Origin of the sequence: Acinetobacter pollinis (assembly GCF_015627175.1) — a bacterium.
In the GTDB taxonomy this organism is placed as follows: domain Bacteria; phylum Pseudomonadota; class Gammaproteobacteria; order Pseudomonadales; family Moraxellaceae; genus Acinetobacter; species Acinetobacter pollinis.
Genome location: NZ_VTDQ01000017.1, coordinates 1 through 51,107, shown reverse-complemented (window position 1 = coordinate 51,107; position 51,107 = coordinate 1). Strand labels below are relative to the sequence as shown.

Sequence of the window (51,107 nt, the reverse complement as noted above, 5' to 3'; positions counted from 1 at the left end):
AACAGAGGCAATAATTAAGACCTCAATGTTCTCCATAAAAGTTATGCTGGCGACAATAGCGAGAGTGAACCACCTGATCCCTTCCCGAACTCAGAAGTGAAACCTCTTAGCGCTGATGGTAGTGTGGGGTTACCCATGTGAGAGTAAGTCATCGCCAGCATCTAATTCCTAAAAAGCCTCCGTAAGGAGGCTTTTTTTTGCTTGTAGAATATAAACATATATTTATTCAAATTAATAATTTCCGTATAATTTATACATAATGTTTTATAGTTTCAAAACTATAATATTTTCTAGTGAGAAATAAATAGATAACCTCCTACTATTTGATTAACCTATCCTCTTAAATGAATGGCGGTAAGTAAGAAGTGAACATTGATCATGGATAAAAAAACTCCTGCCATAAAAACTCAGAATTTTATTGAAGTTAAAGGTCTTAGCTTTAACCGAAATGAGAGAGTTATTTATGACAATATCGATCTCTGTATTCGTAAAGGTCAAGTCACTGCAATTATGGGACCTTCTGGTACAGGGAAAACGACACTTTTACGTCTTATAGGTGGTCAATTAATACCACAAAAGGGAATGATACTATTAGAAGGTAAAAATATTTCAAAAATGAGTCGCCATGAACTTTTTGCTGCTCGTGCAAAAATGGGAATGCTCTTCCAAAGTGGTGCTTTATTCACTGATATGTCTGTATATGAAAATATTGCTTTTCCAATACGTGCGCATACGAAATTGCCTGAGAATCTTATTGGTGAGCTTGTTTCATTAAAGTTAGAATCTGTTGGCCTAAGTGGAGCTGAGTTTCTTATGCCCTCTGAATTATCAGGTGGTATGAATAGGCGAGTGGCTTTAGCAAGAGCAATTGCTTTAGATCCTGAATTAATTATGTATGACGAGCCTTTTGCAGGTCAAGACCCTATCGTCATGGGAGTGCTCACAAGGCTTATTCGCTCTTTAAGAGATGCTTTAGATTTAACAACGATTATTGTGTCGCATGATGTAGATGAGACGATGTCTATAGCAGATTATGTTTATATTGTTGCGGATGGAAAAATCCAAGGTGAAGGAACACCTGAAGAGCTAAGAACACATCATTCTGAATTTGTTCAGCAGTTTTTAAATGGCTCTGTCGAAGGTCCTGTTGATTTTCAATTTAGCCAAAAAAAATACCTAAACCACGAGGTGGGTACATGAATGCGATAGCCTTATTAGGCAGAAGAGTAATCGATAGTGTCCATGGTATCGGTATTGCGACAATCTTATTGATACAAATTATTTGTTCTTTACCTACACGTTTAGGATTTAAATTATTTATTTACCAAATGTATAGAGTCGGTGTTTTATCATTATTGATTGTTGCTGTTTCTGGATTATTTATTGGTTTAGTAATTGGCTTACAAGGTTATACAATCCTTGTTAATGTTGGTAGTGAGTCAATGCTTGGTACTATGGTTGCATTGACTTTATTAAGAGAACTGGCACCTGTAGTAGCTGCACTTTTATTTGCTGGCCGTGCTGGATCTGCTTTAGCTGCTGAAATTGGTTTGATGAAAGCCACAGAACAGTTATCTAGTATGGAAATGATAGGTGTCGATCCTTTAAAACGTATTGTTTCTCCACGTCTTTGGGCAGGTATTATTAGTTTACCTATGCTGACAGTCATTTTTGCGGCAATTGGTATTTTTGGCGGCAAACTGGTGGGTGTAGATTTCTTAGGTGTGGATGAAGGGTCTTTTTGGAGTGGAATGCAAAGTGCCGTTCAATTTAGACATGATGTAATAAATGGTATTTTAAAAAGTGTTTGTTTTGCTGTGATTTGTACATGGATTGCTGTCTATCAAGGATATGCTTGTAATCCAACATCAGAAGGTATTGCAACTGCAACAACAAGAACAGTTGTTTATTCATCTTTATGTGTTTTAGGTTTTGATTTTGTGTTGACTGCGGTCATGTTTGGAGGCGTTTGATGAAATCACGTGCAAGTGAGTTGACCGTAGGAATTTTCGTAATAATTTTCGGTGCAGCACTATTTTTTTTAGCAATGAAAGTAAGCGGACTATCTGGAAATAATTTAAGCGCAGGTTATCAAATGTCAGCAACATTTGATAATGTAAATGGATTAAAACCCCGTGCTAAAGTAACCATGAGTGGTGTAACAATAGGACGTGTTGACTCAATTACATTGGATCCAATTTCTAGATTGGCAAAAGTAACATTTGATTTGGATGGAAAGTTAACAACATTTACACCTGCTGAGTTACAAACTGTTCAAAAAGATTCCTTAGAAGAGCTGAAATATAGCGATGATTATCAGCAAGCCGATGATGCGAAACGAAAAGTAATGGAACAACAACTATTAGACAATATGAAATCCATTACAAATATAGATTCAGATGCTTATATTATGGTAGCAACGAATGGATTATTGGGCGAGAAGTATTTGAAAATTGTACCTGGCGGTGGCATTAGTTACTTAAAGCGTGGTGCAAGTATTACCAATACTCAAGGAACAATGGATTTAGAAGATTTGATTAGCAAATTTGTGACAGGTATGGGAAGTGGTAATAAATCTTCTACGTCTCAATCTTCAAGTACAGCTCAGAGTAATAGCTCAACTCAACCATCATTTACAGAATAAACCTCAAGTAGGAGCGTCATATGAAAACATCATTAAAACAAACAATGATGGCAGGTGTTCTAGCAACAATGGTAGGCTCAGCAATTGCTGCACCTGCTCAGGCACCTTCTGATTTTATTAAAACAGTAGCAGACAGTTTAATTGGTAAGTTAAAAGCAGAGCATGATCATTTGAATAATCCTGCAACAATCAATGCAATTGTAAAACAGAACTTAGAACCTTATGTTGATGCGCAAGCATTTACACGTATTGTTATGGGAACATATGCGTCTCCTCAAAGTAGTACACCTCAACAACGTGCTGCATTTGAATCTAATTTACGCCAAAGTTTAATTCAAAATTATGGTTCTGCTTTAGCGAAGTATTCAAATCAGGGTTACGCTATTCGTCCATATAAACCATCTGCAGGTGCTTATCAAGTCGTGACATTAGACTTTATTAGTCAAGGTCAAAAAACACCAGTAGCATTCCAATTGGCAGACCATGGTTCTCAATGGAAAATTCGTAATATGAATGTTGCAGGGATTGATTTGGGTTTACAGTTTAGAAATCAATTCGCTTCTACGGTACAGCGTAATGGTGGCAATCTAGATAAAGCCATTGCAACGTTTAAACCAGATGCTAATGCAGCAACAAGCAAATAATTTCAAAGGAATAAGCTCAATGGATATACAGTTTAAACAGCAGAATTTAATATTGGTTGGTACAATAGACTTTAAAAATGCAGAAACTGTATATCAGCAAGGGTTATCTTTAATATTGCAAAATAAACAAGATAAAATTTTTGTTGATTTATCTCAGTTAGAACATGGAAATACTTTAGCGCTTGCGGTATTTGTGCAGTGGTTACGCCATACACCTGAGTTAAATGGACTCATTTTTAAGGCTGTTCCAGATAAAATGCTCAAGATTATTCAATCGTGCCATCTTGAAAAAGAACTTCAGATGGTAAGCTAAATAAAAAAGCATCTGTAAAGATGCTTTTTTTTAAATCCATTTTTTCCATTTAAAATAAAAGTATGGACCAATAAAAGATGCGCCTAAGAAACTACCTACGATAATTAAACTAACAGGGCTATGTGCATAAGGTAACTCTTCAATATTCATCCCATATACGCTTGAAATGAGCATGGGTGGCGCAAGCATACTTGGTAAAATAGAGAAGCGACGGATCGTATCGTTTTGTTCAGTATTAATAAAACCTGAGGTTGTATCCATTAGAAAATGGACTTTTTGAAATAAGAATGCATTGTGTTCAATTAAAGAGCGAACATCTTCACTCATTTCGCGAATTTCTGCATCATAAATATGACTACCTAATGCACGAGGGCGTGATAAGAAGCTGAGTAGACGACGTAAATCAATTAAACAAAGCTGTGCTTTACCGAGCATATCTTCTTGTTGTGCTAGACGTGTAATCATGTCATCGAGATCGAGGTTATTCTCTCGATTATGATTGTTAAGTACTTCGGTAGAGTATTTTTCTAGGTCTTTATGAATGTCTTCTAGAATGTCTGCGAGTTCATCAAGTTTTGCTTCGAATAAGCCCAACAAAGTCCAAATAGGATCTTGATAGTTAATATCATAGTCATTTCTACGTGCACGCGAACGAAAAGCGCGAAAAGCCAAGAGTTTTTCACCACGTAGAGTGATTAATCTGTCTTTTTTTAAAATAAAAGCAACTGTTTGAACAGTGGCTAGCATGCTTTCATCTTCATGTTCACTATCGGCTTGGTAATTCTTATTTTTTGTGAGGAAGTAGGTACTAATATGTAAGATACCATCATCATCTCTATAAAAACGTGCAGATGAAGAAATATCCTCTAGTGATTTAAGTGTAGGTAAGTTTTGATGATAGGCATCAATAACCCATTGCTGTTCCTCTTGTGAGGGTGCAATTAAGTCAATCCAAACTAAGTCTTGATGTAAGTCGAAACCACCATTAATGGTTGCATCTTCTAAACTGCCACGTGTTGTAGCATAAAAAGCTTCGAGCATTGAAGTCTTTCTCCCTTAGGTCGGACAGGGTTAAAACAATGTGTGTATTTTAGAGAAGCTGTACATTAAAAACACGACTAACTTTCGTTTTTTAATAAAAAAAAGTATTTTAGACTATATTAGGGACATTATGATTAAAAAAAAGGACAATAGTATGAATACAGTAGCAATTTTTTGTGGTTCTAAGGCAGGAAATAACCCGATATTTGTCGAGCATGCACAAAAAGTTGGCCAATATTTGGCAGAGCAGGGTAAGACGGTGATTTACGGGGGCGGTAGAACAGGTTTAATGGGTGTTATCGCTGATAGTACATTACAGGCTGGTGGTAAGGTGATTGGCGTAATCCCTACAACATTGGTTGATCGAGAGCTTGCGCATCCTCAACTTACGGAGTTACATATAGTGAGTACGATGCATGAGCGTAAAGCAAAAATGGCAGAACTTGCCGATGGCTTTATTGCTTTACCCGGTGGAGCTGGAACATTAGAAGAAATATTTGAACAATGGACATGGGCACAATTAGGCATCCACTTAAAACCATGTGCTTTTTTAAATATTAATGACTTTTATACACCACTATTGGACATGATTTCTAAAACTGTAGATACAGGCTTTACACAAGCACGATTTGCAGATCATTTGTTTCATTCAGAGTCTATTGAAGAGATTTTAGAAAAGTTTGAAAACTATCAAGCTCCCGAACCAAAATGGGGCGTACAATAAGTTATTTAGGCAGCTGCAATGCAAAAAGCCTCTACATGATTACACCCTAATGTATGTAACTTATTTTTGAGCGCAAAAATTGAACTACCTGTCGTGATGACATCATCAACAATGAGAACTTTTCTATAGCGTAGCGGACTAGAGGGTACAATTTCAAATTGATCTTCAATATGTGTTAGCCGTTCTACGCGAGAAAGGCCTTTTTGACTATGCTCATGTTTTCTTTTTATGGGTGTCCAAAGGGGAATATTATATTTTTGAGATAGATGCTTTGCAATTAAATGGGCTTGGTTGTAACCCCTTTGATGTAAACGTGATGTTGAAATAGGCATTGGAACAATCGCCTGAAAGTCTTGAGATAGGTTTATTTCGCTGCAAATTTGTTTAAATATATCGATATACTGGAGTTCTTGATTGTACTTGAACTTCTGAATAACTCGATTGAGTGGAAATTGGTAGGATGCAGCAATAAGAACGGATACTTCTTGCTTTTGAATATATCTTGGTTTGATTTTTAGCTGTTGCCAACAGTCTATGCATAAACTTTGCGTATTATGGATATTGAACTCACCACAGAGATAGCAAGGTTTGAGGCGATTGAGCAAGTTAAACATAAGCATATCTTGGTGCGTGTGGAAGCCAACGGTTCAGCAAGGCTTCTGCTTTGTCCTTTTCGTTTTTAATAATTTCTTGCGCAACATAATGTGCTTGATGCAGAAGATGTCCATCTCTTTCTAAATTGGCGACACGAAACCCCATATCACCTGTTTGTTTTGTACCAAGAAGTTCTCCCGGCCCGCGAATTTCTAGATCTTTTTCTGCAATCACGAACCCATCATTACTTTCTCTTAAAATAGATAAACGCTCATGTCCATTTTGAGAGAGTGGTGTTTTATAGAGTAATGCACAAAAGCTTGCTTGAGCACCACGGCCTACACGACCACGCAATTGGTGTAATTGAGAAAGGCCGAGTCTTTCCGCATTTTCAATAACTATAATGGTTGAGTTTGGTACATCTACACCGACTTCAATGACCGTGGTGGCAATAAGAAGTTGCAGTTCATTGTTTTTAAAAGCTTGCATGACATTCTGTTTCTCTGAGGCTTTCATTTTTCCATGAACTAAACCAATTGCAAGCTGTGGGAATTTTTCTTGAATCTCTGCATATGTTGCTTCTGCAGCTTGAGCATCTAGCGTTTCAGATTGTTCAACAAGAGTACAGACCCAATAAGCTTGTTTACCTGCTAAGCAATTGTTTGCAATACGTTGTAAGACTTCTTCGCGTCGCTCGAGAGGAATGGTTACGGTTTGAATGGGAGTACGTCCGGGTGGTAATTCATCAATAATAGATGTATCTAAGTCACCATAAGCACTCATCGCAAGTGTACGAGGGATTGGTGTCGCAGTCATGACCAATTGATGTGGTGTTGTGCCTGCATAACCTTTGTCTCTTAGGGCGAGGCGTTGGTTTACGCCAAAACGATGTTGCTCATCGATAATAACTAAACCTAATTGCGCAAACTGGACACTTTCTTGAAATATAGCATGTGTACCGACAATGATATGTGCTTCGCCATTGGCAATACTTTCTTCTGTGGTTGAACGTTTCTTACCCTTTTGTTTACCTGAAAGCCATGCGACTTTCTTACCTAAAGGTTCAAACCATTTCTGAAAATTAAGGTAGTGTTGTTCTGCTAAAATTTCAGTGGGTGCCATAAGTGCAATTTGCCAATGAGACTCTAAAGCATGGCATGCAGCGATTGCGGCTATAAGTGTTTTTCCTGCACCGACATCACCTTGTACAAGACGTAGCATCGGTTTGTTCTTTGAAAGGTCTTGAAGTATTTCTTTAGACACACGTTGCTGTGCGCCTGTGAGTTGGAAAGGTAAGGCTGACAAAAGTTGAGGTGCTAAATCGATACTTTCGTCAAAACAAGGTGCTTGAATATGTTGAATATATGCACGTCGTGTGAGTAAGCTAACTTGATGTGCGACTAATTCTTCAAAGATAAGTCTTTGTTGTGCAGGATGAGTACCTTGCGTAAGTTGTTGCATATTGGCACTTAAAGGTGGTTCATGAATGTAGTCAAGTGCATCTTTAAGTGAATAGTTGTGGGTAAATTTGGAAGGCAATAACTCGGGAAGCTGGTGGCTATGGTATGCTCGAGCTTGCTGAATATATTCTCTAAGTTTGGGCTGAGTTAAACCATCTGTACTTGGATAAATAGCAGTAAGACGAATATTTTGTGGTGGCTCATAATGGTCAGCTTTTTGTATTTCTGGGTGATAAAGCTCTAAGCCACGAGCACCAAGACGAACCTCTCCAAAAATACGTACGCGTTGATGTGGTTGTAATCGATCTATTAGTGATTTGTAGATATGATAAAAGCGTAGAGTTACTTTTCCAGATGAGTCGGCAAGTGACACAGCCATAGATTTTCGTTTGCCTGGGGGGAAATCGACAGATTGAACTTCCCCTTCAAGCAAATAGCTTCGACCTACATGAATTTGATTCATGGGTACAATAGTCGTACGATCTTCATAGTCTCGAGGCAGATGAAATAACAGATCATCTGTCGTAAAAATATGAAGTTTTTCGAGTAACACACTGGCAGCACGACCAATGCCTTTGATTTCATGAATTAAAGCCATTTCAACTCAGGTAATAGCATGCATATTTTATTTATTGGTTATGGTAAAACATCGAAGCGTATTGCAAAACAATTATTTGCACAAGGCTATCAAATTACAGCCATAAGCACGACAAACAAGACAGATACAGAGATTTGTCATCTACAGCAAGATGTTAAAGCACTCGATTTAAATGGTTTAAAGCCGATTGATCTGGCATATGTTTTACTTAGTCCTAAAGAAAGTAGTATTGAAGGATATCGGCAGACTTATGTTGATACAGTCGCGCCTATCGTAAAAGCTTTACAGATGCATCCTATTAAAAGGATTTTTATTGTTTCTTCAACACGTGTGTATGGTGCAGATGAAGGGCAAGAAGTAAGTGATTTAACACATCTTCAACCTAATGATGAACAAGGCAAGTTGCTACAAAAAATGGAACAGCTTTATCAAAGTGCTTATCCTAAAGAGGCCACTATTATTCGCCCTTCTGGAATTTACGGTGAAAGTGTTGCACGTATGATTGCTTTAGCAAATAAAACAACAAGTTATAGCAAGTGTCATTGGAGCAATCGTATTCATATTGACGATTTGGCGAGTTTTTTAGTTTTTTTAGCAACAAAAGAATGTGTAGAAAGTAGCTATATTGTTAGCAATTCAAAACCATACCCTTTACATGAGGTAATCCAATGGTTTCAAAAGCAACTGAACTTACCCTTACTTAAGTACGAACCTAATCATGTGTCAGGTAAAAAAATCTATGCGACCGCATTGCAGGCCTCAGGCTTTAAGCTTTCACATCAAGATTTTTTTCAGGATTATGAGCATTTATTAAAAAAATAGGTATGTCTATGCATACCTATTTTCATATTTCTAGTAAAAGCCAATTATTTTTTGGCTTTACGCTTTAAGCGTCTTTTTGCATTTTGCGCGGCTAAAGCATCAAGTGCTTCTTTTAACTCTTCATCGCTAAATTGTGTAATATGCTGAAGCATTTGCAATGTGACATCATCAAGAACAAGGTTGGCATATTGAGCGACATTAGTTAGATATTCATCAAACTCAATGAAGCCTTTTTCATTGGTGCGAATATAGTCTTTTTGGCTCAGAACTTTTAAGAAGCCTTGGAAAAGTGATTTGTCAAAGAATTCAGGTGAGTTGTATTCATATAATACTGAGAAACGTTGACCAAGCAGATAACTCAAATCTTCAGCCTGTTTGGCTGAAATGTTACCTGAACCACGTTGCGTAATAATAGCCAATGTCATGTAGTAGCGTTCTAGGCTTTGTTTAACAGATGCACCTAAAATGACAAGTTGATTATGTGCAATGGTATTTGGTTGCGGACTGTAGAGCACATTGTCTTCATTGATAATAAGTTGAGCATCAGTAAGGGCATCGATATATTGCTCAATCGCAGGTTTAAGCGTATCGCCTTCCCATTTCATAAATAATTCAGCTTTTAAGAAAGGGTAGAGCATACTAATGACGTTCACTAAGTCTTTACGACCAATTTTTCCATTTAGTTCGACCAATGATGCAATGAGCGATGGCAAAATGAACGCATGTAAAATGTTATTTCGGAAGTACGTGAGTAATACAGCTTGGTTGTCTTCAATTGCAATAATGTCGCCAAGCGCATGTTGCACACGTTTAAGTAACTTTAACTTAATACCATGACGAATAATTTCTTTGCCTGAAAGTGAAGTCACTTCTGTACGAGTATCATAAGGCAATTGAGTTGCTAAGTTACGGTACGTGTCGAGCTGTTTAATAAATAGCTCTTCATCAAGTGTATGTTTTTCTGTTGCAAGTAGAATAAGGGAAATAAGAGAAACTGGATTGATTACGGCTGCATTATTAATTTTTTCTAAGATTTCATATGCTGAGCTTGTAATTGCTGTTGAAACCTCAGGTGGAATAGGGTCATCATTCTTTGCAATTGTAATTTCATCGGCTTTATGGGCTTTGAGTACGTCATCTAAAAAAACAGGTTCACCAAAGTTCAAGTGAACTTTACCAAAAATACGCTCAATTTTACGAAGCGTTTTAACTAAACCTAAAATAGATTCAGCTTCTTTAGGGTTTCCTTGCAATTCACCAATATATGTAGAACCCTCCATGAGGCGCTCATAACCAATATAGGTAGGAATAAATACAATTGGTTTATTTTTGCCTTTATTGCGCAAGTGGCTATGCACAGTCATGGCAAGCATACCTGTTTTTGGTGGCAATAAACGTCCTGTACGTGAGCGACCACCTTCAATAAAGTATTCTAAGGGTGTATTTCTTGAAACAATGCTATACAGATATTCTTTAAATACAGATGTATAAAGACCATTACCACGGAAAGAGCGACGAATAAAAAATGCACCACCACCACGAAGAAATTGTCCGACTAGAGGTAGATTTAAATTATCGCCCGCAGCAATATATGGCACCATTAAACCGCGTCGATGAATAATATAAGAAAGAAGTAGATAGTCGATATGACTACGATGACATGGGGTATAGACCACCTCATAATCTTTAGCAAGTTCACGTACAGTATTAAAATTATGTACTTCTACGCCGTCATAGAGTTGTGTCCATAGACGCGTGAGTGCCATATCAGCAAAACGTACTGTAGAGTAAGAGTAGTCCGAAACGATTTCATTGATATACCCAACTGCGCGTCTTTCTGCTTCAAATAAACTAATTTTACTTCTTAAGCTTTCACGACGAATTGCATCTTGAATATTGGTCGACTTAATAATGGATTGAATAACATTACGACGATCTGATAAATCTGGCCCTAGAACAGCTTCACGCTGACGATCTAAATATTGGTTTAGGTGATTAAGAATATAGGTACTTGGTGCTAGATTTGTATTTTGTTCTTTTGCTGTTTGAATAAGTGTTCTGAGTGACTGTTCTGGATGAAACTCTAAGAATGATTGACGACCGTGGACACCAATATTGACCAGTTGCTTAAATTTACTTGGGGTTGCCCATGTATCTGTAAATAAAAGCTTAAGTAAAGAGTCTTCTTTATCTGGTGCACGTCCCCATAATACCGTGACAGGAATAAGTTGAATATCTGCTTCTGGGTTTTTTTCTAAGAATTCGACAAAATGAACAAGCTTTGGTGGGAGAGAATGCTTACTTTCTGTTGCATAGCTTGTTTCTTTTTGTTGTAAGAAAAATACAGAGGTTTTCTCACTAAATTCGTTAATTTCTAAGGGTTCTAAAGCTGGATGCAAACCTAAGCGACGTGTTTCGCCATCAATAACAAGTGCATTGCTACGAGAGTAGGTTTGCAAAACATAGCATACAGCATGTGCAGATTGCTGTTGATCTACCACTGTTTCGACTGATTTTTTTAATGGAACTTCGCCAAGAACACGTGGCTTCACCACAAGATCAAGTACTTTACTTGATAATCTGCGATAGACCTGACCAAAGCTATTCTTGGACATAAAGACTCCTAGTTAAAACGCCACTTGGTGACAGCTATATTTTAAAGTGACGAATTTTATCGTATAGAAAATTCGGATGTGCAATTTTAACCAAAAATTGGCATTTTAGGACAACTAAAGTTGAAAAAAGCAGTTTTTATTCAGTAAAACGATGATTTAGGCCATTTGATATGGGTAAATATCTCAATAACAAGTCCTTATTTGTGGCAAAATAACGAAAAATGATCATAGCAATGCCATATTGTCTTTCAAATATTCTATATAAAATTAAGGTTAATGATGACAAAACTGACTCAAGAGCTCGTTGAATTACTCACTTTAGAAAAGTTAGATGAAAATATTTATCGTGGGCAGAGCCGTAATATTGTAGGTAAACGTGTATTTGGTGGTCAAATATTAGGACAGGCTTTACGTGCGGCATCGTATACAACAGATCGACCTGCACATTCATTGCATGCATACTTTTTATTTGGAGGTGATATTAATGCACCTATTATTTATGAAGTTGATCGTTTAAGAGATGGAAAAAGCTTTGTAAGTAGACAAGTACGGGCAATTCAAAATGGGCGTATGATTTTTACGGCAATGATTTCATTCGCCGTACCAGAGCAAGGTTTAGAATTTCAAAAAGAAGCACCCAATTATCCTGCACCAAATGATTTACAGACTGAACAACAATTAAAAGAAAGTTTAGTTCGATTTATTCCAAAGAGTTTACAAGACAGCTTTATGAAAGAGCGACATATTGAACTTAGACCCATTCACGATGTCAGAAATTTTTTTAACCCTCAGCCTGAACCTCCATTTTATGCTCACTATGTCAAAACGCATGAAAAGCTAAAAGATGAACAAGATACTATTGGTCTACATCAGGCTATTATTGCATTTTATTCAGACTTTACATTAATGACTACAGCATTACGTCCTCATGGTTTAAGCTATTTGTCACCACATTTGCAGTGTGCAAGTATTGACCACAGTCTTTATTTTCATAAACCTGTACGTGCAGATGAATGGATGCTTTACGATATGGAAGCCACCATTACATCGAATTCTAGAGGTTTGAACTATGGCTATATGTGGCAGAATGGGCAATTGGTTTGTAGTAGTACACAAGAAGGTTTAATGCGACTCCGCGAAAGCGATATACAATAAACCTCTTGAAATAAGCCACTTCTATGTGGCTTTTATATACTTATGTAAAAAAAAGAAATAGAAAATGTTGAGCATGTCGTATGATGGCCGATAAGAAAAAGACAAAATGGATAAAGATGAGCTTAAATACTCAAATTTTTATTGCGGCAATACTAGGTATCTGCCTTGGTTTTGTATTGCGTTTATACCCAGACACCAGCTTTTTTACAAGTGGTGTATATGGTTTAAGCATTCTAAGCAGTATATTTATTGGCTTCCTAAAAATGCTTTTAGTGCCATTAATTTTTACCTCTATTGTGGTAGGTGTTGCAAGTTTAGAATCTGGGCAACAACTTGGGAAAGTTTGGAAAGTCACGTTGTTATGTAGTTTTACAACAGTAAGCCTTTCCCTTTTGCTAGGTTTAGGATGTGCACATTTCTTCGAAGTAGGAAAAGGTGTCGATATTGCTTTGTTCAAAAATTCTATGGATCAATATCATTCTTCTGCACCTCATTTAGACGCTTCTTCTTTTATTACGAATTTTATTCAACATACATTAATTAATCCATTTCAAGCATTTAGTGAAGGAAATGTTTTAGCTGTTGTTGTGTTTGCAATGCTGATCGGCTTGGCATTGGTTTACGGTGGTCAGCGCTTTCAAAGAATTAGAGAGGTGAACGAAGAGTTTTTTCATCTTGTGATGATGCTGGTATCGTGGGTCATGAAACTTGCGCCTATTGGTATTTTTGCATTGATGGCAAAACTCATTGCAAAAGAAGACCTAACAGTACTAAGTCGTCTTGCAGAGTTTGCCACTGTTGTGACAGGAACAACAATTTTCCATGGTCTGGTTGTTTTGCCAACCTTACTTTGGATTTTTGGGAAAATGTCGCCGTTAAAGTTCTTTAAAGGTACAAGACTTGCGCTGATTACAGCATTTGCAACAAGCTCAAGTTCTGCAACGATGCCTTTAAGTATGAAGTGTGTACAAGAAAATCTTGGAGTACGTCCACAAATCTCTGGTTTTGTTATTCCATTAGGTTCTCATCTAAATATGGATGGTACAGCCTTATATGAGGCTGCAGCTGCATTATTTATTGCAAATCTTATCGGATTAGATTTAAGTCTAGGGCAGCAACTTATTGTTTGTTTAACTGCCATGATTTCCTCTTTAGGTGCACCCGGTATTCCAAGTGCAGGTATGGTTACCATGATTATGGTTCTGCAATCTGTGGGATTGCCTGCGGAAGCGATCGCAATTTTATTACCTATCGATCGTATTTTAGATACCGTACGTACGGTAGTGAATGTGCAAGGCGATATGATGATTAGTGTTGTAGTGGATCGATTTACTAAAAATGATGATGAAACTTTGGTTGATCATCAACAAGATTTAAAAACATAAGTAATATGTTGAATAAATAAATATTTCAATGCATTTAAATGTGGTATTTCTATAAGATATATTTAAATGCAATTGAAAATTATTTAGGATAACTCTATAAAAATACGACTATTTTTGTTATGTTATAACTACACATTTTACTGAATTTTATAAATTGGTGTAACTTTTTGAGAAGAAATAGATTTCTTAAAAGAGGTTGCAAATAAAAACTATTCTCATTTATTATATTGAGAATCACTATTTAATTCGAAACGTATAATACTTTATATCTGTATAAACCGTATTGTATGCCACAGGTCATCATTGTGCTATGAGTCATTCTTCCGTACTAAATGCGAATCCTCCTCCTAATAATATGAAGAAAAAAGTGATTATTGCTATTACAGCAGTAGTTATAGGGCACATTGGTGTTTTATTGGCTTTAAGTCAGATGAAACCCGCTGAGTTAAAGCCAATTCATAAAGATCCAATGCAAGTTCACTTCGTTAAGATTCAGCAACCACCGAAACCACTTCCGCCTGAGCCAAAGGAAAAACCTAAACCGAAGAAAGAAGTGAAAGAAGTTAAAATTGTTAAAGATCCACCGCCACCACCTAAAAAAGTGGAAAAAATTCAGCATGTGAAAAAAGAAGAACCGAAAAAGGTAGTACAACAGGTAGAAAAACCTCAACCTACGCCTGTTCCCCCCGTAATTTCACATGTAGAAACTAAACCACAGCCTGAACCTGCACCAACTCCTGCACCAAAACCTGAGCCAGCGCCCGCACCTCAAGCACCTGCTGAGCCTGCCGAGAAAACAGCTAAAGATGTTGCAATTGGTGGTAACGGTGTGCAATGGAGTCGCTCTCCGAAGCCATCTTATGAACAGAGTGACTTAAAAGGTTCTCCGAGATCGATAGTTGTACTCATTCAGGCCGATGAAAAAGGGAAGATCGTCAATGTGACGATTGTTAAAAGTAGTGGCTTACCTGCACTAGATGAGAAAATCTTACGTGCTGTACGTGGTGCGAAATTTAAACCATACATGGAAAATGGTGTTGCTTACCCAATTAAAGCACAACAACCATTTGACTTAACTTAATTTAAAATTACGGCTAATTTAAAATCAGGAAATCTAATAATGAACTTTTCAGTTTACTGGCAGAGTGCAGATGCAGTAAGTAAAACGCTTTATTTTATTCTTATTGCAATGTCTATCATTACATGGACATTATTTATTGTACGTTTGATGGGCACGCGCCAACTTAAACAACATGCTTTTGATAAACTAGAGCAATCTCTGGCGGCATTTAAAACAAAGTTTACGCATTTAGATTTAGATCAGCGTAAAGCGGTTGCTGAACAGGCGTTGTTACGTGAGATTTCAGAGCAAAAATCTGCAGCAGAAAAGGGTGTTCCTGTGTTAGGAACAATCGCATCTCTTGCGCCATTCGTTGGTTTGTTTGGTACGGTTTGGGGAATTTTCCATGCATTGGTTGCTGTAGGTAGCAGTGGTCAGGCTGGGCTTGCACAAGTTGCAACGCCTGTAGGTGAATCACTCATTATGACAGGGTTAGGTCTTGCAGTTGCAATTCCTGCGGTACTTGCATACAACATCTGTTTACGTGCAAACCGTTCTCTTGCACATGGTTTACAAGACAAAGCGCATCACTTACTCATTGACGCTATGTTATCTCCAGAGAGTAATCCTCAAAAACATACTGGAGGTCATGCATAATGGGCTTTCAATTGGGTGAAGATCAAGATTCTGGCATGAATGAGATGAACCTCATTCCATTGATTGATATTATGCTGGTATTGATGATCATTTTCTTAGTAACTGCAACTGTTGCGAATCCATCAATTCCGCTGACTTTACCCAAAACGACAGCGGAAATAACGACTCCGCCACCCAAAGCAATTACAGTAAGTATCGATGCTAAGGGGCAGGTCGCTTGGAATGACCAAATGATCTCATTAGATGAGTTGGCGAAACGATTTCATGAGGCAGGTACAGCAGAACAAAAACCAACTGTACAGCTTCGTGCGGATAAAGAATCTCGTTATGATACTGTAGCACAAGTCATGTCACGTGCGAGCGAAGCAGGATTGAGCGATATTTCCTTTGTAAGTGAAAACTAAATAAAAAAAGACTGGTTAAAACCAGTCTTTTTTTTACTTCATTAGATTTTGGAATTTTTTACGAAGTTTTAAAAGTTTTGGTGGAATGGAAAAATTACAGTAGCCTTGCTCGGGATTTTTTGCATAAAAATTTTGATGATATTCTTCAGCTCGATAAAAAGTAGGCACTGTTTCTAGTTGTGTAACCACATCAATACCATCTGCTTTTAATGTGTTTATCATTTCTTTAGCAGTCTGTTTTTGTTCGTGGTTATAATAGAAAATAACTGAACGATATTGTGTACCAATATCATTACCTTGACGATTCAGTGTTGTCGGATCATGCATACCAAAGAATACATTGAGTAAATCTTGGTAGGTGATTTGGGTCTCATCATATTCTACATAAACAACCTCAGCATGTTCAGTTGTACCTTCACATACAGACTTGTAGGTTGGATTTGTTGTTATTCCACCTGCATATCCATTTTCTACTTTAGTTACACCTTTTAGCTCACGTATAACGGCTTCGATACACCAAAAACAACCGCCTCCGAACAATGCTTGTTGCATGAGATATTCTCTTTCATATGAATTTATTCATTATCATATAAATTTTAAAATAAAATAGAAATGATGTTTTGTTGAAAAATAGCGTAATTTTTAATGCCTATTGTTAGATGTACTTATTGATTGAAGAAATAAATATCGTAGTTTCTAAAATGCAGAATACGGTATGAATATTTGCTTGAAGAAAGATTGAGGCTACCTGATTTTGCAAATACGGTGAGTTTTTGCTGTGTATCTAGTTGTTTTTGAAACTCTGAGTGATTCCATAAGTATTTTTCTTTCTCAGGTGCAAAGCGTAACCCATCTTTTAGCTCTAAAGCTGAGCTGTCTGTATTAATGTCTTTCCATCTATTTACAACATATACAGGAGATTTTAAGTCGAGCAAGAAAGGTAAATCATAAAAGTAGAACTGATAAAAAACAATTTTACTCTCTGCTCGAATTATTGGTGCAAAACCAATTTGATCACGATTTGACTTTATATCTAAAAAGTTTACGGCAAAAGTAATGGTCGTACACAATAAAAGTAAGGCGCCTAAACTATAATTTAAGAAAGTGAGCCTTCTATTTTTGTATAGTATAATTAGTATACTTAAAACACAAATAAGGGCAGTGGTAGTAATCCATATCGCCCATTGTTGGTTTTGAATAAAAGGATTATTTTTTTTAAATATAGGGGTAAGAGCAAGGCTACTTATACTGAAAAAAAGAAGTATTGGAACTGCATAGATCTGTAGTTTATTTTTTATCTGATGAGTATTATAAAAAGTAAAGGTAGCGATTAAAATGATAAGTGGTGCAATTACAGGAAGAATATAACCTGCCAATTTAGATGGTGGAATTGAAAAGAAGGTAAGAACAGAAATACTCCACCATATGCATAAAATTAAGATAGGTCGTGGAATAGAGTTTAAAGCGACTTTAGGTAGTTTAAAACCATTAATAAGCAGTGAAGGAACGAAACTCACAAATACAATGAGTGTGTAAAAGAACCAAGGTTGCTTGTTATTAAATTCACCTGAGTTAAAACGACTAAACTGCTGTTCTATAAAGAAGTAGTTTAAAAAATTATTATAATGAATTTGTACATTAATGACCCATGGTAGGGCAATGCATGCAAAAAGAATCAAACCAAATGGGTGAAGTACAGTAAGAATCTTTCTATATTCTTTAAGCATCAACATCCAAGGTAAAATAATCATACCTGGAATAAGAATACCAATCAGTCCTTTACTTAAAAAGCCCAAAGCACAAAAAACATACCCTAAATAAAGAATAGTTTTTTTACCTGAAAGAATAAAGTCTACAAAACAAAAAACAGTCAGGCTAATCCATGTAGCAACGAGTAAGTCATGATTAACATATTGTGCACTGCCAAAGATCAGTAGATTGGTTGCAAAAATACCTACAGCTATTTGTGCAATACCTTCATGGATATACTTTTTAGTGAATATAAAAAGACCATACATAAAAAGAATAGCGGATAACGTTGGAACAAGACGAGCAACCCATAAATGAGGTCCAAACACTTCCATTAAAGCTGCAGTTAACCAGTGTAAGAGAGGAGGCTTATGCATAAATGGTAAATCATTGAGCCGAGGAATTAACCAGTCTCCTGTTTCCATCATACGACGGCTAATATCTGCATAACGACCTTCATCTGGTACTGACATTGGTCGAATCATAGACAAAATAAAAAGCCATATTGAAAGAAGACCAAGAAGTATGTTTGAAGACTTAAATGAAGGAAACATATGGATATTATTCCAATATTTTAAATGTAAAAAATTTATTAAGTATGAAAGTCAGTATTGCTGTAAGAAAGATGGCAAGAATAACGATCCACTGTATAGGAGATGTATGAAAAATAGCGTGGCCTATAAGAAGAAGACCTTCGTTAAAAAGAAATCCTATAGTGGCCACAAGAATAAACTTCAAAAATGTATGGCCAGAGTTTTGGGTTTGAGTCCGAAATGTAAAATATTTATGACCAAAGTAGCTCACCCATAGTGCAATACAAAAAGCAATAAAATTGCTTAAACTTAAGGCAATACTAAAATATTGATATAAACATATGACAATAAAATAGTGAGTCAGTGCCGCACATATTCCTACACAAAAAAATCTAATGAGTTCAAACATAAAAAATTGGGTTATCGGTGATGATGATGTTCTTGAGCAATAATATATTGTGGTCGACCCTTTGTTTCAGTATATATTCGACTAATATATTCTCCCACGATCCCCAAAAATAAGAGTTGAATGCCACCCAATAGGCTAATAGCGACAATAAGGGTTGCCCAGCCGGGAACATCAATGCCTTGAAATAAAGTTTCGATAATAATCCATATACCATAGCTCATAGAGCAACAAGCCAGTAATGCACCAAACCCCATACACAGTCTTAATGGAAGATTTGAAAAGCCTGTTAAGCCTGCAAGAGTTAAATTAAACAGGGCTTTAATATTAAAATGTGTTTGTCCATTTTCTCGCTCAAGCTCAGAAAAGTGTATACCAATAGATTTAAAACCTACCCATGCAAAAAGTCCTTTCATATAACGGTTTTTTTCAGGTAGTGCCTTGAGAGCTGTAACAACTTTACGATCTAATAATCTAAAGTCGCCTGCATTTTCTGGAATTTCAATGTCTGAACTAAAGTTTAAAATTTTGTAATAGATATTGGTGAGGAATTTCTTAAGAGGTGATTCAGTATTACGGTTACGAATGCCATACACCATGTCATATCCTTCCTTCCAAAGAGAAAGCATGGTTGGAATGGCATCTAAAGGATGCTGAAAATCTGCATCAATTAATAGTGCTAGATGTCTATCTGAAACATGATCTATACCTGCGCTGAGTGCAGCCTCTTTACCAAAATTTCGAGATAATTCTAGAATACGTAATGGATATTTATCTAACATAGAAGATAAGGTTGCAATAGAATTATCTTTGCTCCCATCATCGACGACTAAAATTTCAAATTGAATATTTTCAGCTTCAAGCGTCTTTGCCAAAGCAGGGATAAACTTCTGTAAATTCTCACTTTCATTAAAAGCGGGAACGATACAAGATAAAAAAGGAGTTTCTCTGCTCATTATCTATATTGCTCCGATAGGTGCTAATTGAACGTTAAAGCGATGACAGTCTTCTAAAAATTGAGGAGAGCTTAAGTAGTTGTATTCGTTAATACGCGCAAGGTAAATTGGATCTTCTAGCTGTGTTGTTGTAAGGGAAGGGTGACACATAATTAGGGTGTTTTCTTGAGCATGTTTCAACCATTTTTGATTAAGGAAAGCATAGTCGACAGTCGTTGAAAAATTATAAATACCAGCAAAGTAAGCATTTGTTGGGATGTGATGTGTAGTACATAGCGATTGGAGTTTCTTTGCTCCTAATGTATGTAAAATATATGTTTTGAGTTGATAACCTTGAATATAAAGGGGCTGGTTTAGGCTTCTAATCCACCCTTTAAATTTTTTTTCCTTTAAAAAACTGATCAAGATTTCTCGAATTACAGGGAACTGATGTACATGCTGATGCCCATCAATAAAATCAGGTTGTTTACCTGTTGCCTCTATAAAACTTCCCCATTGTTTTTCAATACTTTGACGTATGTGATGTTGACTAAGCGTATGGCTCCATGCTTTTCTAATACATGTATTAAGAGAGTGAATATAATCTTCATCGTTAAAGTTGTGTGTGAAATTTAGATGCAATCCAATATTAAATGGCTGTTGAACATCTAATAATTTGGCTGCATGGTCGAACCAATAAGGAGACTGAGTCATACATGAGGTGGCTTGTATGACTTTCTGATGAAGTAGATGAAGGATGGCATGTGTGATTTCGGCATTCATGGCAAAATCATCTGCACAATAACAAACCAATTTCATGTTACAGTTCCAGATGGCAATATAAAGGAGAAATTCGCGAACAGTTTCACGAGAAGTAGTGACTTACTATTGCCGAACTGGATTAAGTCTTGATTAATTTTTTGTAATTACATGCAGGAAATATGGGATTTCCACTAGAAATACTATTTTTATGAAGAAATGGCTTGTGGTAAACCTAATCGGATAAGATATGAGAATTGCTCGCTACTTTGATCTTCAAGATATGTGAAGTTTTTAGTGCGTGGATTAATATAAGCATGCTCATACCATTCTTCGATATTCCACTGGTGATCAAGTACGCCACTGTCATATAAATAATTTGGTAAGTAGCCTGACAATAGTATTCGATAATCTTTAGGTAGTTGATGTGGATTCACAGCTTGTACCATATCAAATACAATGGTTGTACAGTTACTCGTAAGGGTATTGTACCATCGAGGTGAGGCTTTAAGCTCATCTGCGGTTGTTAGATATTCTTGAAAGAGATGTTGCATTTGATGTTTTTGCATGCGTATAGGGAAAAAATAGACTTTCTCCTTACGAATATTACTGCGTGTATACAGAATATCTTTTTCATCAGAAGCGATAAGACTCAGCTCAAATTGTCTGAAAAACCCTCCAATAGCAGAAAAACCCTCATGTATTTGTTTTCTAATCTCAATTGAAAAGACAATCGGGCGTTGATCTGAGAAGTTAAAACTTACTAATGTATGTGCGATTTGAGGACCCATCCAATAGGATGTAATAATGTTTACTCCTGTAATGTGGTCAAGATTAAAAACTCTAGTTTCCCAACATACTTCGTAGGTTTTATCTGTATGCCACTTAAAATTACGTACATTATTTAAAGTGATTGTATTCTTATACTTAGAATAAGTGAGTAGTTTAGAAACTTCTGGACTCCAAGCTCTATCTTGCTGTGGCTGAATATGAAAGTACCAAAGTAAACTTAGAAGAACACCCGTTAGAAAAATGGCAATATCAATCATTGGGGTAAAGAAAAAAGAGGTGAAATAGATACCCAAAATACTCAGTGCGAACGAAACCCAAACAGCAATAAGCACCAAAGTTAAAGATCTACCAACGGGTTTATGTACCCACAATGCAAGGATGAGCCAAATACTAAAGCTCAACACAAAGAAGCTAAATAAAAAATGAACCAGCCCTATAGATAGGGCTGAAATAGATGGGTGGAAATCAATATTTTTTATCATTATTGTATTGAAATATAAGTTGTTATTTTTTATAAGTTGCAAACTCAAAATGAGTATTACTGGCCTCATCATAGTGTTTGGAACTGGCTATTTTTTCAAATTCACTTGGAATCGTTGGATAGTAAGCATTACCATTTTCAACGACTAAGTCAATATGCGTGAGTTCTAAACAATCTGCAAGATGAATAGTCTGTTTAAATATTTCACCACCACCAATGATAAAGATTTTTGAAGGTTGTTCACTGTGTGGAACATCTTCTATTGCTTGAGCTAATGCATTTTCAATAGAGTCGGCAGTTTTTACATTTTTAAACTGCCACGATGGATCACGTGTAATGACCCAATTTATACGTTTGGGCAATGCTCGACCCATAGACTCTAATGTTTTGCGTCCCATAACAATGACGCCCCCTTGTGTAACCTCTTTAAAGTGTTTGAGGTCTAAGGGGAGGTGCCATGGTAAGTCATTATTTTTGCCAATGCAGTATTGTTGATCCATTGCAACAACATGCACAATTTCTATATTGTTTATACTCATACAGCCACCGGTGCTTTAATTGCAGGATGAGATTGATAGTTTCTGATTTCAATATCTTCAAACGTAAAGTCAAAAATATTTTTAATTTCTGGATTTAAATATAACTGACATAGTTCAAGAGGATCACGAGACAATTGTTGCTTTGCTTGCTCAAAATGATTGGCATATAAATGAGTATCGCCACCAGTCCAAACAAAGTCACCTACTTCAAGGTCACAAACTTGTGCAATCATATGTGTTAATAATGCATAGCTAGCAATATTGAATGGTACGCCTAAGAACACATCTGCACTACGTTGGTAAAGTTGGCAAGATAACTTTCCATCATGTACAAAAAACTGGAATAGGGTATGACATGGAGGAAGTGCAACTTTATTGGCTTCTTGGGGATTCCATCCCGAAACGATTAAGCGACGTGAATCTGGATTGGTTTTAATTTCGTGGATTAACCACTGAATTTGGTCAAATCCATCTTGTGCATATTGCCCCTGATCCAATTGTGTCGCACCAAAGTTTCTCCATTGATGACCATATACTGGCCCAAGCTCTCCTGCTGGACGGTTAAATCGAGCAGTTTGTTCGGCAGTTGCCCATTCGTCCCAAATACTTACTTTATTGTCTTGTAAGTATTTAACATTGGTATCGCCTTTGAGAAACCATAAAAGTTCTATCACAATCGAACGAAAGTGAACTTTTTTAGTTGTAAGAAGTGGGAAGCCCTTTGTAAGGTCAAAACGCATCTGGTGTCCAAATACGGAGCGAGTGCCTGTACCTGTGCGGTCACCTTTATTACCACCGTTATCTAAGATATGTTGGAGTAAGTTAAGATACGTTCTCATAATATTCCTATCATGTTGCTCAAATATATTTGGAGCAATTTTAAAAAATCAAAATTGTGATGCATCATATGCAATCATTGCTAGCGTACGCAATGTCATACTTTCACATATAGTATAGCTTATTCAGACGAATTTCTTGGCTGTTTGTTTGCATAAATAGAGGCAAGCGAAAAGCCTAAAAAACAAAATAAAATAATTTGTCCAAACAGAAAAATAGATGTGTTTTGAGTAAGTGTGTAAAACAAAACAAAAAATAAAATTGGGATAAGCCAAATACACCAATAGGGTAATTTGAGCTTAGTATGAAAGTGCATATAAATATACATAACAATACCTACAAGAGTACTGATAATGACCCATAGTGGTGCCAGCTCAATGACGGCTTGTAAGAGCAAAATGAGTACACACGTTAAAATGGTGACAATAAATTTAGTTTGTCTTGTACATTTTTTAGAATACCAATATATGAACATAGTATTTATCTATTTTTTTATAAAAAGGTGATGAATGGATAAAATACAAATTGTAATAATCATTTGTACAATACCTTGAATGCCCCAGTCTAAAATGTTTTGGGTAGCATGAGTAAAAATGATGGCACATAGAAAAGCGAGTGGAATCCATGTAAATACACGGTATAACAACTCTTTAGGATTATTTTTTGTGATATGAATTTTACAAAAACGGCAAATTAAAAAAATAACTCCTGCACCAATAAATAGTAGTGTTAAGTTAATTGGCATTGGAAAGAGATAGTGCAATGTAATAGCAATGAATATTGCAATAACAAGAAAAAATAACTTATGTAATTTAGAATTATTACGATTAAACCAAAATTCAAGCATGGCAAAGGATTATCAAATTTTTTACTTATTTTAACATATTCAAGGGAGTTTTTACTCCCTTGCTTTGGTCTAGTATTAAACTTTATTTATGTTCCAGTCATAGATTTTACGTTTATATGCAATAACCATAAGTAGAATGCCTGCAATAACCATTGGTAATGATAATAGTTGTCCCTTAGTCATCCAACCAAATAAAATGTAGCCTTGGTCTGCATCGGGCTCTCTAAAGAACTCCATGGCAAAGCGTGCGAAACCATAACCAATAAGAAAAAGTGCAGATACTGCCATGCGTGGACGAGGTTTTGAGCTAAACCACCATAAGATAATGAAAAGTAAAAGCCCTTCGCATAGTGCTTGATAAATTTGCGATGGATGACGAACCAAATGAAGTGGGTCTGTAGGAAAAATCATCCCAAAAGGATAGTTTGGGTCTGTTACAGCACGTCCATATAACTCGCCACCAATAAAGTTACCTAGTCGCCCAAACATTAAACCTGTCGGGACACATGGAGCGATGAAGTCCATGGTTTGAAACCACGTTTTTTTATATTTATGACACCATAAAATCATGGCAACCATAACGCCAATAAAGCCGCCATGAAAACTCATGCCACCTGTCCATACTTGAAACAACCATAAAGGATTGGCAATAAACTGATCAAATTCGTAAAAGATGACATATCCAATACGTCCACCTACGACCACACCAAGTGCACCATAAAAAATAAGATCTGAAATCATTTCAGATCCCCAATCTGTACGTTGTTTACTGCGGTATGTAGCAAGACCCCATGCACATAAAAAAGCAAGTAAGTACATGATGCCATACCAATGAACTTTTAATGGCCCAAGCTCGAGCGCAATAGGGTTAATATTGGGGTAGGTCAGCATGGATAATCCTTTTCATTTATGATTGAGAGGATTCTATCTGAACATTCTTAAAAATGTTGTATTTTCAATGTGTAAAATGACTGCATTTTCGACATTATCGAATGATGCGATTCGATTTAAAAAGACTAACCTCTAAAGAAAAAGGTTAGTCTGATCGATATTAACCCGCAATTGTACCGCCGTCTGTTCGTGTAATCACAATTGTTGCTGATCTTGGTCTTGCAGTTGTATTGGTTGGATCAAATTGTGTTGCAGGCCAATGGCTATTTGGTTGATCAAAACTTTTAGATTCTTCACCTGGATGTTGAATATTTACAAATATCGCTTTGTTATCAGGTGTCATTGCAATACCCGTAATTTCACATTCTTTAGGACCAACTAAAAAGCGTCTTAAATTCTCATCATTAACTTTTGCACCGACAATAGTTTCTTGTCCATTAGACGTTGTCGCCGTTGTACCATCACCAACATGGCCAGGTAGAGCAGCCAACATCATGCAGTTTGTCACATCTGTATAAGCGCTATCATCGGTTTCTAACCAAAGGACACCACGTGAATCGAACCACATACCATCTGGACTAGAAAAGTCATTATTGTCAGTTAAACCTGAGAGATTAATATTCGATGGCATTGCAGACTCTGCACCGAATAAGTAGATATCCCATTCAAATGTAGTATCTGTAGTTTTATTATTTTTTTCTTTAAATCGAATAATATGCCCGTTTACATTACCTTTTTGCAGTTTTTTATCTGCATATAGGTCTTCATAGCTTCTTGGGTTAGCTGCATCTGTCGGATATTCAATTCCACGATTTGAATTGTTAGTGAGCGTGACATACACTTCGCCATTTTCAGGATGTACAGTACACCATTCTGGACGATCCATTTTTGTTGCACCAACGCTATCTGCCGCAAGTCGTGCGAAAGTGACAATATCAGCTTGATCACTAAAAGGATAAATAGGATTGGTAAGATCTAAGCCATTTTTACCGTAAGTGAGTTCAATCCATTGCCCTGAACCATCTTGGTTAAATTTTGCGACATATAATGTTCCTTTGTCTAAATATTTATCACCTGCTTGATAGCCACCATTCGTATCTTTTACATTCCATTTCGCATCTGAGACGAATTTATAAATGTATTCTCCTTTTGAGTCGTCGCCCATATAAAAAGCAAGAGGCTCTCCTTCAACCACACGGCAAGCACTATCTTCATGTGCAAAACGACCCATAGATGTTCGTTTTACAGGATTATGTTTTACATCAAATGGATCAATTTCAACCATCCAACCAAATGTATTTGGGCTATTGCGATAGTCTTCAGAAGCAGAGGATTGTGTTACATTTGCTTTCCAGCGATCGTATAAGTCCTGAGATTGAACATGTCCAATCGCGGTGTCCCATTCATATTTTGAACTTGAGCCGGCTTTTAGGCCATAACGTTTTAACGCTACAATTTCGTGTGCTTGGCGCTGTTGGTCGTCATTGGCATTGCGTTGAAAATAGCCAATAAAGTTTTCTTCTGTTGTTAAGTAAGTTCCCCATGGTGTGTATCCATTACCACAATTATTGTGTGTGCCTCTCGTTTTTAAGCCTTTAGGTGAGAAAACTGTAGCTAAGCGCTCAGAGCCTTTTGCGACTCCAGAAAAATCCATAGGTGTAGTTGCTGTAATACGACGATTAAATAAAGAATCTTTAATTAGAGAAACATGCTGGGTAATGGGATCTTTTTTAATATGAATAATTGATACACCATGAACATTGGTCTCACGAATAACTTCATCTTCAGGTCGATGTCCATCAATTTTAGTTGGCCTTTTAGGGTGTAAGAACGTTGGATTAATGTATTCATGGTTCATGACTAGCAACCCTTCAGAAGAAACACTTTCATCCATATGTTTGGTTTTTTTATTTAAACCAAAATAGTGCATTCCATCATGACAGTCTCCTGAACGGAATTGAAAGCTCGGTCCCGAAGGAATGTTTTGATCATCCCAGTCTGCGTAAGCGGGATGTATCGCATCTCCTAATTTGTAAAGAACATTGACTTGATATCCTTCAGGTACAGTAACAATATCTTTTTTATTTTTAGCAACAGGTTGGAAGGTCAACTTTTCTGGTCGTTTGGTTTGAGATGAGTGTTGCTGATCTGACTTAGTTGACTGAGCATTGGCATAGCCAGTTACGCTACTTGCAAGTGCTAAGGCAATTGCACCATTCGTCGTTTTTTTAATAAGATCACGACGAGAGATATAATGGTCTAAAATATCATTAAAGTGAGTATTGCTCGATGTGTTGTTATTTAGCTCTTGCTCTTCATGATATGGCGTCTGCTCGGTCATGATGTTTCCTATATTTTATTGAAAATAATTAAATTTTTTATAATCTATCGTTTGGTTGTGAAACATCGCTGACAGTTTGATGACAAAATTATGAAAGAGATGAAGTATGTTTTTTTTCTAACATTTTTCCAAAAAATAGCCCTACTTCAAAAAGCAACCACATGGGTATTGCAAGCATAATCATAGAGATAGCATCGGGTGGTGTAGCAAACATAGCTACAAAAAAACATCCAACAATAATAAATCTTCTTTTTTCTATGAGGCTTTTCGTGCTAACAATGCCTGCTAAAATGAGCAGTAAGGTAATAATTGGAATTTCGAAGGTAATGCCAAAAACTAAGAAGAGTTTAAGACAAAAGGTAAGATAACTGTTGATATCTGTCATTGGTGCAACACTTTCAGGTGAAACACTGATAAAAAAATGTAGCATGGAAGGAAGGACGATAAAATAAGCAAAAGCAATGCCACTATAAAATAAGCCAACGCTACCGACCATTAATGGAAAAGTAATATTTTGTTCTTTATCATGCAGTGCAGGTCGAACAAATGCCCAAATTTGGTGAAGAATAAATGGCATAATTAACATGAGCGACACAAATAAATTCAGTTTAAATGGCGCTAAAAAGGTAGCTGTCACATCTGTTGCAATCATGGTTGAATGCATAGGTAGTTGTGCGCGAAGAGGCTCAGATAAAAGTTGGTACGTTTGATTAGCAAATGGCAATAAACATAAAAAAAGCCCGATCAATGCAATCATGATTTTAAATAAATGTTTCCTTAAAATCACAAGGTGTTTATGAATAGGCATTTCCTCAAGCGGAGGTAGTGGCTGATTTGTAGATTCTGGAGTCGTTGTCATACCGCAATCTTTAATTTAGGTGGTGTATTTATGGATGATGCGATGAATGGATAATTGGGGTGGTAGCCATAGTAAATTTTTTGAATAGGGGAAAATGATTTTTTGGTAAATGTTAGCTGAGTCGTAGATATCATTTTTTTTTCAAGATTCATAGACTGATCATTTAACTTCTTTTCAAGAGCACGAATTTTCTCAATTTCTTGATCCATTTGTGCTTTCAACTCAGATAAACGTAATTCACGGTCAATATCATTTTGAATATTTCCAACGAATCTTTTGCTCTTAGCATACCATTGGCCTATAAATCGAATGGCTTGAGGTAGTTTTTCTGGCCCCAAAATAATTAGCGCAATGATTGAAAATACAAATAGCTCAGAAATACCCACATTAAACATAAATTACTCTGGCTTTGCCGATGAAGCTGTTTTTGCGTTATTTTCTGATGATGCTTTTGGATGGGTATCATCTTCATTCATAGATTTCTTAAAATCTTTAACTGCACCTCCAACATCTTTGCCAATGTTTTTAAGTTTAGATGTGCCGAACAATAAAACCACGACAATAAGAAAAATAATGACGTGCCAAATTGATAAACCTGCCATAAGAAGCTCCTTGAGTTTGACACTATCTCAGCAGTTTAGCGTGACATTTCAATGACAGTTTAATTTCATTTTAAAGAAAAATAGAATGTTTTTAGTGGTTTATAAAAGCTTGCTTGAGTTCAAGAAATGTGTAATAAAGAAAATACACAATAAAAATGATGAAAAAAATGTCTGTATTACTTCCTATCGTTGCTTTCTTTTTTGGCTGGATTAGCTCGCCATACTCTTTCGTTACGTTTTTAAAAAAAATATTAGCAACTAGCTTGGCGCGGTTTTTTATTCCTTTTGTCATTATCTATAACATGGTGTACTACCAAGCAGGAAGTTTTTCACTCATGCTATTTAGTGGTATCGCTGCGATTATTTCTTATATTTTTTTAGTGAGTATATTTAAAGATCACCTTGTTGCGCTGTGTGGTAGCTATGTCAACATAGGCTGGTTAGGTTTTCCTTTTGCACTTCTTATTTTTGGTCAATCTGTGAGTGCAGCAATGATTGCTTTATATATTGGCGGTTCAATATTTGGTAATGTTTGGGCTATAAATGCTGTAAGTACTGAAAAATTGCCCATACAGCAAACACTTCGTAAACTATTACAGTCTCCACCTGTGATTGCTTTACTGTTGGCGCTGTGTTTAAGATTGTTCGGTATACAAAATTGGCATTTAGGAGGGTGGGTTTCAAACTTATATAGCTTTGCAAAGTTTGGAATGGTCTTTGCAGGAATGGCAATTTTAGGAATTTGGTTAAGTCAAACGAAAGTCAATTTAGCTGATCTTAAGTTTAGTTTACGTGTGATGTTTTACAAGCTAATCATCGGTATGATCATTTGCTCGGTATGCTATTTTGCATTACCCGTTGCATATTTTAAAGCGCATATTGCAGTTTTATTTTTCTTATTTTGTCTACCGCCTGCTGCTAATATTGTCGCTATAGAAACTCATTATCAAGGAACGGGTCATTCAGCGCGTTATATTGCAGCAGGTACGATTGTGAGTATGATGGTAATGATTATCTTTGCAGGTCTCTACTTTATATAACGATTTATTTCAAACTTTCGCGAAATTTTTGCATTGCCTGACCGCGATGACTTATTTTATTTTTGTCTGCTTTTGATAATTCAGCACTGGTTTTTTGAAGTTCTGGTAGCCAAAAGAGTGGGTCATAACCAAATCCATTTTCACCACGTATTTCAGGAAGGATTTCGCCATGCCAAGTTCCTTGGAAAACTTGAGGTAGAGGATCATCTGCATGTTCAACAAATGCTAAAACACACACAAACATTCCTTCAATAGGTGTATTCGTTTGGCGATAAGGTATAAGAGCCTCAAGCAACTTTTGATTATTTGCATCATCATTGCCATGATGGCCTGCATAACGAGCAGAATAGATACCTGGTGCACCGCCGAGTAAAGGGACACATAATCCTGAATCGTCTGCGATAGCCGGCTTGCCTGAGAGTTTAGATGCATGACGTGCTTTTAAAATCGCATTTTCTATAAAGCTTAAGCCATCTTCAATAGCATCAGGAACATTTAATTTACCTTGTGGAATAACGTCAATTGGTAAGTTTAAGTCTTGAAATAAATTCTCAAACTCCGCAATTTTTCCTTTGTTATTACTTGCAAGTATAAGTTCACCAGCATTCAGCCATCTTAATTGTGTCATATCGAAAATATAATTAAAAAATATGATTCGATTATGCACAAATTAGAGCATGTTACCAATGAGTACACTCTTTAAAGCGTAAAAAAACAGCACAAAAAGTGCTGTTCTATGAGTGAGCTGAGAAATAGATTATTGCGCTTGAATCCATTTATCAGCACGATCAACTGCCTGACGAATTTGATCTGGTGTCAAGTTCGCAGCCAAAGCAGTCTTTTTGTTTTCTGACATATTAATGACTTTATTGTCTAGCATGCCATCGCGTGTTGAAAGTTCATACCATTGGTATGCACCCATATAATCTTTCTTTTGTTCTTCCATCAGTGCAAGGTTGAAGCTCGCACGATTGTCGCCGTGGCTCGCTGCCTTTTCTAGGTATGTGCGTGCCAAGATCATATTTTTGCTTGTACCCATTCCATCTGCAAGCATACGACCAACATTCAATTGAGCAGATGGAATACCTTGATCTGCTGCTTTTTTATACCAAGCAAAAGCTTGATTTAAATCTTTTTGAATACCTTTACCTTGTTGGTAGTGTGTTGCAACATAAAATTGTGCAGCAGCTTGTCCAGCTTTTGCTTCATTCAATAAATCATTAAAACCCATTGTTGAGTAACGAGCAGCTTGAGATGATGCTGTTGGTTGTTGCTGAGGTGTTGTCAAATAGTCTGCATGTGATAATACAGCCAGTCCAAACAACAGGGTACTTACAAAAAATTTCTTCATAGGGCGCTCACTCGATAAATAGCGACCTCAGCAAACAAGTTTGGTATTCGTTTGCTAAGAAGGCTGTCTTTTTGAGTTACATTGACAGCCAGTCGATTAATAATCCGGATATTATTTTCGGCACAAAGTGCTTCAAAATCTCGGAAAGTACATAAATGGATATTCGGCGTGTTGTACCACATATAAGGTAGTGCATTAGAAACAGGCATTCTTCCTTTAAACGCAAGATAAGAACGAGTCTTCCAATGCGCAAAGTTGGGGAAGGTAATAATTGCTTGTTTCCCTACACGCACCATATCCCGTAATAAAACATCAGGTGCATCTACTGCTTGCAAAGCTTGTGCCATTACAACGTAATCGAACGTTTGGTCATCGAAACGATGTAAACCAAGGTTGAGATCTTGTTGTATAATATTTAACCCTCGACTGACTGCAATTGCAATCTTTTCTTGGTCGATTTCTAGTCCATAAGCGCTAATATTATGTTTTTTGCTCATATGTGCAAGTAGTTCACCATCGCCACAACCTAAATCGAGTACTTTTGAACCAGGACTAATCCATTTTTCTGCCAATTGTTGGTCTAATCGCATTATTTAGGCTCCTGAAATGTACTGGCTGAACGAAGATGAGCTTCACCCCCTAAAAACGCACGTAGGGTATTTACATAAAGTGGAATAGGGAATAAGAAGGAATCGTGGCCTTGTTCTGCATCAATATCGAGATAACTTACAGGTTTGTGGTTGGTAATGAGTGCATTTACAATTTCTTCTGAGCGTTGAGGACTAAAACGCCAATCTGTTGTAAATGAAATGACTAAGAATCGACATTTTGTATTGGCTAATGCCTTTGTTAATGAAGATTCATATTCTCGAGATGGATCAAAGTAATCGAGTGCTTTCGTCATAATTAGATAGGTGTTCGCATCGAAGTTACGGCTAAAGCGTTCACCTTGATAGCGTAAATAACTTTCAACTTGAAACTCAACATCAAAACCATACATAAACTTGCCAGATTTTAAGTCACGTCCAAATTTTTGTTTCATGGCTTCTTCGGAAAGGTAGGTAATATGACCAACCATTCGAGCTAAAATAAGCCCACGCCTTGGGTAGCTGTCTTTGGAAAGGTAGTAGCCCTGATGAAAGTCTGGATCTGATAAAATAGATTGTCGTGCAACTTCGTTAAATGCAATATTTTGTGCCGAAAGTTTTGGTGCACTTGCAATAATTGCACAGCGTTCTAAGCGATCAGGGTAATCAATAGACCATTGAAGTGCTTGCATCCCACCGAGCGAACCACCAACGATGGCATACCATTTCTCTATTTCAAGGCGATCAGAAAGAAGAATATGCGTATTTACCCAGTCACGAACGGTAACGAGTGGGAAGTCTGGGCCATAAGGTAAATTGTCGTTTTCAGGGTTAGGAGAAGTGGGCCCTGTAGAACCATGACAACCACCAATATTATTAACAGCAACTACGAAAAATTTATTTGTATCTATTGCTTTATTAGGGCCAATACAAGCATCCCACCAACCGGGTTTTTTATCATCTTCATGGTGATAACCTGCAGCATGGTGATGACCTGACAGTGCATGACAAATTAAAATTGCATTTGATTTGGTTTCATTAAGTTCTCCATAGGTCTCTACCATAAGCTCAAAACGTGGCAGGACTCGACCACATTCAAGTTGAAGAGGCTGTTCAAAAGAATATTTTTGTGGAGTTACGATACCCACAGAATCAGATGCAAAAGACACGAGTATGAATCGCCTTATTTTTGTAAATCATGAATAATAAAAAGGATACCAACTTGGGTATCCTTTTAAAATAACTATTTTTGTTAAACAGCTTCGGAAACAATATCTGCTGTGCTAAGAACGCCTTGATCGATCAAGCGGTTTGTACACGCAATAATCGCTTCAATAGGTGAAGTAATGGTATTGCTGTGAATACCTGCCGCAAATGCACTACGACCACTGCCTTTTACTTGAATTTCAAGTAATGCGAGTGCTTTTGCATCTGCACCAGAACTAATACTACGCTCTTCATAGTTTAAGACATCAATTGGAAGTTGAAGTGCATTAATAATCGCAGAAATTGGACCATTGCCACGACCTTGTAAATGTTGCGTTTCACCATTTACTTCAATTTCTAAGTCGATGACTTGATCATTGTCTTCTGTAGAAAGACGATATGTTTTTGCACTGTAATGTTTATCTTTAATATCGACATAGGTTGCTTTGAATAGCTTCCAAATTTCGTCTGCTGTAATTTCTTTAGACGTATTGTCTGTATGTGCTTGTACAATTTGACTAAACTCAATTTGTACACGACGAGGCAAGGTAACATTAAAATTAGATTCTAATAAGTAAGCTATACCACCTTTACCAGACTGGCTATTTACACGAATAACCGCATCGTAGTCACGACCCAAATCTTTAGGATCGATTGGCAAGTAAGGCATATCCCAAATTTCTTGTGTTTTTTGGAATTCGAAACCCTTTTTAATTGCATCTTGGTGTGAACCAGAGAAGGCTGTAAATACAAGGTCACCTGCATATGGGTGGCGTGGATGAACAGGAAGTCCAGTACATTCTTCTACAGTTGCAATGATTTCGTTAATGTTTGAGAAATCTAACTTTGGAGAAACACCTTGTGTATACATATTTAATGCAATAGCTGCGATGTCGACGTTACCTGTACGCTCACCATTACCAAAGACACAACCTTCGACACGGTCTGCACCTGCCAAAATGGCAAGTTCAGACGCTGCGATACCGCAGCCACGGTCATTGTGACAATGCACGGAAATAAGTACACCTTCACGACGTGCTAAGTTACGATGCATCCACTCAATTTGGTCTGCATAAACGTTTGGACCTGAAACTTCAACAGTTGCAGGAAGGTTTAAAATAACCTTTTGCTCTGGGCGTGCATCCCAAATTTCTGTCACAGCATCACAGATATCTTTTGCAACTTCTAGTTCTGTAGCAGAGAAACACTCTGGACTGTATTGAAAAACCCATTCAGTTTCAGGTTGTTTTGATGCATATTCTTTCACTTTTTCGGCAGCATTGGTTGCAAGTTTTTTTGCACCAGCAATATCTACGTTCAGTACTTTTTCACGAAATGTTGGCGAGTTCGAATTATAAATATGCACAATTGCACGTTTTGCACCTTGAAGGGCTTCGAAAGTGCGTGCAATTAAATGGTCGCGTGCTTGTACAAGAACCTCAATATATACATCTTCAGGAATGTGGTTTTCTTCGATGAGTTTTCTTGTAAAGTCAAAATCTGTTTGAGATGCAGATGGAAAACCAATTTCAATGTGTTTAAAACCAATCTTGACAAGCATTTGGAACATTTTAAATTTTTGTTCGATGTTCATTGGTTCAAAAATTGCTTGGTTCCCATCACGCAGATCCGTGCTCATCCAAATAGGGGCCTGTGTAATTTCTTTATTTGGCCACTGACGATCTGGCAAGTCAACACGTTGATACATGCGACGATATTTTGTGCTTGGGTCAGCCAACATTTTGAAGTACTCCTGTTTGTAGCCATACATGATGGGTAGAGTTATTGCAAAGCTACATTATTAAATTTTGTGGCATTAGGCTGTCTGTATCATCTATGTAGATAGACAATCTAATTTTATTAGGGAGTAAGTTTTAGGGGGGTGTGTCCTTAAATTAAGTGATATTTAAAAAGCTGTCAATGGTTTTCTTACGCAATGTAGTCCGAAGAAATATCTTTTAAGGTGGCTGTTCCTGCCAAAGCCATAGTAATTTCAAACTCTTCTTTGAGTGTACGAATGACATGTGCAACGCCTAAAGCGCCAGCGGTTGCCAAGCCATAAATATATGGCCTACCAATAAGTACAGCATTTGCCCCAAAAGCAATTGCTTTAAATACATCGGTTCCACGTCGAATACCACCATCGAGTAGAAGTGGATAATTATGAGGAACGACTTGACGAATTTTTTGTAATGATGAAAGTGTGGTGGGGGTAGTATCTAGTACTCGGCCACCATGATTTGAAACAATAATGCCTTGAATTCCTTGTTCTAGCGCAATTTTGGCATCGGCAGGATGTTGAATTCCCTTTAAAACAATAGGTAATTTTGTCTGTTTTACTAACCAGTGAATATCTGCCCATTTTGGTGCAAGTTGCATCAGGCCATCAAAAAGAGGATGTTGATGAGGCTGTAAATTTTCTGCAACTAAATGTGCTTTTGTATGCGGATGATACATGTTTGGAGGTAGGTCAAACTGTGCCTGTCTTTCAGTATCTCTAATACCTTTATGTGGTGCATCTACTGTAATGACAATGGCTTTGTAGTTATGTTTCTCTGCAAGTCGAATGAGTTGTAATGATTTTTCTCGGTTGCCTTGCCAGTACAGTTGAAACCACTTAAAAGGGTTTTCCTTTTTAAGTGCCTGTAATGGTGTATTGGTAAAGGTACTTAATATGATATTACTTTGCATTACTTCGGCAGCTAATGCGGTTGCTTGCTCTGCCTCGGGATGAAAGAGGGCTTGATGACCAATAGGTGCAAGAAAAATAGGGTGTGGATAGTCTTGCCCAAATATTTCTAGATGCGTATTACCGTGTGTAAGATCATTAAGGACACGCGGTAAAATATTAACATCGGCGAATTGTTTTAGATTTCTCTTTAAATTAATTTCATTCATGGCACCACTTTGTAAATATGCCCAATAAGAGGTGGGGAGATGTTTTTTTGCCTCCCGTTCATAGTCGAGTAAGGTGAGTAGATGAGGTGGGATTTTTGTTAAGTGTGGTTCTATGGGCATGGTAGTTATCGCTTTAGCGGTGAATATTACATGTCACTCCATTGTCTCAATAAATTATGGTACAAACCTGTCAGCTTCACAATATCCTTATGATTTGTACTTAACTCTTGAGTTAAAGATTGGATGGACTGATCTAATTCGAAGAGCATCTGGCGTTTAGAATCTGATGCAACAAAACTTTGAATCCAAAAGAAAGATGAAATACGAGCACCATTTGTGACAGGCATGACTCTGTGTAAGCTTGTCGAAGGGTACAAAATAGCATGTCCTGCGGGAAGTTTGATGCTGTGGCTTCCATAGGTATCTTCAATGACCAACTCACCACCTTCATATTCGTCAGGATTGGTGAAAAATACAGTGCATGAAATATCTGTTCTTAAATATTCCTGTGTTTCTGAATTATAGCGAATGGCATTATCAATGTGATTGCCAAAATGTCCTTGATCTTGATAACAATTGAACATGGGGGGGAGAATTTTTTTTGGGAGACTCGCACTAAATGCAAGGGGATTATTTTTTAAGGCAGTTTGAATGATATGCCCCATATATTGCGCTTCATCACAATCTATAGGTAATTGTAAGTTGTTTTTTAAGTGTACAGATTGATGACCTGCTGTTTCTTTGCCATTGATCCACGGTGATTTTTGTAAAAGTTGTCGACATTCATTGAGATGCTTAAGACCAATTAAATTGGGAATTTGAATAATCATAATTTTCCTAAATAAATGCTTGCCTAGTTAAAGGCAAGCATTCAAGGCATCAAATTAGAAACTATAGTTGATGTTAAATACAGCTTGTCTTCCTTCACCAGGCATTGCCCAACCATTATTTCTAATGTGAGTGTAATATACCTTATTTGTAAGGTTGCGCCCAATTAACTGGAAGTTTAAGTTTTTATTCATTGTATATGTAATTGATGCATTGTGGAGTAGATAGTCCTCAGATTGTACTTGAGCAATTTTGTTGTTGGCTGCAGATGTATGTGTGCTTAAGTACATTTTACCTTGGTATGTAGCACCATAGCCTACTTGCCATTGACTATTCAGTTTATAGTTCGTCCAAAGACTGCCTGAATATTCAGGGACTTGAGTTAAGTAATCACCCTTAGAAAAGTCCTGAACACCATTTGCTGCGGTTTGGTCATATTTTCCTTTCATCCAAGCCATACTTGCAGTAATGTCCCACTGAGGCGTGATGTTTCCGACTAAGCCAGCTTCTACACCATTTACATAGTTTTTACCATCTAGGACGTAGTTAAATCCATCATTGCCTTGAACACGAACTTTATTACGTTCGTTTCTAAATCCTGCAATAGTAAGAAGTAGGTCTGGGTTGACCTCCCACTTTGCCCCAATCTCATAGTTTACAGCGCTTTCAGGCTTAACATTACATGTGTTGTTTGCAGAAGTATTTGTACAGGTTTCACTTGCAACACCAATGGTTGGCTTTTGAGAGTTCGCATAGCTGATATATAGGCTAGTCGATTCTGTTGGTTTAAATGTAATGCCGCCGCTATAGCTAAATAGGTTGGCATTTTGAGAACCAGTAACAGCACCATTAATATCGCGGTAAACACCATCTGTACGATCGTAGCGAGCACCTAAGTCGAGTAACCAGTGTGAACCAAATTTAGTGTTATTAAAAATATAGCCATAATAGGTATCTAAGCTTCCAGAGCCACTGCGGCTGTCTGCTTGGATATAATTTGTTGAGTTATTCCAAACATGGTTTGGGTTGTAAACATCCATATTCGGACGAGTACTGGTTGAACCATTTGCATTATTTAAATAACTTCCACTTTTGAGCGTGTAATCTTCTTGGCTAAATCCACCACCTACAATGAGTGTATTTTTTATATATTCTGAACCAAACTTAATTTTAAAGTTACTATCATTTGCAATTTGCTTGGTTTCTGTATCTCTTTTAAATCCACGTGGGCCACTGACAATATATTGGCTAGGGGCAGAGCATTTTGTATAACCTGTTGTATTTGAATTAGTATAAGCTGTTGGTGCCATTCCATTGGCTAAACAGAACGTTCCTTGTGGTGCTGAAATGACAGAAACTTGATGTATGTCGCTTAAGCGAGTGACTGAGTTAAATTGAACATTGTCTGTAATTTCGGTTTTTACTTTTAATAAACCAGTATTATTTGTAATTCGAACATTATCTAAGTCTGTATATCCATAATTATTTTTATTTGAGATACCCGGAACAGCACGTCCGTTATAATAAGGCACACCATATTGTGGATCGTTATCGTCTTCTTGATGAACATAAGATAGGGTCGCTTTAGTATTTTCGCCAATACCAAAGGTTACAGATGGTGCAATACCCCAACGCTTTAATTCTTCATCGCGACCAGCATAGTTGTTTTTGTGTCCCATCACATTTAAGCGAAAAGCAACATCATCATTCACAACTTTATTAAAATCACCTGTTATACGAGTGTAATGGTCGGTACCTACGCCTACAGAAAGATTGTTAAAATCTTGATCTTTAGCTGCTTTAGTCACAAGATTGACCCCGCCACTGACTTGACCTGCGCCGTTTTCAACGGAATTAGCGCCCTTTGTGACTTCAACAGCATCATAGTTAAATAAGTCACTGCGTGTGGTGAGGGCAGTATCTCTTAAGCCATCTGCTGTAATATTACTTGTTGCATCATATCCGCGTAGCGTAATTTTATCACCATAACCGCCACCTCCTTCACCAGCACCAAAAGAAATACCCGGTGTGGTCGAAAGCGCATCTTGGAGAGAGAGTAGGTTTTGTTCTTTTAATATTTTTTCGGTAATGATCTGTGTGGTACGTGGGGTATCTCTTAAAACTTGTGTTCTTTTGTCAGAGGAGCTTTGTTTTGCATAATGGCTGTTTGAATGTGAGGAGCTTTCAATCGTAGGTAAGTCCGTTACCTCTGATGTTGCAGCAAATGCAAGGTTAGGCAAAGTGATTGCCAGAGCAACAGTTTTTGCGGTGTGGTTACGTTTGTTGATGGCTTTCTTCGTCATCCCATTGATTCCTCATGTACGAATTAAGAGATTTATCAATCCGTTTGTTAATATATGTACTGCTAGTGTTATTATAAATGATAATTATTAGTATTTACAAAATTGGAAAAAATTGATTAATTCTAGGTAAGTTTTTGTTTAATATTATTTTTTTATATCTATATTTCCAATGCTATTATTGTTGTAATTGAATATTTCAATGATTATGAATATTTTATGAATTTCCTAAGGAAAACCTAAGAAAATTAAAATCGAAATGAATAAGATGTTAGATCAACATAAATACTAAAATTTTGGATTATATTATTCATGAATTACTGACTATGACTTGATATCGCGAAGTGCCTTAGTGAGATTACAATCTAAAAAAACTATGTTAAGGTGGTTGTGTAGTTTATAAAATGTGCAACTTAATGATGGAGAATAGAAATGACAACAGAACATAATGATCATCATGTACATGGAAAAAGCTGTGGACATACTGCAATTAAACACGATGACCATGTAGATTATCTGGTAGATGGTCACTTGCAAAATGAAACACAAGGTGAACATGTGCTGCCTGTAAATGATCAGAATCCTGAAGAGTGTACTCAGGGGCATGAATGCTCAGGTCACGAAAAAGGACATGTGCATGGACCAAACTGTGGGCATGAAGCTGTCCCACATGGAGATCATGTGGACTATTTAGTTGATGGACATTTACATCATCAACACAATGGCCATTGCGATAATCATGGGCCTGTTGAAGTCCTAGAAAAGAAGTAATTAATTAAAATAAATAGCTCATCAATTTAGATGAGCTTTTTTAAATTTGAAGTGCTTATTTTTAAAAATTAACTTTAAATTTTTGAAAGGCATGCGTAAAGTATATGAGCATATAAGATATGAGAATATAAAGTAATGTATTTTTGGAATACGAAAGCTTTAGCACATGAGTTATCAGCCAATACTTTAGAAAAAAAACATTATAAGAACTATTACTTGGTCACAGCAGTTTTAGTTACCTTGGTTTATTACTATGGTATGTATTCTCCTTATGTGGATACTCGTATTATTGGAGTAGAAGGTGCTTTAACCATCACGATTATCGTATATGGTATTCAGCGTGCGTATAAAGCCAATGGTGGTGACAATGGAAGTCACTTCTTAGGGAGAATAACTGCACTATCTTTCCCAATACTAGTACAGACAACAGTTGCAGGTATTATATTTGGTTTGGTGTTATTGGGTCTTTATTCCATGCTTCATTTGTCTGGTACAGCTTTTGACGATTGGTATGAATGGTGTATCTCTGCATTTACAATTTTTTTACAAATTCTCTTTTTTACACGTTTAGTATTTTATATGAAACGTGTTGCATTACATTCAATTTAGTCATAAATATTTGATTATTCAACAAAATAGTGTGCTGCAAAATGTGCATCATTCCCAATGATGTCAAATACATCTTCGCGTAAAGATAAGCCGGCACACTTATCACCAACCATCCATAATCCCAAGGTAGGTAGCATACCGTGATGTAGTGGAGTATCTACCCAGCGTTGCATAATATAACCACTTTGGTCGTAATCTTTAAAGTAAAAGCTACCCGATGCTTCGCCTAAGTCGATATTGTCTTGTATTATGCGAATGTTAGCCCCTTCGCGAGCCAAGATAGGTTTACGTACCCATTTACCAGCGTAATTAGTTTGAGAATTATATGCATAAGACTCAAGTAAGAAGGGATGGTTTGGGAACTTTTTCCACAGTTCAACGAGAAGAGCTTTGTTGGACAAAAGCATTTTCCAACATGGTTCAATCCAATTTGTTTTTGTACTGATATGCTGTGAAAAGGCTTCATCCCAAATCCACTCCCAAGGATATAACTTGAATAGATGTTCAATAGTTTGGTTATTTAGATCGACGAATTCTTTTCCATCCCATCCAATATTTTCCATAGATAATTCATTGACATTAAGGCCTGCTTGAAAAGCAGTGTCCATAAGGTACTCTAAATTTCCCCAATCTTCGCGGCCTGCGCTTTGGCATGCTGCAAAATGTACTGTAGTTGTAAAAGGATATAAATTCCTCCATTGGTCAATCAATGCTTCATGAATACTATTGAATTGATCTCGATTTGGAATAGACTGAACATCCTCAATCCAAAGCCACTGCGCTACTGAAGCTTCGAGTAATCCTGTTGGTGTATCTGCATTATATTCAAGCATTTTGATGTCTTGACCATCGTATGAAAAATCAAAACGACCATACAGTGTAGGCGCTTGATTTTTCCATGAGTGCTCAATAAAAGGAATCGCTTGTTGTGGCAGTTGGAAATAATTTGGGTAGTCACCTTGCTGAATCATATCTTCTACAAGGTGAAGACACATTTGATGCAATTCATTAGAAGCATCTTCAAGTTGTTCAATTTGTTTTAAAGTAAATTCGTAAGCCACACCCTCTGACCAATAAAGTGAGCCGTCTCGTGAAGGAAGATTAAAATAGTCAAAACCAATATCTATGTGTTTTTTTTCCCATTGGTCACGCTTTGGTAGAATCATTCTTTTCATGGCTATCCTCCACCTGAGCCATTGATTTGATCAGACTTGCCAAAGCCCCTACGTGCAACAGGTGTTGATTTAGCCCCAGTATGAATAGCTGCTGATATAATTGGTCGATAGCTTTTATAATTATTTCCTGAACGAGTAATAATACTTCCTAAGTAGCGAACCTTGCGAACTGTTTTATAATATTGTGGTCCAAGAAAAAGTATTTTAGCGCTGGCATTTGAATTCGGTTGCTGCTCACACAGATCAGGGTGCCAATCTTGTTGGCAGTTGTACTGATTATTATATACATCTTGTTGTAAGATATCATTATTTTGACTACATGCAGTCAATAACAATGGAACAACCACAAGCGATAACTTTTTGGTTCGCATACGTACAAAACTCATAAACTATATACTTTTTTAGAAAATATCTAAAACTATGAAATATCTATCTTATTTCTACTGTTAGATAAAGTACAGTATCAAAAAAAGTTAATTTGAGAATTTTATGCGCACATTCATAGTTTCCAATATGGGGTATCTTTATTTATTTGGAATTATTGTCGTCGATGTTTTGATGATGTTTTTTTTGACGCAGGCCAATGGGTTTACCAATTATAAGGCGACTGCATTAAGTTTAGTATTTTATGCGATTACATTTGTATTTGCAGGAATGGCTTTAAAATATTTACCTACTGGAATTGTTTATGCATTGTGGGGAGGTCTAGGAACGATAGGCTGTGTCGTTGTTGCACATTTTTTCTTAGATCAGAAATTGACTTTTCCTGCCTATATTGGTATTGGGTTTATTGTAGTGGGCGTAATGATTCTTGAGTTTTTCTCTGAAACGTCTAATTAATTTATAGTTTATGACAGTATGGCAAGTATTCAACGGGCCATACTGTCTTCTTCGTTTTAGTATTTAAAATTTAAAGCAAGTACGGCATTACGGCCATCACCCTGCATAGCATAGTGATAATGTCCTGTAGAGAAATAACGCTTGTCTGTAATATTGTTTATGTTGAGCTGTAAATCGATATTACGGTTTACGTTATATTTGATCATTGCATTATAAAGGGTATAAGTTGGAATATATTTTGGCACATTGCTGTTTGCAACATACGATACGACTGAACGATCGTTATATTGAGTTCCTACACCTAAGGTAAGTTGTGGTTGTACTTTATAGGTTGTCCACAGTGTTGCACTGTTTTTAGAAACATATGGAAGAGCTTTGCCTAATCCTGCAAGTGATCTAAGATCTGAAGAAGTTTTAGTCAATTTACTATCTAAATAGCTATATCCTGCAGAGATATCCCACTTTTCAGTAAGGTTCCCATTCAGACCAAGCTCAAAGCCATTTACATGACTTGTTCCAACATTTGAAAGTGTTGTAATACCTGTTGCTGAGTTTGTTACACCAATACGTGTATTTTGCTTTTCTGTTCTAAATACAGCCGCGGTTGCATTTGCACGATTTTTAAAGATATTCCATTTGGTTCCCACTTCATAAGTGCGTGCTTCTTCTGGTTTTAGGTCATTTGCAGACATAATGGCACTTGTTGCGGTTTGGTCAAACTGATCTGATCCAACAGGAATTGCAGAGGTGGCAAAACTGGCATAAATACTACCATTTTCAGTTGGTTTAAATACTAAACCTGCCTGATAAGAAAAGAAGCTTTTATCGTTAGAAGCACCTTGTCCAGCTGTGTACTGTGTACCTCTTAGTGTAATTGGATAGTTGTATTTAATACTTGTATTAAACTGATCCCATCGTAACCCTAAGTTTAATAACCATTGTGGAGAAAATTCAATACTATCTAAAGCATATAAACCTACATTACGGTTACGTGTTGTTGCAAAGCCTTTAACTGCTGTCGCCTTGTCACTATAAGTATCATATGGATTTGGATTATTCAGTGTTGTACAGTAGCCTATTGTGGGATTCTTACAACTTTCTGAGTTGCCATTATTTGTCTGATCTTGAATATCTAAACTCTTATTAGGGTTAAAGCCATTGAATGCATAAATTCCAGTATCTGTTTCTTGATAAGTCCAATCTGCTCCTGTACTGAAGCTGTGTTTTATACCTCCTGTATTAAATTTTCCTGATAACGCCATTTGGTCGCTATAAGCATTGGTAGACGAAATTTGACTGACTGCACGACGAAATATACGATTATTATTCGCAATATTTCCTTGTGAGTCATCTGGATTCGTCATGATATAGTTTGTAGAGGCATAATTATAATTAAGTGTGTTTGATAAATTGAGATCTTCATTAAAGTCGTGCTCTAGTTTAAAAGTACCAACCTGATTTTGTCTACGATCAAAATCGCGTCCTTTCCAACCATAATATGTTCCTTTGGCAACGTTATAAGGTGCACCACCTTTTATTGGGAAAGGAATACCTGCATCTGGGTTATCATCACTTTGCAAATAGTAGTAACTGAGGCGTGCTCTTGTTGGCGTACCTAAGCCAAAAACAATACTTGGCGCAATACCTACACGATTGTATTCGGCACCATCTTTCTCACCAGGCTTTTCATTCTGATGTCCCATTACGACCACACGGCTGGCAATGCCATTTCCAAAATCTTTATTTGCATCTAGTGTAATATGGCGATAATCATCTGTACCACCTGCAATGGTCCCTTGATATCTATCGCCTGCATGTGCTTCTTTGGTAATAAGATTAATACTGCCGCCTGCACCACCTCCACCAGAAATTGCTGAGCTAGAACCTTTAGTAACTTCTACTTTTTCTACATCAAACATATCTCTATTTTGTGAAACAGAGTTACGAATGCCATCTACATAAATAGAAGACTGCGCACTATAACCTCGAATATAGGGCATATCTGTAAACGGTGTGCCTCCTTCGCCCGCAGCTAGGGTAACTCCTGGGGTATTTCGTAGTGCTTCGGTTAGAGTATTTGAATGCGTTTCTGCCAATAGTTTTTGTGAAATAACATCAATACTTTTAGGTGTATCTAATAGGGGAGCTACATATTTTGTATTTGCAGACCGATCTGTTTTAAAACTTTGAAAGTCATTATATGGAGTAGAAGGTGAAGCATGTAAGTCAATGGTTGGTAATTGACTGGTATTCTCTTGCGCAATTGCATTGCCTGCAATAATTGAAAGCGATGAAGCGATTGTGGAAGTAACAATTTTCTTATGATTTTTTATGAAGGACATGAGTGTATTCAGTGTGGTAATGTAATTAATTATTAGATAATAATGATAATTGTTAATTTATCTACACATTCAGTATTAAAAAATCCTTAGATTTTTATTTTTCTCAAATAAAATTAAAAAAATATTTTAAATCAATGTCTTGTCATTTATTTTTATTAACAATAATATTTTAAATAATAAGAATTATTATTCATAGCATATTAAGTCTCAATTAATTTTACTATGTAATTTATATATTTTATATATAATGTATTATTTGAATTATCCAAATTAAGAAGGTGTTAATTTGGATAATGATTGAAGAATTTAAAAGACTTTACGAATTTCTACATTGGGGGAGTATTGGTCAAGACGTTTAGATAAAATATGTAATTTACACGTTGGTACTGCAGGGAATAAATGATGCTCAACATGTAGAAACATATTATAAGTGATAAGTCTTTTTATAGGGTGACGTAATGTACGTGCCATATAAACATGGTCTTCTGTATCGTGATGTACGGTCCATACTGCAAAGAACGCTGTCATACATTGTCCAATAAGCATGGTTATAAAATGATATTTGATAAAAGAAATATCTAAAACAGTAAATACAATAGTTAAGATGACTATATTTCCGATTAGCTCAAGAGTAATCCATTTTTTTTGAGAAGGTGTGGCGACTTCAAGGGCTTTTTTATGTAATAGGATGGGGAAGAATGGGCCAAATAAAATTGCTTGCCACCAGCGCATTTTTGCACTTTTTGCTTCAATATCTTCTTCAGTCATACAATGTTGATGATGTCTTAAATGATTGATTTGTATTGCATGCATTGACCCAAGCATTAATAGACTTAACATATACATGAACTTATGTGTGAATGGTCTACTTATACCTAAAGCAAAGTGAAAAGCATTATGTACTTGTCTTAAGCCTGTAAGAAAAAACATAAAAGAGCATGGTAAAGCAAAGAGATAATTATTTTTATACGCAAAATAAAATGAAAGCATAAGCCATGGGAGAGAAAGACTCAGCTCTAATAAAATATCTTTAGGTTTTAAAATAAGTAAATCTTTCCACTCCACATTTTTAAGTAAATCTTTATGTAAAGTCATAGTTACAATTAAGTGTTAAAATTTACAATAATAGTACTAAATAACGTGAACTGGTTCAAATTTATTTGAGATTTAAAAGATTTTCCTATTAATCATGTTTTTATGGAGATTTCTTTTAAATTTAAAAATTACATCTAAAAAAAATTAGATTGTTGCTTTTTTTTAAATTAGAACTTATCTGTAAGATGAACGCCTATATGAAAAGAAGAAAGGGATCTCCCTTTAAAATTGTCGAAATTATTCAATTATGGCCTTAATTTTACTATGGTCAGACAAAAAATAAGCAAAACTTTGTATATCTTGTTGCTATAGAATATAATGTGGCACTTTTAAAATTTTGTTATTACTAACCAGTTAAGTGAATAGAGGAAGCCATGCAAGTAACGACTGAAGCGGTTTCGGGCGTTGCCCGTCGTTTAAACGTATCTGTACCGACGAGCCGTGTTAACGAGCAGTTTGAAGCTCGTCTAAAGCGCACTGCCAAAACTGCAAAAATCAACGGCTTCCGTCCAGGTAAAGTTCCTTTAAATGTTGTGCGCCGTGAATATGGTGCTGGCATTTATCAAGAAGTTGTCAATGACGTAATCCGTGACACAGTATTTGAAGCAATCCAACAAGAAAAAATTAATGCTGTTGGTATGCCAAATATTGAAAAAGTTGAAAATAAAGATGATGCTTTGGTTTATGAAGCAACTGTAGAAGTTTACCCAGAAGTTGAAGTAAACGCATTTGATGGCTTAGAAGTTGAACGTAAAACATCTGAAATCAATGATAAAGATGTAGATCAAATGATCGAAAATTTACGTAAACAGCGTCAAACTTGGGCAAATACCAAGGGTATGGCGAAAAAAGACATGCAAGTGACTTTCGATTTCGAAGGTTCAATTGACGGTGAAAAATTTGAAGGTGGCGCAGCACAAGATTACACACTTGTGTTAGGTTCAGGTCAAATGATTCCTGGCTTTGAAGACGGCATCATTGGTATGAAAGCTGGCGAAGAGAAAGTAATTGATGTAACTTTCCCAGAAGATTACCAAGCTGAAAACCTTGCAGGTAAACAAGCGCAGTTTAAAATTAATGTGAAGAAAGTTGAAAAACCTAAACTTCCTGAAATTGATGCTGAATTCTTAGAAACATTTGGTTTAACTGAAGAAGATGGCGTAGAAAAATTAAAAGCTGACGTTCGTAAAAATATGGAACGTGAAGTGAAAAATGGTCTACGTAACCAAGTGAAGGGTGCAACTTTTGATGCACTTGTTGCAGCAAACGAAGTTGAACTTCCTTCTGCTATGGTTGCTCAAGAAATTGATCGTCAACGTCAGCAAATGATTCAACAGTTTACTCAACAGTTTGGTGCTGAAGGTGCAAAAGCATTTGACTCAAGCATGCTTCCAGATGACTTATTCAAAGAGCAAGCAGAACGCTCTGTGAAATTAGGTGTACTTGTAAGCAAGGTACTTGCAGATGCTAAACTTGAAGTAGACGCAGCACGTGTTGATGCTTACATCGACGATATGGCTTCTTCTTATGAAGATCCAACTGAAGTTATTGAATACTTCAAAAATGACAAGCAACAACGTTCACAAATTGAAGCTGTTATTTTAGAAGATCAAGTGGTTGACCATATCTTAAATTCTGCAAAAGTTACTGAAAAAGCAGTTTCTTACGAAGAATTACTAAAAGAACAACAAGCTCGTCAGCAACAAGGTTAATTTCTTGTGTGTAAAAAAAGGCGCAATCGAGCGCCTTTTTTTGTGATGTTACAGATTTGTTAATGCTGTATAAAATCAGTCCAATTACTGGAAGCTATTCACAATTAAAACAAGGAATAGTTTTGCAATTTGAGAGATTATCCCTCATATTGTTATCGTAAGTAAGTAACAAAAAATTTTAGGAATAAATAAACTCATGTATGTTCCAAATATAGAAAATGCACTCGTTCCAATGGTGGTAGAGCAGTCCTCTCGTGGAGAACGTTCTTTTGATATTTTTTCTCGTTTACTTCGTGAACGTGTCATTTTTTTAACGGGTGAAGTTGAAGATAATATGGCGAATTTGATTGTCGCTCAAATGTTATTTTTAGAAGCTGAGAATCCAGATAAAGATATTCATCTTTATATTAACTCGCCAGGTGGTTCTGTTACTGCTGGTATGGCAATTTACGATACAATGCAATTTATTAAACCAGATGTATCTACAATTTGTATGGGACAGGCGGCATCTATGGGTGCTTTCTTATTAAATGCAGGTGCAAAAGGTAAGCGTTACTGCTTAGAAAATGCACGTGTTATGATTCACCAACCACTTGGTGGTTTCCGTGGTCAAGCATCTGATATTGAAATTCATGCACGTGAAATTTTATTTATTAAAGAGCGTTTAAACCGCTTGATGGCTGAACATAGCGGACAAGACTATGAAACAGTTGCAAGAGATACAGATCGTGACAACTTCATGACGGCTCAAGCTGCTCAAGAATACGGCCTTGTTGATGCTGTATTAAATAAACGCCCATAAGTTAAATATCATTTATTGGAGTAAGTATGTCCGACAATCCTCAAGGACAAAAGCATTGTTCATTTTGCGGTAAAACACAAGCTGAAGTAGGTAAGTTAATCGCAGGTGAGGACGCATATATTTGTAACGAATGTGTGGACGTATGCCTAGATTTAGTTCAGACCAGTCAACAAGCGGATTCAGGCGATTGGGCGAATAAGCCACTGCCGAAACCACATGAAATTCGTGCTGCATTAGATCAGTACGTCATTGGGCAAGATACTGCGAAAAAAACATTGTCTGTTGCAGTATATAACCACTATAAACGTTTAAAAGTTTCTGATACTGAACGCCAACGCGATGATGTTGAAATTGCGAAAAGTAATATTCTACTGATTGGCCCAACGGGTTCAGGAAAAACATTACTTGCTCAAACTTTGGCACGTTTATTAGATGTTCCCTTTGCGATGGCAGATGCAACTACACTTACAGAAGCAGGCTATGTAGGTGAAGATGTTGAAAATATTGTACAAAAATTACTGCAAAAATCAGATTACGATGTAGAAAAGGCCGAAAAAGGCATTATCTATATTGATGAAATTGATAAAATTACACGTAAAGCTGAAAACCCATCGATCACACGTGATGTTTCTGGTGAGGGTGTACAACAAGCATTATTAAAAATGATTGAAGGTACGGTTGCATCTATTCCACCACAAGGTGGTCGTAAGCATCCACAGCAAGAACTTATTCAAGTAGATACCTCAAATATTTTATTTATTTGTGGTGGTGCATTTGCTGGCTTAGAAAAAATTGTTCAACAGCGCCAAGAAAAAGGTGGTATTGGATTTAATGCAGAAGTCAAAAAGAAAGATGATGCAAAACAAGTGTCTGAACTCTTTAGTCAAGTTGAAGCCAATGATCTTGTAAAGTTTGGTTTAATTCCAGAGTTTATCGGTCGTTTACCTGTTTTGGCGACTCTAGAAGAGCTTGATGAAGAAGCATTAATGCAAATTCTTACTGAGCCTAAAAATGCATTAACACGTCAATATCAACATTTATTTGATATGGAAGATGTAGATTTAGTATTTGAACCATCTGCGTTACGTGCTGTTGCGAAAAAAGCATTAGATCGAAATACAGGTGCACGTGGTTTGCGCTCTATCTTAGAGAATGTGCTTTTAGAAACAATGTATGACTTACCAAGCCGTACAGATGTGGGTACTGTTGTTGTAACAGATGATGTTGTCAATAAAGGTGCTCAACCTGAATTTAAGTCGACACGTCAGCCTAAAGCTGATATTGAAGAACCAGAAAAATCTGAATTAAAAGTTGTAGGCTCAAAATCTGCTTAATTCGATAGATTGTAAAAAAGCGCGCAATAGGCGCGCTTTTTTATATTCTTAATTTTTTGATAACTGACTTAAAATAGCCTGAGTATCTTGAGCAATTTTCTGTTGGAAACCAGGGCTCTTTGCAACTGTAGAAATGGCCATAGCAAGTTGTTGTTCTACTGCACCATTAATCTGTCCTTGTTTGCTCATAATTGAGCGACCTTCAGGCGATTTTAGAAACTTAAGATAGGCTTGTATTTCCTGATCACTATAATAAGTTGCATATACGCCTTGGATACTTTGCATGATATTCATACGCTGTAAGTATGCCTGAGAGTTAGAAAGCATACTTTGTGTAATTCTTTCTACGGCCTGTTGATCTTTTATAGTGAAATTTGTATGACCTGTATGTTGTTGGACAAGACGAGTAGCTTGCTGTCTATACATTGGCACAATACTGTCAAATGTATGGTTAATCGTGTCCTGTACATGTGTGAGCGTCATTAACTCTTCGGTTGGTGATGCTGCATGACTATAGCTCATGGATGTTATTGCAAAAGTAAATATGGCTAAAGTAGATGTAAAATAGTTTTTGGTCATCCCATTTCCTTTAAAATGAGTGTTTTATTTAAATGGATATTTTATCATTTTAACCTTAGTCTATTTATGGTTGAATGCCAAGCATATTAAAAAGCCCTTTACTAATATTACTATTGCTCATCATATTTTTAATAACTATTTTGTAGGTTTGCTGACTCAATTGAGGCATCTTTTCAGATAAACTACGACCTTCTGGTGTTTGGTAAAAACGGTTAAGCGCTTGAAGTTCTTCTTCGGATAGGTTGTTTTTGTAAAGCTCTTTAAGCTGTGGTTCTATATTATTCCAATAAGACTCTTTGTCTAAACCTAGTAATTTCAGCTCCTGAGGTTTAATCATTGCTTGAGTATTTTCTTTAATCTGTAATACCTTAAATAACTGGTTGATAGAGGCTTGAGAGGCAGGAGTCGCTTGACTAAGCTGACAAAAGAATATTCCACCAAGTAGTAAAATAATTTGATGAATACTTTTAAGTTGCATGAGCAAAACTCTTAGAGAAATGATATTCAATTTAACCCAAATGGAAGTAACAACTGCAATTTTTTGATGTAATTACGTAATAACAACTCTATATATAAGTGTAAGTATTTTGAAGAGGTAGTCATTTGAAAGTCATATGAATTTTAAACTTTCTTGAGCATCATTTTCTATGTAGGCAGTAAAATTTTTTACTATCTACTGAGTGATATTTTTGATATGAAGAGTTTATCTTCTTGTATCTAATGATTTCTAAAAATATCTTTGAGAATTAATGCTATAGTCAAACAATCAAAAATATAAGACAATTTAAAAATGAGTTATTCAGAACATTTTAGACGAAAAGTGATAGCGAAGCTTGAGGAAGGATATTCCATACGAGCGGTATCGACACAATTTGAAATTGATAAAAATACAATTTTGAGCTGGAAAAAACGAATTGAGGTTAAAAGAACTCGCCCACGCAAACCTTTTAA

General features: G+C 36.5%; 52 protein-coding genes and 1 rRNA gene. 21 read left to right on the top strand and 32 right to left on the bottom strand.

The features are described from left to right. Positions 1–45 precede the first annotated feature (45 nt). The 6 genes from rrf (at position 46) to I2F23_RS08190 (ending at position 3,601) form a co-directional block, all read left to right on the top strand. Positions 46–160 (top strand): 5S ribosomal RNA (gene rrf, locus I2F23_RS08215). A 218-nt stretch (positions 161–378) separates the two neighbouring features. After that, positions 379–1,200 (top strand): ABC transporter ATP-binding protein, encoded by an 822-nt coding sequence (locus I2F23_RS08210; RefSeq protein ID WP_195772115.1) that lies wholly within the window; start codon positions 379–381, stop codon positions 1,198–1,200. Then, positions 1,197–1,973 carry a lipid asymmetry maintenance ABC transporter permease subunit MlaE gene (gene mlaE / locus I2F23_RS08205; RefSeq protein WP_195772114.1) on the top strand — a complete coding sequence of 259 codons (777 nt, stop codon included), beginning with the start codon at positions 1,197–1,199 and terminating at the stop codon, positions 1,971–1,973. The genes I2F23_RS08210 and mlaE overlap by 4 nt, the downstream gene beginning before the upstream one ends. Continuing rightward, positions 1,973–2,644: an outer membrane lipid asymmetry maintenance protein MlaD gene (gene mlaD, locus I2F23_RS08200; RefSeq protein ID WP_195772113.1), complete on the top strand. Its 672-nt coding sequence runs from the start codon at positions 1,973–1,975 to the stop codon at positions 2,642–2,644. The genes mlaE and mlaD overlap by 1 nt, the downstream gene beginning before the upstream one ends. Positions 2,645–2,664: 20 nt before the next feature. Continuing rightward, complete coding sequence (locus tag I2F23_RS08195) at positions 2,665–3,288, top strand: MlaC/ttg2D family ABC transporter substrate-binding protein (protein ID WP_195772112.1); 624 nt, start codon at positions 2,665–2,667, stop codon at positions 3,286–3,288. Between the two features lie 19 nt (positions 3,289–3,307). Beyond that, entirely contained in the window at positions 3,308–3,601 is a 294-nt protein-coding gene (locus I2F23_RS08190) for an STAS domain-containing protein (protein ID WP_195772111.1), read from the top strand. A gap of 30 nt (positions 3,602–3,631) precedes the next feature. On the opposite strand, the gene I2F23_RS08185 is transcribed toward I2F23_RS08190, so the two are convergent. After that, entirely contained in the window at positions 3,632–4,642 is a 1,011-nt protein-coding gene (locus I2F23_RS08185; RefSeq protein ID WP_195772110.1) for a CorA family divalent cation transporter, read from the bottom strand. Positions 4,643–4,796: 154 nt separating this feature from the next. Between I2F23_RS08185 and I2F23_RS08180 the strand changes: the two genes are divergently transcribed. Further along, positions 4,797–5,366, top strand: a complete 570-nt coding sequence (locus I2F23_RS08180; RefSeq protein ID WP_195772109.1) for an LOG family protein — start codon at positions 4,797–4,799, stop codon at positions 5,364–5,366. A 5-nt stretch (positions 5,367–5,371) separates the two neighbouring features. On the opposite strand, the gene I2F23_RS08175 is transcribed toward I2F23_RS08180, so the two are convergent. Together I2F23_RS08175 and recG are read right to left on the bottom strand one after the other, a co-directional pair. Then, positions 5,372–5,986: a ComF family protein gene (locus tag I2F23_RS08175; protein ID WP_195772108.1), complete on the bottom strand. Its 615-nt coding sequence runs from the start codon at positions 5,984–5,986 to the stop codon at positions 5,372–5,374. Further along, the gene (gene recG / locus I2F23_RS08170; RefSeq protein ID WP_195772107.1) at positions 5,973–8,018 is read right to left on the bottom strand and encodes an ATP-dependent DNA helicase RecG; all 2,046 of its coding nucleotides are present in this window, start codon (positions 8,016–8,018) and stop codon (positions 5,973–5,975) included. Before recG ends, I2F23_RS08175 begins: the two co-directional genes overlap by 14 nt. An 18-nt stretch (positions 8,019–8,036) precedes the next feature. On the opposite strand from recG, the gene I2F23_RS08165 reads away from it, so the two are divergent. Then, a complete protein-coding gene (locus I2F23_RS08165; protein WP_195772106.1) occupies positions 8,037–8,840 on the top strand; it encodes an NAD-dependent epimerase/dehydratase family protein in 804 nt (267 codons plus the stop codon). A 44-nt stretch (positions 8,841–8,884) separates the two neighbouring features. On the opposite strand, the gene plsB is transcribed toward I2F23_RS08165, so the two are convergent. Next, positions 8,885–11,455 carry a glycerol-3-phosphate 1-O-acyltransferase PlsB gene (gene plsB / locus I2F23_RS08160; RefSeq protein ID WP_195772105.1) on the bottom strand — a complete coding sequence of 857 codons (2,571 nt, stop codon included), beginning with the start codon at positions 11,453–11,455 and terminating at the stop codon, positions 8,885–8,887. Between the two features lie 279 nt (positions 11,456–11,734). Here plsB and I2F23_RS08155 point away from each other — a divergent pair, with 279 nt between their 5' ends. From I2F23_RS08155 to I2F23_RS08135, 5 genes are all read left to right on the top strand, one after another. Next, positions 11,735–12,610 (top strand): acyl-CoA thioesterase, encoded by an 876-nt coding sequence (locus I2F23_RS08155; RefSeq protein ID WP_195772104.1) that lies wholly within the window; start codon positions 11,735–11,737, stop codon positions 12,608–12,610. 116 nt (positions 12,611–12,726) lie between these two features. Continuing rightward, positions 12,727–13,995, top strand: coding sequence for a dicarboxylate/amino acid:cation symporter (locus I2F23_RS08150; protein WP_195772103.1), 1,269 nt, complete (start codon positions 12,727–12,729; stop codon positions 13,993–13,995). A 310-nt stretch (positions 13,996–14,305) separates the two neighbouring features. Then, a complete protein-coding gene (locus tag I2F23_RS08145; protein WP_195772102.1) occupies positions 14,306–15,076 on the top strand; it encodes an energy transducer TonB in 771 nt (256 codons plus the stop codon). 39 nt (positions 15,077–15,115) lie between these two features. Next, entirely contained in the window at positions 15,116–15,712 is a 597-nt protein-coding gene (locus I2F23_RS08140; RefSeq protein WP_195772101.1) for a MotA/TolQ/ExbB proton channel family protein, read from the top strand. After that, entirely contained in the window at positions 15,712–16,116 is a 405-nt protein-coding gene (locus I2F23_RS08135) for an ExbD/TolR family protein (RefSeq protein ID WP_195772100.1), read from the top strand. The genes I2F23_RS08140 and I2F23_RS08135 overlap by 1 nt, the downstream gene beginning before the upstream one ends. Before the next feature lie 33 nt (positions 16,117–16,149). On the opposite strand, the gene msrA is transcribed toward I2F23_RS08135, so the two are convergent. The 14 genes from msrA to tatA all read right to left on the bottom strand — a co-directional run bounded on the left by msrA (position 16,150) and on the right by tatA (position 28,687). Then, complete coding sequence (gene msrA / locus I2F23_RS08130) at positions 16,150–16,668, bottom strand: peptide-methionine (S)-S-oxide reductase MsrA (protein ID WP_195772099.1); 519 nt, start codon at positions 16,666–16,668, stop codon at positions 16,150–16,152. 113 nt (positions 16,669–16,781) lie between these two features. Next, positions 16,782–18,419 (bottom strand): ArnT family glycosyltransferase, encoded by a 1,638-nt coding sequence (locus I2F23_RS08125; protein ID WP_195772098.1) that lies wholly within the window; start codon positions 18,417–18,419, stop codon positions 16,782–16,784. A 7-nt stretch (positions 18,420–18,426) separates the two neighbouring features. Beyond that, positions 18,427–18,807, bottom strand: a complete 381-nt coding sequence (locus I2F23_RS08120; RefSeq protein WP_195772097.1) for a GtrA family protein — start codon at positions 18,805–18,807, stop codon at positions 18,427–18,429. 11 nt (positions 18,808–18,818) lie between these two features. Next, positions 18,819–19,760, bottom strand: coding sequence for a glycosyltransferase family 2 protein (locus I2F23_RS08115; RefSeq protein WP_195772096.1), 942 nt, complete (start codon positions 19,758–19,760; stop codon positions 18,819–18,821). A 3-nt stretch (positions 19,761–19,763) separates the two neighbouring features. Next, the gene (locus tag I2F23_RS08110) at positions 19,764–20,558 is read right to left on the bottom strand and encodes a ChbG/HpnK family deacetylase (protein ID WP_195772095.1); all 795 of its coding nucleotides are present in this window, start codon (positions 20,556–20,558) and stop codon (positions 19,764–19,766) included. A gap of 149 nt (positions 20,559–20,707) precedes the next feature. Next, entirely contained in the window at positions 20,708–21,769 is a 1,062-nt protein-coding gene (locus I2F23_RS08105) for an Lnb N-terminal periplasmic domain-containing protein (protein ID WP_407648011.1), read from the bottom strand. A gap of 25 nt (positions 21,770–21,794) precedes the next feature. Next, positions 21,795–22,310, bottom strand: coding sequence for a dihydrofolate reductase (locus I2F23_RS08100; protein ID WP_195772093.1), 516 nt, complete (start codon positions 22,308–22,310; stop codon positions 21,795–21,797). After that, on the bottom strand, positions 22,307–23,149 hold the full coding sequence (thyA, locus tag I2F23_RS08095) for a thymidylate synthase (protein WP_195772092.1): 843 nt from the start codon (positions 23,147–23,149) through the stop codon (positions 22,307–22,309). The genes I2F23_RS08100 and thyA overlap by 4 nt, the downstream gene beginning before the upstream one ends. A 482-nt stretch (positions 23,150–23,631) precedes the next feature. Next, the gene (locus I2F23_RS08090) at positions 23,632–23,994 is read right to left on the bottom strand and encodes a hypothetical protein (RefSeq protein WP_195772091.1); all 363 of its coding nucleotides are present in this window, start codon (positions 23,992–23,994) and stop codon (positions 23,632–23,634) included. 75 nt (positions 23,995–24,069) lie between these two features. Then, the gene (lgt, locus tag I2F23_RS08085) at positions 24,070–24,885 is read right to left on the bottom strand and encodes a prolipoprotein diacylglyceryl transferase (RefSeq protein WP_195772090.1); all 816 of its coding nucleotides are present in this window, start codon (positions 24,883–24,885) and stop codon (positions 24,070–24,072) included. Positions 24,886–25,045: 160 nt separating this feature from the next. After that, complete coding sequence (locus I2F23_RS08080; RefSeq protein ID WP_195772089.1) at positions 25,046–27,226, bottom strand: PhoX family protein; 2,181 nt, start codon at positions 27,224–27,226, stop codon at positions 25,046–25,048. 88 nt (positions 27,227–27,314) lie between these two features. Further along, positions 27,315–28,085 (bottom strand): twin-arginine translocase subunit TatC, encoded by a 771-nt coding sequence (gene tatC, locus I2F23_RS08075; protein WP_195772088.1) that lies wholly within the window; start codon positions 28,083–28,085, stop codon positions 27,315–27,317. Continuing rightward, positions 28,082–28,480 (bottom strand): Sec-independent protein translocase protein TatB, encoded by a 399-nt coding sequence (tatB, locus tag I2F23_RS08070; protein ID WP_195772087.1) that lies wholly within the window; start codon positions 28,478–28,480, stop codon positions 28,082–28,084. The genes tatC and tatB overlap by 4 nt, the downstream gene beginning before the upstream one ends. A gap of 3 nt (positions 28,481–28,483) precedes the next feature. After that, positions 28,484–28,687, bottom strand: coding sequence for a Sec-independent protein translocase subunit TatA (tatA, locus tag I2F23_RS08065; protein WP_195772086.1), 204 nt, complete (start codon positions 28,685–28,687; stop codon positions 28,484–28,486). Between the two features lie 167 nt (positions 28,688–28,854). On the opposite strand from tatA, the gene I2F23_RS08060 reads away from it, so the two are divergent. Beyond that, entirely contained in the window at positions 28,855–29,727 is an 873-nt protein-coding gene (locus I2F23_RS08060) for an AEC family transporter (protein WP_195772085.1), read from the top strand. Between the two features lie 4 nt (positions 29,728–29,731). On the opposite strand, the gene rdgB is transcribed toward I2F23_RS08060, so the two are convergent. The 8 genes from rdgB to I2F23_RS08020 form a co-directional block, all read right to left on the bottom strand. After that, positions 29,732–30,355 carry an RdgB/HAM1 family non-canonical purine NTP pyrophosphatase gene (gene rdgB, locus I2F23_RS08055; protein ID WP_195772084.1) on the bottom strand — a complete coding sequence of 208 codons (624 nt, stop codon included), beginning with the start codon at positions 30,353–30,355 and terminating at the stop codon, positions 29,732–29,734. 129 nt (positions 30,356–30,484) lie between these two features. Continuing rightward, entirely contained in the window at positions 30,485–31,078 is a 594-nt protein-coding gene (locus I2F23_RS08050; protein ID WP_195772083.1) for a tetratricopeptide repeat protein, read from the bottom strand. Continuing rightward, entirely contained in the window at positions 31,075–31,668 is a 594-nt protein-coding gene (gene metW / locus I2F23_RS08045; RefSeq protein ID WP_195772082.1) for a methionine biosynthesis protein MetW, read from the bottom strand. Before metW ends, I2F23_RS08050 begins: the two co-directional genes overlap by 4 nt. After that, positions 31,668–32,834, bottom strand: a complete 1,167-nt coding sequence (metX, locus tag I2F23_RS08040) for a homoserine O-succinyltransferase MetX (protein ID WP_195772081.1) — start codon at positions 32,832–32,834, stop codon at positions 31,668–31,670. Before metX ends, metW begins: the two co-directional genes overlap by 1 nt. Positions 32,835–32,917: 83 nt before the next feature. Beyond that, positions 32,918–34,612, bottom strand: coding sequence for a 2-isopropylmalate synthase (gene leuA / locus I2F23_RS08035; protein ID WP_195772080.1), 1,695 nt, complete (start codon positions 34,610–34,612; stop codon positions 32,918–32,920). A 188-nt stretch (positions 34,613–34,800) separates the two neighbouring features. Further along, a complete protein-coding gene (locus I2F23_RS08030; RefSeq protein ID WP_195772079.1) occupies positions 34,801–35,889 on the bottom strand; it encodes an alpha-hydroxy acid oxidase in 1,089 nt (362 codons plus the stop codon). Positions 35,890–35,915: 26 nt separating this feature from the next. Beyond that, positions 35,916–36,599, bottom strand: a complete 684-nt coding sequence (locus I2F23_RS08025) for a Fe2+-dependent dioxygenase (RefSeq protein ID WP_195772078.1) — start codon at positions 36,597–36,599, stop codon at positions 35,916–35,918. Between the two features lie 54 nt (positions 36,600–36,653). Further along, the gene (locus I2F23_RS08020) at positions 36,654–38,900 is read right to left on the bottom strand and encodes a TonB-dependent receptor (RefSeq protein WP_195772077.1); all 2,247 of its coding nucleotides are present in this window, start codon (positions 38,898–38,900) and stop codon (positions 36,654–36,656) included. Between the two features lie 429 nt (positions 38,901–39,329). On the opposite strand from I2F23_RS08020, the gene I2F23_RS08015 reads away from it, so the two are divergent. Together I2F23_RS08015 and I2F23_RS08010 are read left to right on the top strand one after the other, a co-directional pair. Continuing rightward, on the top strand, positions 39,330–39,668 hold the full coding sequence (locus I2F23_RS08015) for a hypothetical protein (protein WP_195772076.1): 339 nt from the start codon (positions 39,330–39,332) through the stop codon (positions 39,666–39,668). Positions 39,669–39,803: 135 nt separating this feature from the next. Next, a complete protein-coding gene (locus I2F23_RS08010; RefSeq protein ID WP_195772075.1) occupies positions 39,804–40,277 on the top strand; it encodes a hypothetical protein in 474 nt (157 codons plus the stop codon). 14 nt (positions 40,278–40,291) lie between these two features. On the opposite strand, the gene I2F23_RS08005 is transcribed toward I2F23_RS08010, so the two are convergent. Then, positions 40,292–41,452, bottom strand: coding sequence for a glutathionylspermidine synthase family protein (locus I2F23_RS08005; RefSeq protein WP_195772074.1), 1,161 nt, complete (start codon positions 41,450–41,452; stop codon positions 40,292–40,294). Positions 41,453–41,454: 2 nt separating this feature from the next. After that, positions 41,455–41,838, bottom strand: a complete 384-nt coding sequence (locus tag I2F23_RS08000; RefSeq protein ID WP_228285997.1) for a hypothetical protein — start codon at positions 41,836–41,838, stop codon at positions 41,455–41,457. A gap of 103 nt (positions 41,839–41,941) precedes the next feature. Here I2F23_RS08000 and I2F23_RS07995 point away from each other — a divergent pair, with 103 nt between their 5' ends. Further along, positions 41,942–42,292 carry a DMT family transporter gene (locus I2F23_RS07995; protein WP_195772072.1) on the top strand — a complete coding sequence of 117 codons (351 nt, stop codon included), beginning with the start codon at positions 41,942–41,944 and terminating at the stop codon, positions 42,290–42,292. 56 nt (positions 42,293–42,348) lie between these two features. On the opposite strand, the gene I2F23_RS07990 is transcribed toward I2F23_RS07995, so the two are convergent. Together I2F23_RS07990 and I2F23_RS07985 are read right to left on the bottom strand one after the other, a co-directional pair. After that, positions 42,349–44,634, bottom strand: a complete 2,286-nt coding sequence (locus I2F23_RS07990; RefSeq protein ID WP_195772071.1) for a TonB-dependent receptor — start codon at positions 44,632–44,634, stop codon at positions 42,349–42,351. Between the two features lie 306 nt (positions 44,635–44,940). Continuing rightward, a complete protein-coding gene (locus tag I2F23_RS07985) occupies positions 44,941–45,729 on the bottom strand; it encodes a fatty acid desaturase (protein WP_195772070.1) in 789 nt (262 codons plus the stop codon). A gap of 374 nt (positions 45,730–46,103) precedes the next feature. On the opposite strand from I2F23_RS07985, the gene tig reads away from it, so the two are divergent. The 3 genes from tig to clpX all read left to right on the top strand — a co-directional run bounded on the left by tig (position 46,104) and on the right by clpX (position 49,577). Next, on the top strand, positions 46,104–47,441 hold the full coding sequence (gene tig, locus I2F23_RS07980) for a trigger factor (RefSeq protein WP_195772069.1): 1,338 nt from the start codon (positions 46,104–46,106) through the stop codon (positions 47,439–47,441). Positions 47,442–47,637: 196 nt separating this feature from the next. Next, positions 47,638–48,243 carry an ATP-dependent Clp endopeptidase proteolytic subunit ClpP gene (gene clpP / locus I2F23_RS07975; protein WP_195772068.1) on the top strand — a complete coding sequence of 202 codons (606 nt, stop codon included), beginning with the start codon at positions 47,638–47,640 and terminating at the stop codon, positions 48,241–48,243. Positions 48,244–48,269: 26 nt separating this feature from the next. Next, positions 48,270–49,577, top strand: coding sequence for an ATP-dependent protease ATP-binding subunit ClpX (gene clpX, locus I2F23_RS07970; RefSeq protein ID WP_195772067.1), 1,308 nt, complete (start codon positions 48,270–48,272; stop codon positions 49,575–49,577). Positions 49,578–49,625: 48 nt separating this feature from the next. Here the strand turns inward: clpX and I2F23_RS07965 are convergent, their stop codons facing one another. Both I2F23_RS07965 and I2F23_RS07960 read right to left on the bottom strand, forming a co-directional pair. Then, positions 49,626–50,156 (bottom strand): DUF2059 domain-containing protein, encoded by a 531-nt coding sequence (locus I2F23_RS07965; protein ID WP_195772066.1) that lies wholly within the window; start codon positions 50,154–50,156, stop codon positions 49,626–49,628. A gap of 64 nt (positions 50,157–50,220) precedes the next feature. After that, positions 50,221–50,634, bottom strand: coding sequence for a DUF2059 domain-containing protein (locus tag I2F23_RS07960; protein WP_195772065.1), 414 nt, complete (start codon positions 50,632–50,634; stop codon positions 50,221–50,223). 312 nt (positions 50,635–50,946) lie between these two features. Here I2F23_RS07960 and I2F23_RS07955 point away from each other — a divergent pair. Then, positions 50,947–51,107: helix-turn-helix domain-containing protein (locus I2F23_RS07955; protein WP_213014676.1), on the top strand; the 161-nt coding region annotated here is incomplete at its 3' end.

Excerpts from the sequence above, each read along its gene's own strand:
- I2F23_RS08210 (WP_195772115.1), top strand. The coding sequence starts at position 379 with ATGGATAAAAAAACTCCTGCCATAAAAACTCAGAATTTTATTGAAGTT.
- mlaE (WP_195772114.1), top strand. The coding sequence starts at position 1,197 with ATGAATGCGATAGCCTTATTAGGCAGAAGAGTAATCGATAGTGTCCAT.
- mlaD (WP_195772113.1), top strand. The coding sequence starts at position 1,973 with ATGAAATCACGTGCAAGTGAGTTGACCGTAGGAATTTTCGTAATAATT.
- I2F23_RS08195 (WP_195772112.1), top strand. The coding sequence starts at position 2,665 with ATGAAAACATCATTAAAACAAACAATGATGGCAGGTGTTCTAGCAACA.
- I2F23_RS08190 (WP_195772111.1), top strand. The coding sequence starts at position 3,308 with ATGGATATACAGTTTAAACAGCAGAATTTAATATTGGTTGGTACAATA.
- I2F23_RS08185 (WP_195772110.1), bottom strand. The coding sequence starts at position 4,642 with ATGCTCGAAGCTTTTTATGCTACAACACGTGGCAGTTTAGAAGATGCA.
- I2F23_RS08180 (WP_195772109.1), top strand. The coding sequence starts at position 4,797 with ATGAATACAGTAGCAATTTTTTGTGGTTCTAAGGCAGGAAATAACCCG.
- I2F23_RS08175 (WP_195772108.1), bottom strand. The coding sequence starts at position 5,986 with ATGCTTATGTTTAACTTGCTCAATCGCCTCAAACCTTGCTATCTCTGT.
- recG (WP_195772107.1), bottom strand. The coding sequence starts at position 8,018 with ATGGCTTTAATTCATGAAATCAAAGGCATTGGTCGTGCTGCCAGTGTG.
- I2F23_RS08165 (WP_195772106.1), top strand. The coding sequence starts at position 8,037 with ATGCATATTTTATTTATTGGTTATGGTAAAACATCGAAGCGTATTGCA.
- plsB (WP_195772105.1), bottom strand. The coding sequence starts at position 11,455 with ATGTCCAAGAATAGCTTTGGTCAGGTCTATCGCAGATTATCAAGTAAA.
- I2F23_RS08155 (WP_195772104.1), top strand. The coding sequence starts at position 11,735 with ATGACAAAACTGACTCAAGAGCTCGTTGAATTACTCACTTTAGAAAAG.
- I2F23_RS08150 (WP_195772103.1), top strand. The coding sequence starts at position 12,727 with ATGAGCTTAAATACTCAAATTTTTATTGCGGCAATACTAGGTATCTGC.
- I2F23_RS08145 (WP_195772102.1), top strand. The coding sequence starts at position 14,306 with ATGAGTCATTCTTCCGTACTAAATGCGAATCCTCCTCCTAATAATATG.
- I2F23_RS08140 (WP_195772101.1), top strand. The coding sequence starts at position 15,116 with ATGAACTTTTCAGTTTACTGGCAGAGTGCAGATGCAGTAAGTAAAACG.
- I2F23_RS08135 (WP_195772100.1), top strand. The coding sequence starts at position 15,712 with ATGGGCTTTCAATTGGGTGAAGATCAAGATTCTGGCATGAATGAGATG.
- msrA (WP_195772099.1), bottom strand. The coding sequence starts at position 16,668 with ATGCAACAAGCATTGTTCGGAGGCGGTTGTTTTTGGTGTATCGAAGCC.
- I2F23_RS08125 (WP_195772098.1), bottom strand. The coding sequence starts at position 18,419 with ATGTTTCCTTCATTTAAGTCTTCAAACATACTTCTTGGTCTTCTTTCA.
- I2F23_RS08120 (WP_195772097.1), bottom strand. The coding sequence starts at position 18,807 with ATGTTTGAACTCATTAGATTTTTTTGTGTAGGAATATGTGCGGCACTG.
- I2F23_RS08115 (WP_195772096.1), bottom strand. The coding sequence starts at position 19,760 with ATGAGCAGAGAAACTCCTTTTTTATCTTGTATCGTTCCCGCTTTTAAT.
- I2F23_RS08110 (WP_195772095.1), bottom strand. The coding sequence starts at position 20,558 with ATGAAATTGGTTTGTTATTGTGCAGATGATTTTGCCATGAATGCCGAA.
- I2F23_RS08100 (WP_195772093.1), bottom strand. The coding sequence starts at position 22,310 with ATGAGTATAAACAATATAGAAATTGTGCATGTTGTTGCAATGGATCAA.
- thyA (WP_195772092.1), bottom strand. The coding sequence starts at position 23,149 with ATGAGAACGTATCTTAACTTACTCCAACATATCTTAGATAACGGTGGT.
- I2F23_RS08090 (WP_195772091.1), bottom strand. The coding sequence starts at position 23,994 with ATGCTTGAATTTTGGTTTAATCGTAATAATTCTAAATTACATAAGTTA.
- lgt (WP_195772090.1), bottom strand. The coding sequence starts at position 24,885 with ATGCTGACCTACCCCAATATTAACCCTATTGCGCTCGAGCTTGGGCCA.
- I2F23_RS08080 (WP_195772089.1), bottom strand. The coding sequence starts at position 27,226 with ATGACCGAGCAGACGCCATATCATGAAGAGCAAGAGCTAAATAACAAC.
- tatC (WP_195772088.1), bottom strand. The coding sequence starts at position 28,085 with ATGACAACGACTCCAGAATCTACAAATCAGCCACTACCTCCGCTTGAG.
- tatB (WP_195772087.1), bottom strand. The coding sequence starts at position 28,480 with ATGTTTAATGTGGGTATTTCTGAGCTATTTGTATTTTCAATCATTGCG.
- tatA (WP_195772086.1), bottom strand. The coding sequence starts at position 28,687 with ATGGCAGGTTTATCAATTTGGCACGTCATTATTTTTCTTATTGTCGTG.
- I2F23_RS08060 (WP_195772085.1), top strand. The coding sequence starts at position 28,855 with ATGTCTGTATTACTTCCTATCGTTGCTTTCTTTTTTGGCTGGATTAGC.
- rdgB (WP_195772084.1), bottom strand. The coding sequence starts at position 30,355 with ATGACACAATTAAGATGGCTGAATGCTGGTGAACTTATACTTGCAAGT.
- I2F23_RS08050 (WP_195772083.1), bottom strand. The coding sequence starts at position 31,078 with ATGAAGAAATTTTTTGTAAGTACCCTGTTGTTTGGACTGGCTGTATTA.
- metW (WP_195772082.1), bottom strand. The coding sequence starts at position 31,668 with ATGCGATTAGACCAACAATTGGCAGAAAAATGGATTAGTCCTGGTTCA.
- leuA (WP_195772080.1), bottom strand. The coding sequence starts at position 34,612 with ATGTTGGCTGACCCAAGCACAAAATATCGTCGCATGTATCAACGTGTT.
- I2F23_RS08030 (WP_195772079.1), bottom strand. The coding sequence starts at position 35,889 with ATGCCCATAGAACCACACTTAACAAAAATCCCACCTCATCTACTCACC.
- I2F23_RS08025 (WP_195772078.1), bottom strand. The coding sequence starts at position 36,599 with ATGATTATTCAAATTCCCAATTTAATTGGTCTTAAGCATCTCAATGAA.
- I2F23_RS08020 (WP_195772077.1), bottom strand. The coding sequence starts at position 38,900 with ATGACGAAGAAAGCCATCAACAAACGTAACCACACCGCAAAAACTGTT.
- I2F23_RS08015 (WP_195772076.1), top strand. The coding sequence starts at position 39,330 with ATGACAACAGAACATAATGATCATCATGTACATGGAAAAAGCTGTGGA.
- I2F23_RS08010 (WP_195772075.1), top strand. The coding sequence starts at position 39,804 with ATGTATTTTTGGAATACGAAAGCTTTAGCACATGAGTTATCAGCCAAT.
- I2F23_RS08005 (WP_195772074.1), bottom strand. The coding sequence starts at position 41,452 with ATGAAAAGAATGATTCTACCAAAGCGTGACCAATGGGAAAAAAAACAC.
- I2F23_RS08000 (WP_228285997.1), bottom strand. The coding sequence starts at position 41,838 with ATGAGTTTTGTACGTATGCGAACCAAAAAGTTATCGCTTGTGGTTGTT.
- I2F23_RS07995 (WP_195772072.1), top strand. The coding sequence starts at position 41,942 with ATGCGCACATTCATAGTTTCCAATATGGGGTATCTTTATTTATTTGGA.
- I2F23_RS07990 (WP_195772071.1), bottom strand. The coding sequence starts at position 44,634 with ATGTCCTTCATAAAAAATCATAAGAAAATTGTTACTTCCACAATCGCT.
- I2F23_RS07985 (WP_195772070.1), bottom strand. The coding sequence starts at position 45,729 with ATGACTTTACATAAAGATTTACTTAAAAATGTGGAGTGGAAAGATTTA.
- tig (WP_195772069.1), top strand. The coding sequence starts at position 46,104 with ATGCAAGTAACGACTGAAGCGGTTTCGGGCGTTGCCCGTCGTTTAAAC.
- clpP (WP_195772068.1), top strand. The coding sequence starts at position 47,638 with ATGTATGTTCCAAATATAGAAAATGCACTCGTTCCAATGGTGGTAGAG.
- clpX (WP_195772067.1), top strand. The coding sequence starts at position 48,270 with ATGTCCGACAATCCTCAAGGACAAAAGCATTGTTCATTTTGCGGTAAA.
- I2F23_RS07965 (WP_195772066.1), bottom strand. The coding sequence starts at position 50,156 with ATGACCAAAAACTATTTTACATCTACTTTAGCCATATTTACTTTTGCA.
- I2F23_RS07960 (WP_195772065.1), bottom strand. The coding sequence starts at position 50,634 with ATGCAACTTAAAAGTATTCATCAAATTATTTTACTACTTGGTGGAATA.